This is a genomic window from Gardnerella coleohominis, from assembly GCF_002896555.1.
GTDB classification, from domain to species: Bacteria; Actinomycetota; Actinomycetes; order Actinomycetales; family Bifidobacteriaceae; genus Bifidobacterium; species Bifidobacterium vaginale_F.
The window spans coordinates 288,025-345,695 of the sequence record NZ_MNLH01000002.1; the positions used below are offsets into that span (position 1 = coordinate 288,025).

A 57,671-nucleotide genomic window follows, 5' to 3' on the forward strand; every position below is an offset into this window, starting at 1 on the left:
CTGTAGCGCGTTTACGAGAACAAGTACGTTCTAGTGATGAATCTATTTTGCAGCTTCAAGCTCAATTGCAAGAAGAAAAAAATAACGTAAAACGAGCTAAAAGTGGTACTACTTTTGCGTCTTTAGGTGCTAATGCTCAACAGTTACTTGCTTCTGCAGAGCAAACTAGCGCTCAATTATTAGAGCGCGCCAAACAAGATGCTGCTTCGATTAAAAAAACTGCTCGTGCTCAAGCTGGAACTTTGCTTAATAATGCAAAGTTGGATGCTGAACATTTGTTGCAGGAAGCGCAAACTAAGGCTGATACAATGCTTTCGAATGCAAGTAAACAGTCTGAGCAAATGATGAATGCTGCGCAAGAAGATTCAGATCGACTTCGTTCTTCAGCTCAGCGTGATGTTAAGGCTTTGCGTGATTCAACTACATTGGAATTAAATAATGCTAGAGAAGAACACAATAAGAAGATGGCGTCTGAATTAGCTCAGCAGGAGCGAAATATTGCTGATATGAAGGCGGAAGCTTCTAAAGCAATAGCTGAGCAACGTTCTACGGCTAATGATGAGATTGCTCATGCTAAAGCTGAAACGAACGATCAGATTGAAACAGCTTTGGCTGATGCGAATAAAAAGTTGGCTGATATGCGCGAGCGTGCTTCGAAAATGATGGCAGAAGCACAGCGTAAGGCAGGCGAAATTACTGATGCTGCTAGCGCTAAGGCTCAAGAGATTGCTGATGCTGCACAAGTTGAGCGCACTAAGACTTTAAGTCAGGTGAGTGCGGAAGTTGAGAAGATTCGTGCGGATATTGCTCAGCAACAGGAAGATGCGACTAAGAAAGTTGACGCTTTGCTTGCTGGCTTGAAGGATCGCGAAAAGGCTTCTCAGGAAGAAGCTGAAGCGCTGATTGCTCGTGCAAAGGGAATTCATCAAGATGCGGATGATTATGCTGCTCAAACGCATAAATCAGCTGATGAGCAAGCTGCTCAAATTGTTAGAAAAGCTATGAAAGAAGCTACTGAGCAGGTTGAAGAGCGTAGGGCTGCAGCTCAGCAAGAATTAGATGGTATGACTGCTAGGTTGAATCAGTTGCAGCATAGAGAAGCAACTATTACTCAGCGAGTTACTGAATTGCGTTCGCTTTTTACAAACGCATTTGCAGGATTTGATTTTGGTGATGATAAGCAGCAGGGTTCCAATAGTATGTCTGCTGATTTAAATGATGATGTGGATGAATCAGATATTGATAATCTCAGCGGTGCTGATGCTAGCGATAATAATGTGTCTGCTATATCTGATAACTCTGATGATAGCCAAAATGATGATTCTAAACGTGTTCAGCGCGAGGCTCAGCGTGAAATTCAAGATGCTCTTGCTGAATCTGAAGAATCGTGACGCTAGGTTATTGAAATATATAAGATTGTAAGAATTAAGAATTGTAGTGAATTTACAAATATAGGAAATTAGAAAGGTTGAAAAGTGGCTGAGATTTCTGCTTTAACTACAGAGGCATTGCAAGGTTTGCGAGATGATTTTGATGCAAATCCTTTGAATCGTTTGGCTATGAATGGTGTGACTGCAGCTGGTATTGATAAGGTTGCTAAGAATTATGATCGTGCGCGTTTACTTCAGCGCCGTTTTTCAACGATTGTAGACAATGGCGACGCAAGACATCAGGATCATTCTGGCAGATGCTGGTTATTTAGCTCATTGAATGTTGCTCGATTCGTGGCTAAAAAAGCTTTGAAAGTTAAGGATTTTGAGTTTTCTCAGAATTATGCCATGTATTATGACAAGCTTGAGCGAGTTAATTATTTCTTGAAAGATGTTGCTGATCTTGTTCGTTCTGGTGAGCCTTCTGATTCTCGTTTAGTGCAGCATTTGCTTAGTGATGTTATGGGTGACGGCGGCCAGTGGACTATGGCTATGAACGTCTATAAGAAGTATGGTGCTGTTCCAAAGGATTTATATCCAGAAACTGAGTCTTCTAAAGACACTGGTGATATGAATACTCAGCTTAAAAAGCTTTTGCATACAGCTGTTGCTCATATGTATGCTAATGCTGCTGATATTGATGATATTGTTTCTGAAACTACGGCTGCAGGTCATAGGATCTTAACTATTCACTTGGGTGAGCCTCCAAAAAGCTTCGATTGGGAGTGGACGGATGAAGACGGAAAATTCCATCGCGACGGAGAGATTACGCCAGTTGAGTTTTGGAAGAAGTACGTTACTGCTGGCTTAGAAGATTATGTTTGCTTGGTAGATGATCCTCGCGCTGAGCATCCTAAGGGCAAGAAGATTGCTATTGAGCACTTGGGTAATGTTGCTGGTGGAGATGCCACGGAATATTTGAACGTGCCAAACCAGTTTATGAAGGATTGCGTGCGTAAGGTTCTTGTTGAGCAGGGCATTCCTGTGTGGTTCGGCGCTGATTGCCATCCTATGATGGATCGCGATAATGGCGCTTGGGCTACTGATTTGTTCGAGTATGATCGCGTTTATGGCGTTGATTTTGACTTGAATAAGGAGCAGCGCGTACGTTTTGCTGATTCGGCTATGAATCACGCTATGGCTTTTGCTGGTGTGGATGTTGCTGATGATGGAACTACTACTCGTCGTTGGCGCGTGGAGAACTCTTGGGGAGCGGACATTGCGGACAAGGGTTACTTTACGATGAGTGACGATTGGTTCACTGAATACGTGTATGAAGTTGCAGTTCCGAAGAATTTGCTTCCAGAAGAATATCGCAAAGCACTAGAAGAACCAGCAATTGTATTACCGGCGTGGGACCCAATGGGAGCTTTGGCCTAGGCTAATTTCACTAGGAAATTAGCCTACCTCAAAGCGCCGAGCCGCTTAGTGCAGAAGCACAGTGTGCTTCTGCTGCGGCGAGGGTATTCGCGCGCTTAGACCGCGCGAATGCAGTGGCTTAGCTAAGCGCGGCGGTGCGCGTTTTGTTTTATAGGATGGTGACAAATGGAATCTACAGCTGAACAGTGTGCTTCAAGCGTGGTTAAAAAAGCTGTTGAAAATGGTCAAAATCCGCTTAATTCTGCGAAATTCCAGCGCTGGGAGGATCAGGTTGGTGTGGATCGCATTATTAACCGCCGCGTGCTTGAGCTTGAGCCGCTTCCAACTCCTGCTCAGGTGCTTGGTGAGTTGCCGTTGTCGCCGTATGCGCAGGATATTGTTGCTGAGTCGCGTGATGAGATTCGCGGCTGTTTGAATGGCGACGACGATCGCCTTCTTGTTATTGTTGGCCCGTGTTCTGTGCATGATCCTAAGGCTGCTCTTGATTATGCGAATCGTTTGGCTAAGTTGCGTTCGGAGCTCGAAGATGAGCTTCTTATTGTTATGCGCGTGTATTTTGAAAAACCGCGTACAGCTCTTGGATGGAAGGGTTTGATTAACGACCCGGATATTGATGGAACGCATGATATTCATAAGGGTTTGTTGCTTGCGCGTAAGACTTTGCTTGGTGTTTTGGATGCTGGTTTGGCTGCTGCTACTGAGTTTTTGGAGCCGACTAGTCCTCAGTTTATTGCGGATGCTGTGAGTTGGGGTGCGATTGGTGCGCGTAATACCGAGTCTCAGATTCATCGTCAGCTTGCTAGTGGTCTTTCTATGCCGGTTGGTTTTAAGAATGCTACGGATGGTTCTGTTTATGCTGCTGTGAATGGCTGCTTGGCTGCGAGCCAGCATCATACGTTCTTTGGTATTGATCATCTTGGTCGCGCTTGTGCTGTGCAGACTCTTGGTAACCCGGATTGCCACGTGGTTTTGCGCGGTTCTAGTAAGGGCCCTAATTATGATGCTGCGTCGGTTGCTTCTGCTGTGGCTTCGATTCGTTTGCGCTTGGGTACTGGTTGCATGGCTTCGCACGGCGTGGTTGTGGATTGCTCGCATGGTAATTCTGGCAAGGATGAGCGTCGCCAAATTGAGGTTGTGCGTGAGATTGCGGATCGTTTGGCTGCTGGCGAGCAGGGTATTAAAGGCGTTATGATGGAGAGCTTCTTGCAGGGTGGTAATCAAGATCCTGCTCCTCTTGGCGAGCTTGAATACGGCAAGTCTATTACTGATCGTTGTATTTCTTGGGAAGATACGGCCGATTTGCTAAGAACTTTAGCTAAATCTGTTGCAACACGCCGTAGAGATTAGAGATTGTAGTAAGATAATCTCAATTTACTTCTGCTAGGCTTATATTTCTTACTGTATTTGCCGTCTATTTTTGCACTATATTTTGCGTACAAGGGAGTGTGTTGAAATGTATAACAAAGACTTGAATAAAGCGAATAAAGCAGATAAAGCGAATAAAGGTTTTGCGTGTAAAGCGCTACCGATTGTGCGTTATGTATTGTTCTCTTTGATTGCAACTGGTGTTATTTTGCTTGCTTTTGCATGGTATCGTGGCACGCATAGTGCTGGGTATACGCTTGTTACGTTTTCTGCTTTGTGGTTTAGCGTTTTTATACCGTTTGTAACCGGAATTGCTTTGCTTGTTTTTGCTAACGGATGGCGTCGCATTGTTGGCACTTTAATTTGTGTGTTGATTATAGCTGGATCTTTCGCTTTTTTTGCTTTGCAGGATCAAATTATTGCGTTTCTCAATGTTCCTGTTGTGAATCCTTGGTTTGATTTTACGTGCGGCGCATTGCTGAATATTGCGACTTTAACTTTTGTTATTATGACTTTAGTATGCGCGTTTTTGTTTAATCGTAATAGCAAATGCATAAGTAGCGAAGTAAAAAAGGATGATTCTGTTGATGTCTGATAATGAGAAAATTACGAAAGTTGATATTACTAAAGTTGCTGTTGTTGGCGCTTTAGAGGAAGAAGTTGCGCATATTTCTAGCGCGCTTGAAAATGTAAGTCTTAAGAAGGCTGCGAGTCTTGATGTGTCTTGTGGAACTCTTGACTCGGCAGATGGTAGGAAAATCGAAGTCGCGGCTACGGTTGGTGGCATGGGCTTGGTTAATGCTGCTGCAACTGTGCAGTATCTTATTGACACATATAACCCTCAAGTCGTAATCTTTTCGGGTATTGCAGGAAATCTTAATAAAAATTTGCATATGAACGATGTCGTTCTTGGAAAAACTGTAAAATATCTCGATACTGATATGCGTTTAATCGGTCAATGGAAGCCGTTTGCAAGCGAATTTCATTCAGATGATTACTTGCTTAAAGTAGCTAGCAATGTATTAACTGACATGAAAATTACGCATATTTCAGGAACAATTGCGTCCGGAGGCTATTTCGTTGATTCTCCAGAAAAAGTAGCAGAAGTAATTGCAGCTACTCAAGCGGATGCTGTGGAAATGGAAGGCGCAGCAGTCTTGCATGTTGCTGCACGTAACGATGTTCCTGCGCTTATTGTGCGCGCAATGAGTGATAACGCGGATACTCAATACGAAACATTTAAGACTTTCGATATTTCCGAATACGCGGATACTGCTGCAAAAATTACTGTAAATATAATCCGCAATTTGTGACATTTCGACACGCTGATGTGGTCGCCACCCTACGTTTACGCAAATAGCGCAATAAGTAGCGCCAAATACCGCCATTTTTGGTACCCATTTTATTTTTGCCGGTGCGGTTTAACCCACCTATTTATGATGGTTGCGTTAATAAAAAAAGATAGGGATTAATTAAGAGAATGCGCCCAATTCGCAATACGGCTATAAGAATGCGAAAGTGTGGTGGGGCGCAAGGCAATTCTTCGCGAAAGGAAAGAAGAATATGCGTAACTATATGAACAAATTAAATATGAACAAATTGAATGCAACCAAGGCAAATACAACCAAGGTAATTACAACAAAACTAAATACAACAAAACTAAATACAAATAAAATCTCAATGAAGTTCCGTGCTATTGCAGCGGCCGCGCTCACATTCGGTTTATGTGCAACTTGTGCTGCTTGCGGAGACAATATTCCTGCAGGAAATACAGTTTCTACAGGTTCCGGTGCCAAAATTTCCGGCAATTTCCAAGGATCTGGCGCTTCATCTCAGCAGGTTGCAGTAGAAGCGTGGATTGCAGGATTCCAATCTAAAAATCCTGGTGCGAAAATAGCATACAACCCAACCGGCTCTGGAGCTGGAGTTACTACTTTTATGACGGGTGCAACTGCCTGGGCTGGTTCAGACAAGCCTCTTAGTGACGACGAGGTTGAAAAGTCTAAGTCGGTTTGCGCTAATGGCACCTCGGCTTTCGATGTGCCTGTGTATGTTTCTCCAATTGCGATTATTTTTAATCTAAAAGGTGTTTCTGACGCTGGAAAGCATATTAATTTGGACGCTTCGACGATTGCTAAAATTTTCGACGGCAAGATTACAAGCTGGGATGACGACGCTATTAAGCAGCAAAATCCTAAGTTAAAACTTCCTAGCACTCCAATTACGGTTGTTCACCGCTCTGATAAGTCTGGCACAACGCAGAACTTCTTAAGCTATGTGAAGGATGCTGCTCCAGATGATTGGAAGCATAATCTTTCTGAAAACTGGCCAAATAATGTTGGTCAAGGTGCGAAAGGTACTTCAGGTGTTGTGTCAACTGTTCGCATGGCAAATGGTTCGATTGGTTATGCTGATTTTTCGCAGGTTGGCAAGCTTGGAACAATTGCGGTAAAAGTTAATAATTCTTATATTGATATTTCTCCAGAAGCGGCTTCAAACACTTTATCTGATTCACAAATCGATGTTGATGCTGCTACTAAATATCAACATCGCGTTGTTGTGAAAGTAAATCATCTTACGCAATTAAAAGATGCATATCCGATTGTGTTAGTTTCTTACGATATTGCTTGCCCGGTTTATAAGGATTCTGGAACTGCTAAGTTTGTGAAGTCTTGGCTTAGCTATGTAACTAGTAGTGATGGTCAGAATGCGGCTTCCTCTGCTGCTGGAACTGCTCCACTTCCGCAAAATTTGGTAAGCAAAATTAGCACATCAATTCAAGCGATTAAAACCGGAAAGTAAAAAGCTTTATGAATTGCTTTAAAAATTGCTTTAAAAATTGATATTATGAACATATCAGCATAAAGGAGTATGGGTGAGTTCTACAAAGAATGCAAAAACAACTCCAGATGATCAAAATTCTTATAATCATCGGAGCGGGCATATAGCAGACAATATTTTCAAGTATATTGCCTGCGCTTGTGGAATGTTAATTTTATTAATATTAGCAGCGGTAGCAGTATTTCTACTTTTTTGCGCATGGCCATTAATTGTAGGCGATCGCGCGCAATTGTCAGCCGTTTATGCAGATTTTACTGCCGGCAAAGCGCACGATTTTGTAAGCTATGTAGCTCCTTTAGTTTTTGGAACTGTGCTAATGTCTGCTCTTGCTCTTCTATTTGCATTCTTTGTAGCAATCGGTATCGCTTTATTTATATCGCATTACGCACCTAAGAAAATTGTTCCGCTTTTAAGTGGAGTAGTTGATTTATTAGCAGCAATCCCATCCGTTATTTACGGCTTGTGGGGTGGATTAGTTTTAGTCCCGGCAATGTATCCTTTCTGGGATTGGGTTTCTAAAATCTTTGGCTGGATTCCGCTATTTTCCGGCTCTGTAGCAAATCCTTCCAGATGTGCTGCAACAGTTAGCTTAGTTTTGGCTGTGATGATTCTTCCTATTATCACTTCTATGGCTCGAGATATTTTCCAGCAAGCTCCGCGATTACAACAGGAGGGCGCGCTCGCGCTTGGAGCTACAAAGTGGGAAATGATAAAGTTGGCTGTTTTGCCGTTTGCTAAATCTGGCATTGTTTCAGCGTCTATGCTTGGTCTTGGTCGCGCTCTTGGTGAAACAATGGCAGTTTTAATGATTCTTTCTCCTGGTTTTACTTTTGGTTTTAATATTTTGCAAGCATCTCAAAATCAAACTATTGCGGCTAATATTGCCGCACAATATCCTGAAGCTAATGGTTTAGGTGTAAGTGCTTTGATTGGAACCGGCCTTGTTTTGTTCCTTATTTCGTTTGCTGTGAATTTCATAGCGCGAAAGATTACTGGAAAGGCTGGTGCTTGATATGAGTAGTATTCAGCAAAGTAAAAATGATTCTTTAAGCGATAATCTTTTGAATAATAATATTGATGTGAATAAAGAATCATTGGAAGATAAGTCTAAGATTGAAAATAAATCTAATATTGAAGATAAAGCTCCAGTTATAGATTTCGATAAATTCCGACCTACAAGATCTTCTATTGCCGCGCGAAAGCGTAAAGATTTTTTGATGCGCGTATTGATTTTCTTGTCATTTATTGTGGCAGTAATCCCGTTATTTTCCTTGCTTTATACGACTATTATTCATGGAATTAAAAGATTTAATATAGATTTCTTAACTCATAACATGACTTACGTTGTCGGTGGTAATGCTACTGGCACAGGCGGTTATGGCGGAATTTTGCATGCAATAATTGGAACGTTAGAAATTACTTTTGGAGCAATGCTTATTTCTATACCAATTGGCTTAATGTGTGCTGTTTATTTGATTGAGTATGCTCGCGGAAGCAAAATTGCTCGAATAATTAATTTGCTTGTTGACGTAATGAGTGGTATTCCGTCTATTGTTGCGGGCTTGTTTGCTTTTTCTATGTTTGCTTTTCTTGCTGGCCCAGGTACGATTAATGGCTTTGAAGGATCTGTGGCGCTTTCGCTTCTTATGATTCCAACAGTTGTTAAATCTTCTCAAGAAATGCTAAAAATTGTTCCGACTGATTTGCGTGAGGCCGCTTTAGCTTTGGGCGTTACTAAGCATCGCATGATTACGAAAGTTGTTTTGCGTACCGCACTGCCTGGAATTGTTTCAGGATGTATTTTAGCGGTTGCTCGCGTTATTGGTGAAACTGCTCCTTTGCTTATGGCTGCAGGTTTTATTTCATCTACTAATTTCAATCTTTTTGACGGGCAGATGACGACTTTGCCGGTTTATGTTTATCAGGAGTATTCTAAACTTTCAGCAAATTGCCCAGCTAATGCTCCTGCTTCTTGTGTTACTTCAATACCTATGGAACGCGCGTGGGCGGCAGCTTTGACTTTGATTATTGTTGTTCTTTTGCTGAATATTATCGGTAGGGTTGTGGCTCGAGTGTTTTCGGTTAAGGCGAAATAGAGCGAATAAAACTGAATGAAGCTGAATGAAAATGAATAAGGCAAATAGAGCGAATAGAGCGAAATAGATTTTTAGAAAGTGAGTGCAAAATGGGTCAGCGCATTGATGTGAAGCATCTGAATATTTACTATGGTGATTTTCTTGCTGTAGAAGACGTGAATATTAATATTGAGCCAAATAAGGTTACGGCTTTTATTGGGCCTTCCGGATGCGGAAAATCAACGGTTTTGCGAACTCTTGACCGCATGCACGAGATTACGCCGGGAGCGCGCGTAGAAGGTCAAGTGCTTCTTGAAGGTCGCGATTTATATGGTAAAGATGTGGATCCTGTAGCAGTTCGCCGCGATGTTGGAATGGTTTTCCAGCGTCCAAATCCTTTCCCAACAATGTCTATTCGCGAAAATGTGCTTGCTGGAGTTCGCTTGAATAATCGTCGTATAGCAAAATCAGATGCAGATGACTTAGTTGAGTGGGCTTTACGAGGCGCGAACTTATGGAATGAAGTTAAGGATCGCTTAGATAAGCCTGGAATTGGTCTTTCTGGCGGTCAGCAGCAGCGACTTTGTATTGCTAGAGCTGTGGCTGTGCATCCGCAAGTTTTACTTATGGATGAACCTTGCTCTGCTCTTGATCCTATTTCTACGTTGGCTGTAGAAGATTTGATTAACGAGCTTAAAAACGATTACACGATTGTGATCGTGACTCATAATATGCAGCAGGCTGCGCGTGTTGCTGATTACACGGCATTCTTTAATTTGAAAGCCGTAGGGCAGCCGGGGCATTTGGAATACTTTGCGGACACGACTACTATGTTCAACAATCCGCGCAACGCTGAAGCTGAGCGTTATATTTCCGGCCGTTTTGGCTGATTTGTTATATACTTTTTTGATTTAAGTGTATTCCCTTGGTCAGTACGTGCGCGTAAGGTCAGAGCTGTTCGGTGGTTCAAAGATTTTGTGAATTTCATGTTTTTCATGACAATTCGCAATATTTTTCTTGCCGACGAGTCGCAGTAACCTCTGCGTGAATGCCCAAATGTAATTGCGTACGCGATTGCTCAAGTGCTTTCGCCGCGCTTTTCTGGTCTTTTGCGCTTGTAAACCAAGGAACAGAGAGTATATGGAAAAGTTCTTCCATCTCAAAGAAAACGGCACGAATGTACCAACGGAGATCACTGCAGGTCTCACTACATTCTTCGCAATGTCGTACATTATTATCGTAAATCCAATGATTTTAAGCCAAACTCATATGCCTTCTGGTGGCGTGTTCTTAGCAACAATTATTGCAGCAATCATTGGTACCCTTGTTATGGGCTTGTTTGCTAACGTGCCTTACGCTCAGGCTGCTGGCATGGGTCTTAATGTATTCTTCACTTACACAGTTTGCTTCGGATTGAAATTTACTTGGCAAGAAGCACTGTCTATGGTGTTCTTATGCGGTTTAATTAACATTCTTATTACCGTTACTAAAATTCGTAAAATGATTATTCGTGCCATCCCGACTTCGTTACAACACGCAATCGGCGGTGGCATTGGTTTATTCGTGGCCTACGTTGGCATGGTTAACGACCACGTTGGATTTATCACTTTTGCTTCTAAAAATCCAGCTTTATCCGCTAAGGGTAAGCCAGCACCTGCAGTTCCAGGACTTTCTGTTATGAATAATCCAGCTATTTGGCTTTTCTTAATAGGTCTTGTTTTAGCAATTGTTCTTACGGTTCTTAAGGTTCGTGCAAGCTTACTTATTACTATTATTGTGACTTCGTTAATTGGCATTCCAATGGGTTTGACTAACATGAGTAATTCAAATTCAATTGTGGAATCTTTTAACCAGCTTTCAACTACTTTCTGCGCAATATTTAGCGATCAGGGATTCCCAGCATTATTCTCAAATCCTGCTCGTATTCCGCTTGTTTTAATAACAATCTTTGCTTTCTCAATGTCTGATACTTTCGACACTTTGGGTACCTTTATTGGTACTGGTCGCCGTACTGGTATCTTCTCTGAGGCGGATGAAAAGGCTCTTGAAAACGGCTCTGGATTTAGCTCCAAGATGGATCGTGCTTTGTTTGCTGATTCTATCGCAACTTCCGTTGGTGCTATTTTCGGTACTTCTAACACCACCACTTACGTAGAGTCTGCTGCAGGTATTGGTGCTGGTGGTCGTACTGGTTTAACTTCTGTAGTTGTGTCTATTTGCTTCGCGCTTTCTATACTATTTGCTCCAGTCATTTCCGCTGTACCTGCTGCTGCAACTGCCGGTGTGCTTGTGGTTGTCGGCTGCATGATGGCAAGCTCTTTGAAGGAAATTGCTTGGGATGATATTACTGAAGCAATTCCAGCATTCTTCGCTGCAGTGTTCATGGCGTTCTCCTACAACATTTCTTATGGTATTGCTGCTGGATTCATCATGTACTGCTTGGTTAAGGTGTTTACAAAGCGTGCTAAAGAAGTTCATCCAATGCTTTGGATTGTTTCAGCTTTGTTCATTCTTAACTTTGTTGCACTTGCTGTGCTTGAGAAATAATTTAAGAATAGAATCTTAAAAATTAGAGGGTGTGTAAATTACATACCCTCTTTTTGTTTCCATTTCTATTTCTGTTTTTATTTCTGTCTTTATTTTTCTAAATTTATTCTTAGATTTACTGCAAATATTATTGACATTGTCTTAGATGCATATTAAACTATCCCAACGTAAACCACAGACCGTTGGTGGAATTGAAAAATTCCTGAAATTGATGCGTCAGGCCAGCACAGGTTGAGCAATGATTTGCAAAGTATTTATTGTAAATCGAAAATTTAAGCACGCTTTAGTGTTTCTTATGTTGCTCTGCCAGTGCGCAGGGCTTTTTTGTTGCTCTGTTTAGATTAAGCTTGATGTGTTTCTTTCGAACTGACGGCCAATTTAGGAAGGAACGCCATGAAGAGGCCCGAAAAGGAAGCGGTAGTTGCTGAGCTTACCGGATTATTCCGTAATGCAGATGCTATCTACCTCACCGAGTACCGCGGGCTTACAGTTCCGCAGATTTCTGCTCTGCGCGAAAAGCTAGGCCGCGATACTTCCTACTCTGTGGCTAAGAACACGCTTGCTCGTATTGCTGCTAAGGAAGCGGGCATTGAAGGTCTTGACGAGCTTCTCGCTGGCCCAACTGCAATCACCTTCGTAAAGGGTGATTTCATTGAGGTTGCTAAGACCTTGCGTGATTTTGCCAAAGAGAATAAAGCCCTCGTCGTTAAGGGCGGTTTCGCAGATGGAACCGTTTACGATGCCGAAGGTGCAAAGCAGTTGGCAGACCTCAAGTCTCGCCCAGAATTGCTTTCCGAAATGGCCGGCGCGCTCAAGGGCACTATGTCCAAGGCCGCTTACCTGTTCAACGCTTTGCCAACAAAGGCTGTGCGTACTATCGACGCTTTGCGCGAGAAGCAGGAAAAGGCCGCTTGATACCCTTGCAGCTTGCTGCATGAGCCAAATATTAATAAAAATTTGATGGCGTAAGGCACAAAGCGTGCCCGGCCAAGTAAGAAAGGAAGCCATTATGGCTAAGCTCAGTAATGAAGAGCTTCTTGAAGCTTTCGGTGAAATGACCCTCGTTGAGCTCTCTGAGTTCGTCAAGGCATTCGAAGAGAAGTTTGACGTTGAAGCTGCTGCTCCTGTTGCCGCTGTTGCTGCTGCTCCAGCTGCTGCCGGTGCTGCTGAAGAAGAGAAGGACGAGTTCGATGTCGTCCTCGCTTCTGTTGGCGATAAGAAGATTGCAGTCATCAAGGCTGTTCGTGCTTTGACCAACCTCGGTTTGGCTGAAGCTAAGGCTCTCGTTGACGGTGCTCCAAAGGCCGTTCTCGAGAAGGCTAAGAAGGAAGATGCTGACAAGGCTAAGGCTGCTCTCGAAGAAGCTGGTGCTACTGTAGAACTTAAGTAGTTCTATTGCATATTCCGATAGTATTATCTGCTTAATGCAGTAATATCTGAATGCTTTACAAAGCGAAAGTGACTTTTTGTTGCTTTCGCTTTTTTTGTGAATTTATGTGTTGTGAATTAGCTTGTTGGGGATTGGCGCATTACTAATTAGCTTTTTGGGAATTAACCCTTAATTTGATTATTTAGTTAAGACATTATTTGCTTTAAACACTATTTCTAAATGTATTATGTGAATGTGTTGTAAGTGTATTCGTGTTATCGTAGTTTTTTGATTTTTTGGATACTACATTGGAACAGTCATTTATAGTCGCTTGTGGTATTTTATAATCATTTGTGATTATTCCTAAAAGGGAGGCTTATACGGTGAAATGCACTTGTGAAACAATCACTTGTCACACGTTTTCAACGGGTGGGAGTGAAAACTCATCTTCTGCGCATACTCGCCTTGGCCATGGAAAAACTTGTGCAAAAGTAATCCTTTTTGGAGAACATTCAGTTGTATATGGATATCCTGCTGTTGCATTGCCTTTGCGCAATCTTTGTATAAACGCGACTGTTACAGATTCTTGTCCATTTAAAAATAGCTTAGAAAATTCTGCGTTTGATTCTTCTAATGAAGTTTCTTTAGATAACCAGAATGCAAATACTAATAATGCAGATAATCAGAATGCGGATAGTCAAAATATTGACGATAGTGTTGTACTATGTGCGCTTGATTTTACTGGACTTTTGCGCGATGTACCTAAAAGGCTAGCTTCTATAAGAACCGCTATTCACGCCGCTTTAGATTTCACGGGATGGGATGGTAAGCCTTTATATGTTCTTACGGAATCTGACTTCCCTCCGGAAAGAGGATTGGGATCGTCTGCAGCTGCTGCTGGAGCCGTTATTCGTGCAATCTTAGACTATTACGGTGTTGAAGCAGATAAATCGAAATTATTCTCTTTAACTCAGCAAGCTGAATTAGTTGCTCACGGTAGATCTTCTGGACTAGATGCTGTTGCAACTTCATCGCTTGCACCAGTTAAGTATGGTGACGGTTCGTTTAGCTACATGAATATAGATATGCGAGCGTGGATTGTACTTGCTGATTCTGGTTGCAAAGGTATGACGAGAGTAACTGTTGAAGCTTTGCGAAAAAAGCGTGAAGAAAATCCAGATTTCGTTAATGCTTTGTTAAAAGAATTAGGCGATATCGCATTGAGTGCAGAAGATGACTTAGCTCAAGGTCGTAGTAAAGATATGGGAGCTAGGATGCTTCGAGCTCACAAAATATTAGCAGAGCTTGGAATTAGCACGCCGCTGTTAGATGATTTAGTGAATGCTGCTTATAACAATGGAGCTTTAGGCGCAAAGTTAACGGGCGGTGGCGGCGGTGGATGCGTTATAGCACTCGCTGATTCTGAAGATTGCGCGCGTAAAGTCAGTGAAGCGTTTAAATCTGCTGGAGCTAAGCAAACTTGGATTGTAGATATTGATGATGATGCTAATGAACGCAATAATAAAATCTGCAATAGAATTTGCGGCGAAGGAAGCGGAGAATGCTGCGGAGAAGACGACAGCGAAAGCGTTAACAAAAGCGACAGCGAATATGACAGTGAAAGCGAGTGAGTATGCAAATCGTAAATGTTCAGCCATCAATAATTTATGACGATAATATGCAATCTCGCTGTGCAGAAGCGCGCGCGAATGTTAATATCGCTCTAATTAAATATTGGGGAAAACGAGACGAAAATCTGATTATTCCATACACTTCTTCGCTATCTCTAACTCTTGCGGATTGGGGTACTAAAACACGAGTTAGTTTTGATGAGGATTTATCTGAAGACTGTGTTTCTTTAGATGGAGTAAAACTTGCTAATGATGAATCTAATAAAGTTCGCAATCGCATAGTTTCTACGCTGGATCTTATACGTAAGTGTGCAGGAATATCTACGAAAGCACGCGTAGATTCGCATAATAGCGTTCCTACTGCAGCAGGCTTAGCATCAAGTGCATCTGGATTTGCAGCTTTAACGGCCGCTGGAGCATACGCTGCTGGACTAGATTTAAGCGCTCGCGAACTGTCTCGCCTCGCTAGAAGAGGCTCAGGATCAGCGTGCAGATCGATTTTTGGCGGACTAGTTGTTTGGCATGCTGGAGAAGACGATGAATCCTCGTATGCTGAGCCAATAGATATGCCTGAAAATCTTGAATTAGCAATGATTGCAATAGTGCTAAATCCTGGTAGCAAGCCAATTTCCAGTCGTGAAGCAATGCGTAGAACAGTAGAAACTTCTCCTACATATATGCCATGGGTTAATCAATCAGAAAAAGATTTCCAAAATGCTATTTGTGCTATAAAAAATAGTGACATAGAAGCCTTGGGAAGCATAGTAGAAAGTAATTTCGCTGGAATGCATGAAACAATGCATAATGCTGTGCCTGCGATTAATTATCTTACTGAAGAAAGCTATAAAGTACTGGATATCGTAAAATCTTTGCGATCTGAAGGACTTCCAGCTTGGGCTACTATGGATGCCGGTCCTAATGTAAAAGTTTTAACTGTTAAAAGTCAGGCTCAAAAAGTTGCGGATGAATTGCGCTCGCGTATTTCACAAGATTTAGGCGATTCAAGGATGCGTTCTTCTGAAAAGTATTCTTCTAGCGAAGATTCTTCTCGTGAAGCTATTCGAATTATGATTGCTTTGCCTGGGGATTCTGTAAGCGTTTCAACTAGCAAATAACGCCTGTAAATGGCTGCGTTGTAACGCCGGTGGTGCTAGCGCTGGTGCGTTGGTTGGTATCGTTAGTGGATTTATCGTAGTAGTATTCCATAAGAATAGTATTTCGTGCGAGTAGTATTCGTATACAGTGGAAATGTACGTAACAACATTGTAGATATAAACGAAACGTCTGGGGATATCATGAGTAAAGTGCAAGCTATGGCTCCGGGGAAGCTTTACGTTGCTGGTGAATATGCAGTTGTGGATGGTTCTTCTGCAATTGTTGTTGCTGTTAATCGTTATGTGACTGTGACAATAGATAACGATGATTTGAGAATAATTGATAGCAAAGGTAAGACTTATTCAAGTAGAGATTTTGAAGAATCAGATTTAAGCGCAAGAGATTTTGATAAATTAGATTTCTGCAAAGTATACGGATCGATTTTGTCTTATAGCGCTGAAAAAGCTGAGCGTGCTGGGGAATCTGAGTCTGCTAAAAAATCTGCCAGTGCTTGTGAATCTGCCAGTGCTTGTGATACTTCTTCGAATTCAGAATCCATTGAATCCTCAAAATATAAGACTTTATATTGGAGCCGTTCTGTAAATGGCAAAGATATTCTTGTAGAAAATAATGAGTATGCAAAGTCGTATTCTTATGTGCTTTCTGCAATGAGTATCGTAGATAAATTCGCTTTAGAAAAGTACAAAGAGCCTTTAGATAAAGTCTACAATGTGCGAATTTCTAGCGATTTAGATGATGCGCGTTCTGGAAGAAAATACGGATTAGGTTCTTCAGCTGCAGTTACAGTAGCTGTTGTTCGTGCTTTATGCGAATGGTATGGGCTGGATCTTTCAACGCAGGATATTTGCAAATTGGCGTTAATAGCATCCGCATACGTTAAAGGCTCAGGTAGCGGTGGAGATATAGCTGCTAGCGTTTACGGCGGTTGGATTACGTATCGCGCTTATAATCGCGATTGGCTTAAAGCAGAAATCGAGCTGGTTAATTCCGGAGATTCCGATTTGCATAAGCTTGTTCGTAAGAAATGGCCTCGACTCGAAGTTAAACGTTTAGATATAAATCCTTGTGTGAATCTATTAGTGGGTTGGACTGGTACTCCTGCTTCAAGTGCAGCGTTAGTTAATAGCGTTAAATCAAATAATATTAAACAACAATTATTTACATACGAAGACTTCTGCCTATTAAGTGAAGCTTGTGTTCAAAGGCTTGCAAAAGTACTTGAAGAATGCGATTTTATAAGCATAGCGAACGGTTTTGAATGCAATCGTCAGCTTTTAAAAGATATGGGTGAATTAACTCAAACTGTTATTGAAACACCATCTCTTACAAAGTTGATTGAAGATGCAAAATCTGTTGGAGCGGCTGCTAAAACAAGCGGTGCAGGCGGCGGTGATTGCGGAATCGCATTAATAGATTCGTATTCTAAAGAGCGTATTTCTCATATTAAAGAGATCTGGAAGTTAGATGGAATTAAGCCTTTAAATCTTAAAGTTGCGAAAATTAACGGAACAGGCAAATCATCTGAAAATATAGTTTTAAATTACAAATATAGCGAAAAACTAGAGCCTTACATGGTAGCTTATAAAAAGAAATATTCTGATTATGGGCATATGGATTTTGACGATATTCGTTTGCCTCATAATTCAGATCCTGTTACTGCAGAAGCTTTTGCAGAGCGTAATGCGAAACTATGCGATTCTAATGGTTCTAGTGAGTCTAGTGCTTCTATTGCTTCTAGCGAAAATAGCGAAAATGAATTGAGCTCCAATAATTTCAGCAGCTCAGCTTCGTCTAATAATATTTCGTCTAATAATAAAGTTAAAAAGCCTTATGATACTTTGGAAATCTCTATTAAGGATTTAGAGTCGCAAATTACTTCAAGCCGCAAAAATATGCATTTAACTCTTGCGGATAAGCAATATAAGTCTCATTCTGAAGCAGGATTTGACGATATAAGTTTTATGCCTAATTCTTTACCAGATTTATCTCTAGAAAATATTGATACTAGTGTTAATCCATTAGGCTGTTCTTGGTCAATGCCTTTGTATATTAATGCGATGACTGGCGGAAGTAAGGAATCTAAAGCTGTAAATGCCGCTCTAGCAAGAGTTGCTGCTAAAACTAATATGCCAATGGCATCTGGGTCTTTGAGCGCTGCTCTTCGCGATTCTTCTCTTATTGATACTTTTAGCGTGATTCGTAAAGAAAATCCTAAGGGATTTGTATTAGCCAATGTCAGCGCTGGCACATCTGCAGATAATGCTATGCGTGCTGTTGAAATGATTAATGCTAATGCTTTACAAGTGCATCTTAACGTTGCTCAAGAGCTTGTTATGCCAGAGGGCGATCGTGATTTTAGCAATTGGATGCGCAGTATTGAGGAGATTTCGATTGCTTGCCAAAAAGCGAACATACCGATGATAGTTAAAGAAACAGGATGCGGTATGACTGCTTTCGATGCGCATAGATTGTACGATTTGGGAGTGAGAACTATAGATGTTGGCGGCCGTGGTGGAACCAACTTCGTTACAATTGAGAACGCTCGTAGGGATGGCAATGAGTACGATTATTTAGCTTCTTGGGGTCTTACGACAGTTGAATCATTGATTGAAGTTATGCGTGAACCTAATTGTGCCAATAAAAATATGACTGTTTTTGCCAGTGGCGGTGTGCGTACTCCTCTTGATGTTGTTCGCGCTATTGCATTAGGAGCCCAAGCTGTTGGAGTTGCTGGAGAGTTCTTGCATACTCTTATGCATAGTGGTGAAGAAGTGTTAGTTCAGCAAATTTGCGATTGGACGGAACAAATTCGTAGAATTATGGCTTTGCTTGGAGTTGAAAAAGTGCAAGACATACAATATAAGTCAAGATTTGTTCTTACTGGTAAATCTGCGCAATTTAAAGCCAATAGTTTTAATTTGGACTGATATCTGAGTGATATCTGATTTGTGACTGATTGGTAGCAGGATTAGCGGCCAGATTTGTGAATAAAACGATAGATAAATCTGTAGATCAACCGATAGATAAATCAGCAGATAATAAGATTGTCTTTGCAAGTGGTATACTTGTTTAGTTGTGCGTTCAGACACGCTTATCTGTTTATGCGTATTTGTGTGATTGAACGACGCAGGACTTGCAAGTCTAGAATTAGGGAGTTCATCATGGCAGCTCGTTGCGCAGTATGTGGCAAGGGACCGCAGACCGGTTTCACTGTGTCACATTCGCATATCCGCAATAAGCGCACCTTCCGCCCGAATCTTCAGCCAGTTCGCACCACTATCGATGGCGAAAATGTTCGTCTTCGCGTGTGCGTGAAATGCATTAAGGCTGGTAAGGTTCAGCGCGTTGAGGCGTGAATCGCGTAAAGAATGTAAGAAGCCCTGAGCGTTTGTTCAGGGCTCTTTTTTATTGTTTTTACGCGTAAAACCGTTATAAATCTGCTATTATTTCTTATAAATCTGTTACAAATTTGTCACGGATTCACTATTTTTTTCATAAAACCGCTCAATATACATAAAGCATGACACAATAGAAGGTAGTGTGTTTTTTGAAGGGAGCATGTAGCGTGGCCGATCAACAAACTGTACAACGCTGGATGATTACTGTAGGTGGTGTAGAGCAGGCTCGCGTAGGAGCTGGCCAAACAGTGGAGATTGGACGTAAGCCTATTCGACCGTTACGCGATGATGGGTTTGTTCGAATAGATATTGTTGATAATAAGCGCTCTATGTCTAAGCGTCACGCGCTACTTATTGTTAATAAACGTGGTGTTGCTACTATTCGTGATCTTCACTCGACAAATGGCACTTATTTAGTTGGAGATAATGGGAATTTACTTCGTTTGGATCCGGATGTTGATTTTCAGCTTCCAGATACGATTATGCGAATGCAATTCGGCGATGTTCCTGTAGATTTTGTGCACGTTGAAGAATCAGAAGATTCTGATAACGATCCTGTTCGCGATCTTTTCTCATATGCGACTGATAGCGCTCCTAAGGAGCCGGATGCTTCTGATTTGTCAGTTGATCAAATACTTGATTTGCGAGCTGGAGAGCCAACTGGAATATTCCATGCTCAATCTGTTTCTGTTCCTGAACTTAAATGGAATAATGATTCTGTTTCTTTGAATCCTGAAAAAAATAGTGTAATAGATGATATTTCGTCAGCTGGGGTTGATCTTCCTGTAGTTCGCGAAGAAGAAAAGGCGGAGCCTAGAAATCTTTTTGATGATGCTCAAGCGGATGGTAATAAAGATAGTAATAAAGATAGTCAAGAGCAGAATCCTGAAGATTCTAGCAATCTTAATAGTGCTCAAACGGATGATAATCCAAATGAGCATGAAAATGATGTTGAGCAGTTGTTAAATCAGTCTATGGAACAGTCCATGGAACAATCTGTGAAACGCGACGGTGAACAGCATGATATTCGCGAGCAAGATATCTTTGAATCTGTAGAAAACGAGTTCGCAGAGGCTAAGTCTACAGAAAGCAATCCTGTAGAAAGCAATCCTGCTGAAACTAATCTTGATGAAAGTAATCCTGTAGAAAATAGAAATAGCTCTGTAGAAAATAATTCTGCGGAAGTTAATAATGCAGAAGTTAATAATGCAGAAAATATAGATTCTTCTTCCATGCTTGCTAGCTCTACTTTTTCAGAAGAATATACTCCAGCTTTCGAGCCTGGATCTGTGTTTGAAAAAGTTTCACAAGGTGAATTTGATTCTCATCATGAAGTGATTGAAGCTGGCGGATATACGTCTGATGAAGCTAAGCAAACAGCAGATTTTTCTGAACAATTTGAAATGGCAAAGTACCCTGAGTTGCTGCCATATTTGGCTATGAATACTGGCCTTTATGACGACTTATACGCATGGCTTGCAGCTCAGTCAAATTCTGACGTAGATGAAGCATTGGCAAGAAACAGCGGATACGACGCTTATCGTAAAACAATGGGGAAGTGAGTGATATGAATACTGGTGAATCACTGGAACCACAAGTCGTTAAAAAGCGTGCAGAAGCATTGAATGACTTAAAAAGTTGGCAAAATACTTATAAATCTGAATTAGTTCCTTCTCCTCTTGAAGATATTACAAAGTTGCAAGCCAAGCTTGAACTTACTCATGCTCATCCTTCAGGAATCGCGCAATTATTTGCAAGCGGTAAAGTAACACTTAAATCTTTATTTAGAGATCCTGGAGTATTGCGTGCTGCTGGGCGTAACTTGGATCGTGTATGTGAAGATCGAGATACTAAAGCTCATGAAAGCGGAGTTTCTGAATTATCTCTTGTTGTAGGCGTGGCATCTTGGAATGGAAATCATGTTCCTGTTCTTACTTATCCTGTGCGAGTAGTCAGAGATAGTTCTCAAGATGAAACTGTTGCGTCTATTTATTTTTCAGGCAATGTTCGCTTAAATCACGCTCTTGTGCAGCGTTTACGCAATCGTGGAATTGAACTTCGCGAAGAAGTGCTTTTTGACGGATCGAATTATGAAAGCGGCACTCCAGAAACGTCTGCTGTTTTTGCTGCAGTAAGCAATCAAGCTCGTAGCGTATTCCCTGATTTTGATATTGAGCGAGATATAGTTCTTGGATGCTTCACAGATGCTGGTACGCGATTTGTAGCAGAAAGCGATCATATTATTGAAGCCTTAAAATCCGGTGCTGTCGGAAATAATATGATTGACGCGATAGCTGGATATGACAATGCTATTAAGCGTTTACAAGCTTCAGATGCTCCGAAATATGATCCATTTGACGCTGATCCGCATAATGAGTATGAAGTTGGAGATGTAGATAATTCAGTTCGTTATGCATCAGGATTAGTTGCTAATGGCACATCTGTGTTTATGAACGTTGATGCTGGTTGTGATTCTGCAACTTTAGCTGCAGCTATTGCTTCGCGCTCTGTTTTAGCTGGTCGCTCTGTTTCATATGTTGCGGATGTTACTGAGCAGCAGCGTAGATTCCGTCAGGCTTTAAGTGCTCATGAGATTTCTTCGCTGTCTGTAGATGTTTCAGATCCTCATATTGCTAAGCATGTTGATGCTCAACTTATTGCTGCTGTTGGCTCTCGTCATAGCGTTGCATCTTCGCGTTTTGAACAGGTTTCAGACGAACTTGTAGGTGTTCGCGCGCGATTAACACGCTATCTTGGAGATCTTCACGGAGAAAATGACCGTTGGGGTATTTCTGCTTATCAAACTATACAGAATCTTGCGGCAATCGCTATGCTCCCTTCTCATCCTTCAACTCATGTGCGATTGAAGGTCGATTCTGCTCAAGCTTTAGCAGGTCATCTTGAATCTTGGGCTCATAAGCTTCACGAGGCAGATAAGCTTGGGGAATTCACTATTAATCCTGAAGATACTCCATGGTTTGGTGCTTCTGTTTTTGATGAGAGTGAAGCGATTACTGTTTATCAGCGAGTAGTCGATGTATTAACTAAGCTTCTTCCTGTAACGCGCGAACAAGTTAAAACAACTGTACAAAACTGCGGTTTCCCTGTGCCTGCAACTGCAAGAGAATGGGCTCGTCAGATTACAGTTTTGAAGAATTTGCGCCGTGTTCTTGACGTATTCCAGCCGGAAATTTTTGAGCGCGACTTAGATTCTATGATTGAAGCTAGCAAGCCTAAAGCATTGCGTAAATCTGAAGGCACTATTATGGGCTTCTGGGAACGTAGAAGACGTGTTAAAGAAGCTCGTAATTTGCTACGAGTTGGTGCAAAAGTAGATGATTTGCATGAAGCTTTGAAGATTGTAGCTCAGCAGGCTGCTCAATGGCGCTTGTTTGTGCCGCATGGAGGATGGCCTGTTTTACCTCCTAAGCTTGATGAAATCGTTGAAACTCAAGATATGCTTACGCGAAATCTTGTTGCATTAGATGCTGTTCTTTCAACTACTCGTCAAGGCGCTGACTTAGAAAATACTGATTTTGCTAAGCTTGATGAGCGTTTACGTAAACTTCACGATGATCGCACTTCTCTTGATACTCTTCCAGGTCGTTGCGTGTTAGAACGTGAATTTAGTAAAGCTGGCCTCAATGGTTTAGTTGAAGATTTGCGTCGTCGTCATATCACTGGTGAGTCACTTGATGGTGAATTGCAGCTTGCTTGGTGGACTACTGTTTTTGAAGATATCGTTAAGTCTTCTGAAATTATTTCTCACCAAGATGGTTCTGCTATGCAAGATGCTGCAGATAGATTTGTACAAGTCGATACTGAGCATGTTCGCTCTATAGGGCCAATGGTTCAGCAAGAGGCTATGAAGCGTCTGTGTGATTTGCTATTTTCACGTACGCAGGAAGCAAATCAGCTTCATACTACGCTTGCTGGGAATCGTGTTGGTGTTACATTTGCCAGTTTAGTAAGAGATTATGCTGATTTAGTAATTTCTGCAAAGCCTATTATGATTGGCATGCCTTCCACTTTGGCAATGATGACACCTTTTAAGCCTATTGTAGATACAGTTATTATTGATTCTGCTGAGCATATTTCTAATCTTGAGCTTTTATCGGTTCTTGTAAGAGCAAGAAACGTTGTGATTATAGCTCATAAAGAAACTATAAGTTCTCAATGCCTTAAGAAGTTAGTGGAATTTTTGCCTGAAATTGAATTAAAATCTCACGCATTGCGTAGATCTTTGCGTTTGGCGAAATTCTTGGAAGATCATGGTTATGGCAATCTTCAGAAGGATATGCCTGTTGAGCGCTTGCAAGGAAAAGTTCATTTGCATCAAGTAGAAGCTACTGGCGTTCCTGTTATGTCTTCTGGGCTGATTGAATGCAGTCAGCGTGAGATTGATGAAGTTGTTTCTTTGATTCAGCAGCGCGCTCAGACTTTCACGGTTGTTCCTTCAAGTTATGTGCTTGCTGTTGTTATGCTTACGAACACATTCCGTACGCGACTTGGAGCTGAGCTAAAAGCTTTGGCTTATCGCGATGAGAATATGGCTAGATTCTTGCGTCATGTTCGTTTAGTTAGCGTTCATGAAGCTGTTGGAGCTTATGCTACTGATGTGATTCTTTCATTCTGCTATGCAAAGACTTCGCATGGTCGTCTTTTGCAGCAGTTTGGCTTATTGGAATCTGATGGTGGTAAGAGTATGCTTTTAGATTCTTTGGCTTTAGCTCGTAGGAATCTTGATATTGTATGTGCTTTTACTTCTAAAGATATGGATGATGATCGTTTGCATCAGGAAGGTCCTCAATTACTTAAAGCTTTGCTTGTTTGGGCCGAAAATTTGAAGGATACTCCTGTATTGCCTAATGGTGAAAAGTCATATCTTGAATCTTCTGAATCTAGTAATTCCAATGAAAATAAGGCTAATGCTGATTCTTATGAGTCTAGTTCTGAAGAATCTGATTATGATAGCCAGAGTTACGAGACAATGAAGGCTTTAGATGAAGCTCAAGCTCAGCTCGATGCAGCTTTAGAAAATTCTGAAAACAAAACTTCTGGTTCTAAGTCTGGTGCTTTGAAGTCTGGTTCTAAGTCTGGATCTGCGAAATCTGGTATGTCTTCTGATGGCAAGTCTAATTCTGAATCTTCTTTGGAAATGCTGTCTAGAAACGAAAATGTTCTTTTCGCTGATTTAGCTGATCGTATTCGTTCTCGCGGATTACGTGTAGCTGTGAATTATGGCTTAAAGAATGGAATTCGCATTCCGCTTGTAATTGGATTGTCTGACAAGCCTTATGAAGTTGCTGTTTTGACTGATGATTCTCGATTTATGAGTATTCAGTCGACTCGCGAGCGTCATCGCATTCTAGTTCAGGATCTTGAAACTCTTGGATGGTCTGTTATGACTGTTTGGAGTGTAGCTGCATTCGTAAATCCTGAGAAAGAAGTTGATCGCATTGTTTCACGTATTGGTGAGCTTCATGGAGATGAGCGTTAATGGCGTATGATGCCAATAAGCGTTCTCCGCGTAAACATACTCGTGTGGTTCGTGGTGGCTCGGAGTTGTTTGATGCTGACGGTGTAAAACTTGAGCCTTCAGATTTGCAAACTTCGAGCCAGCGTTCAGAAGATGATGACCAACGTATTTTGAACGAATTACCTCCTCACTGGGGTATTTTTAGCGAACGTCTTGGATAGTTTAGCCTTAGATAGTGCTGTCTATCGTATATGGCTTTGTGTTGCCCAGCTTTGTGTTAGTAAAGTTACTTTTTAATTGCAACTATTGCTAGAGTTGGCGTTATAGATTGCGCGTTTAACAAATCTAAAGCTTGACTCGCGCTCATTGCAAGCGTTGCTATATGTTGATTATTTGGAGTTCGTATAATTAGAACGTTTTTTATAACTTTAAAGTTTTTGTTATTTTTATCTAACTCAAAATAGTTTTTATTATTGTCTTCACTGTGCTTATCTTTACCATTATTCTTTTGGCTATTTTCACCTTCATCATATTCATTCTTAATGTCGTTTTGAGATTGTGCAAAAGCAATAGAAATGATTTCTCCAGGCTGGAAAGTTTGATTTGCGCTAGCGAGTGTGACGTTAACTGCAGTGTATCCGCGAGGAACGTTTGGAGTATTGCTAATCTCATTTGCAAGAATGGGCATGCCGGATTCTATATTGCAAATCGCTGTAATATTGCTGTTTTGCGAATATGATGTAAGAGCTTTTTTAAAAACGCTATGCTTAGGAACACTAATTACACGAACATGTGATTTAGTAATCCGTTCTCCAACTGCAATCGATTTAGTTGCAATTAATACGTTTTGCGTTTCCTGAATTGCGCTTATCGCTGAAATAATAAGCATCGATAATAAAAACACGAATATCGATAGGATTATTTTACGAAAAAATCTTCGATTTCGTCTTTTTATAAGCGCACTCTGATAGTCCGTCTGAGAATCGCTAGACGACAAAATATGCGATATAAAATCTGTGAAAAAATTAGCCATGTTCTGTATCATGACTCGCTCTAATTAATATCGCAATAAAAATCGTCTTATGTGGTCAGAAGTTCGCTATGTGGTCAGAAGTTCGCTATGTGGTCAGAAGTTATATGAACGACTATCCGCGTAATTAAAATTTTGTTGATTTTCTAAGCTTTTAACTGAAGTATTTATTTATCAGTGCGGTAGAATCCGCTTCCTTTGAAATTAATTGGAGGAGCAGAAAATACTTTGCGCACTTCAGCTTCGCCGCATTTTGGGCAAATAGTAATAGGATCGTCTGAGAACGATTGCTGTTCTGTAAAGTCATATCCACATTGCTTGCAACGATAATGATAAGTAGGCAATGAACCCTCCGAAGTTTGTAATTAGCGATTTTGTGTGAAATATAAACCGCTTTGCAGTTGTAAAAGCTGTATTCCACTCAAATATCCTAGCGCAGACCTAGACAGTCAGACCTGATAGTCATACTTAGATAGTTATACCTAGATAGTTATATTTTGTGTGCCAAATATGTAAAGCATAAACATGATTGATACGTAATATGCGACACGCCGATTCGCAGAATGTTTCTTCACATCCTAAAGACTCTTTATATTTATACGTATGGGTTATGAATCAGTTAGTACGTTACTTGTAGTGATTGTTATTGTAGCTCTATTGTTTGGATGGTTACCTAAGCTCACGGTTAAAAGCATGAAGAACATGTTGGAGCATCGTGGGGATAGGTATTCGTCTTCGCTGCATCTGGTTGATGAGTGGAGTAATTCACATATTTGTGATGATGCAGGCACGTTTGTGGAAGGGGCAAGAATGCAACCTACTGAACAGAAGACTGTGATGACAACTGAACATATACGTCGTGTTCGTGCATTGCGTAAAGCTGCAGTGCGCAGGCGTAGGATTTTGGTTCTTTCGCTGCTGGGGATTACATTGATTGTGCTTGTTGTTGGTTTCAGTGGTTTGTATTCGCCTGCGTTCGCTTTGATTCCTTTCGCATTATTAGCATTCGTAATTTTTTGTGGAATCAATGCTTCTAAAAGCGCTCGCGAGTGGGAAGCTCGTGTTAAGCGTGCCAGTATTGCTGCTTCTATTAATGCATCGCGTAATTTAACTCGTAATTCTGCTTTTGATTCATCTGCAGTTAATTCTGATGATTCGCTTAAATCTTCGTCGCAATCTAATTCGCAATCTAATTCGATTGATAAATCAAGTCTTAACCCTGAAGAAAAAGCTAATGAAGCTAATGAAGTTGCTTCTGCAGAAGGCGATTCTGTTGCTACTTCCGTTATGGAAAAGCGCGAGATTCGACTTGCTTTGCGTCGTTCTATGCAAGATCAGCAACGCGCGTTTGAACGCCGTTCTAAGAATGATGATAATTCTTTGAAATATTCATCCTCTGCATCTGAAAATCTTGGTGTAAAGCCTGAGTATGCGGAATCTTCTGTAAAGCCTGCTTTCGAGTCAAGTAAGCTTGTCTCAAACCCTAATAATGTTGTGGCTGAAGATGCGGTTGAAGGCATGACTGAATCTACTGTGTATGAATCTAAGACTGTAGAAAGCTCTTCAAAATCAAATTCTGAAAATTCTGATTCTTCGCATGATTCTTCGCGTAATTCTTTGCATTTAGATTCTACGAATGAAATTAATACTGTTCGCGCATCTAGAGGATTAGATGTGTTTGACTTAGCTACTGCATCTCTTAGTGTAGATTCATCGGATTCTTCGCTTAAATCGCATGATTTAATATCATTCTCCTTGGGCTCTAATAACTCTCAGGATTCAAAATCTGAGTCTAAAGTTGATTCAGAGCTTGTATCAGAATCTGAGTCTGATGCAAAATCCAGCTCTGTACCAGAATCTGATAGTTCTTATGCTCCAGAAAGTTTGGAAATTAAGTCAACTAAGCAAGTTACTAAAGCTGTTCCTGTTAAGTTTGACTCCGCCGAGAATGCTAAGACCGCTAAAACTGTTAATGCTAAGCCTATTAAGACTAGTAAATTGGCAAAGTCTGCAGAATTAGAAGTAGAGCCTCCTGCTAAAACTGAAGACTCTTTGGGAAGTGCTGATTTGCTTGATGTTTTAGCTCGCAGAAATCAAGCTTGATATTAAATTTTTAAAAATTTTAGCACTCAAGTTGGCAGAGTGCTAAAATCGCGCTACTATAGCAGTTAGTGCGTGAACATGTATAGACGTGTCGTCAGCCCGTCCAGTTTAGTTTGCGCGAAATGTAGTATCTCTCTTAAGAAAGAGGTGGCAACAGTGTCGATTCAACTCACGCCGTTGGAAGATAAGATTATTGTTAAGCAAGCTCAAGCAGAAACTCAAACTGCTTCAGGTTTGTATATTCCAGATAATGCCAAGGAGAAGCCACAGCAGGGCGAGGTTCTTGCTGTAGGCCCAGGTCGTAGAGACGACAAGGGTGAGCGTATTCCTATGGATGTTAAGGTTGGAGACAAGGTTCTCTACTCCAAGTACGGCGGCACTGAAGTACATTATGAAGGTGAAGATTACTTAATCGTGTCTTCTCGCGATGTGCTTGCTATTCTTGGCTGATTTTTAGATTCTAGTTGAGAATGTCTTAAAATAACGCTGAAAGTTTGAATGCATATGTGTTCGACTTCCAGCGTTTTTATTTATAATTTGCGTTAAAATCGCACAACTTCGAGCATGGCATCGAGTACCATGTAAATTATGAGTGATCAACCAACTTTTGCTGATATAACAACCATTGGTGTTGGCGGAACTATAGCACGTTTTATAGAGCCAACGAGCAGAGTAGCATTTATTGAAGCGGTTGAAGATGCCGATGAAAAAGGTTTGAGATTGTGTGTTATCGGCGGCGGATCAAATATGCTTGTAAGCGATAATCCGTTTGATGGCGTTGTAGTTCGTGATGCTAGAAGGACTATAAGCGTACAAGATGAAGCTGCTCCAGCGGAAGATGGCATTGATGCTTCGGGAGCGCATATCGTACACGTTAATGCTGAAGCTGGATGCAATTGGGATGATTTCGTATCTCATACTATTTCTCTTGGATTAGAGGGTGTTGAAGGCTTATCGGGCGTTCCTGGAACTGTTGGAGCTTCTGTCGTGCAAAATATTGGTGCATATGGTCAGGAAGTTTCACAAAGTGTGGAATCAGTAGAAGTTTGGGATCGTAAAAATAAAGTTACGCGCGAATTATCGTGTGAAGAAATGAAGTTTGGGTATCGCACTTCTCTTCTTAAACAAAGCATGTATGATGCTCCTGGAGTGCCTAAATCTGAATTTTTCCCAACGCCTAGATATGTTGTTCTGTCTGTTACTTTTTGTTTAAAACATAGTAAAACTGGTGTTGTTTCGCATTCTCAATTAGCGCATGCTCTTAATGTTAACTTGTATGATCGCATAGATACATCTGTTATTCGAAGAGAAGTTCTACGCGTAAGAGCGTCTAAAGGTATGTTGGAGGACGCTTATAGGTATGAAAATCCTTGGATGCGTAGAGTGAAAAATGCTGATTGTGTGCGTGAAGCCATTCGTTTGCAATCAGAGGATTACCTAACAGGCGTTTGGCATGATGGGGATGATACTTATAGCGATAGGCATAGTTGCGGAAGTTTCTTTATGAATCCGATTCTAAGCGTTGAAGAAGCTGATAAATTACCGGATAATGCGCCTCGTTTTGATGCTACTTTGCCTGATGGGTCTTTTGGCGTGAAAACTTCTGCAGCATGGCTTATTGATAACGCTGGGTTCCATAAAGGTTTTCAGATTGGCGATAATGCTAATTGTGATTCTGTGGATGAGAATTCTGACGGTGATGGAGCTGCTGGATTGTCTTCTTTGCATACTCTTGCTTTAACTAATAGGCACAATGCGCGCGCTGTTGATATTTTCCGTTTAGCGCGTGTAATTATTGATGGAGTGAATCATTCGTTTGGTGTGAAATTGGTTCCTGAGCCGGTTGTAATTGATGCGTTTAATGAGCTTTAGTTTGTTTGAGCTTTAGTTTGTAATTTGGCTTGTGATTTGGCTTGAGTTAAATTTTCGCTTAAGTTTGAATCAGTATTCATGCCAGATGGTTACACTGTAAATGTTGTAACAAGTGCTTGCGCTAGTTAGAGCAAAATATAAATATAACAAAAGTATAGTGGAGATAATGGCGGAAACTATGGCAAATGAACAGTGGCGTGTGTTAAGTGATCGCATTAATAAAGTGGCTCCTAGTGCAACTTTGGCAGTCGATAGTAAAGCGAAAGCTATGAAAGCTGACGGCATTGACGTTGTAAGTTTTGGTGCAGGTGAGCCAGATTTTCCTACTCCTTCTTACATTGTTGATGCTGCAACACAAGCTTGCAAAGATCCGCGAAACTATCGCTATACTGCTACTGCAGGTTTGCCTGAGCTTAGAGAGGCAATTGCTCGTAAAGTGAAGCGAGATGCCGGATACGAAGTTTCTCCAAATCAAGTTGTAGTAACAAATGGTGGAAAGCAAGCTGTTTACGAAGCTTGCCAAATTCTTTTGAATGATGGCGACGAAGTTATTATTCCAGCTCCGTATTGGACAAGCTATCCAGAGGCTGTGAAGCTTGCAGGTGGCGTGCCTGTGCCTGTTCTAGCAGGAGCTGACCGTGGTTTTGAACCAGATATTGAGGCAATTGAGGCTGCTCGTACTCCACGCACTCGTGCAATTATTGTAAATTCGCCTTCAAATCCTACTGGCGCTATTTGGAGTGCGCAAACTATGCGCGCGATTGGAAAATGGGCGCTTGAAAATCATATCTGGGTTATTTCTGACGAGATTTACGAGCACTTGCATTACGACGGCATTATGACTTCGTATATTGGCGTTGAAGTGCCGGAAATTCGCGAACAATTGCTGATTTTGAATGGTGTTGCTAAAACTTATGCTATGCCTGGTTGGCGTGTTGGCTGGATGGTAGCTCCAGAAGATGTTGCTAAAGCTGCAACTAAGCTTCAAAGCCATATGACTTCTAATGTTTCTAATATTTCGCAGCGCGCTGCAATTGCTGCAGTTGGCGGTTCATTGGACGTGGTTACAACTATGCGTGAGGCTTTTGATGCTCGTCGTAAAGCAATTGTGGAAGCGTTGAACAATATTGATGGCGTTACTTGCCCTCTTCCTCACGGCGCTTTTTACGCGTTTGCTAATATTGAGGATCTGCTTGAGAAACCTCTTGGTGAGAAGCGCGAAGTTCCTCATACTTCTTCTCGATTTGCTGAGATGCTTCTTGACGAAGCGCATGTTGCTGCTGTTCCGGGCGAGGCTTTTGGTGCTCCTGGCTATTTGCGTTTCTCTTGCGCGTTAGCTGATGACCAGCTTGCTGAGGGAATGCGTCGTATGAAGAAGTGGATTGAGGCTTAAGAAAGTATTCTTAATTTCTATTGATACGACACTCTGTTTTGTGCTGTAGACCTGGCATTCGTGGTTTGATGCAGAATGTGAACTCTGGTTTTATTGCAAAATGCGACACTCGCTTGCATAGCTTATAATCGCCGAAATTGCGCGAAATCTTGGCCTTCCGCTAACATATCTACTTGGCGGTTTTGCCAAGTCAGACATTTTAAGGTATGATAAGGCGAGTTCCCCTAGGGATGTGGCGCAATTGGTAGCGCAACGGTCTCCAAAACCGTAGGTTGTGGGTTCGAGTCCCGCCGTCCCTGCCACTTTTCATTATTATCGATTACAACAAACGAAGGATTCAGGCATGGCTAAGGCAAACGGTGATAACAAAACGGTGAAGCCGAATTTGTTCGTGCGTATTTTCATGTTCGTCAAGCAGACTATTGACGAAACGCGCAAGGTTGTAGCTCCTCATGGTAAAGAGCTGTTTGCATGGTCCGTTTCCGTGTTTATTTTTGTAATTTTCTTGATGCTGTTCGTCACATGCATGGACTTCTACTTAGGTAAGTTCGTTATGTGGCTGTTTGGCTGATTTAGATTTTGAGGGTGTGCAAATATGACTGACGAGTTGAAACTCGAAGAAGTAAACGAAGGAAATGAAGCCTTTGTATCAGATGTAGCAGATTCTAGCTTTGAAGCTTTTGATGATAATGCTGAAGTTGAGCTTTCTGCTGGCGCTATTGATGATTCTTCTGTTGATGATTCTGATAATACGGATGTAAATGCGGAAAAGTCTGCTGAATCTGTTGAAGATGCTGAAGATGCTGCGGATAAGAAATCTACTGCTGAAGATGAAGCTGCTGAAGTTGATCCGACTGACGCTGGTGCAATCGCTGTAGCTGAATTTTCTAAGAAGCTTCGCACTTTGGAAGGCAAGTGGTACGTACTTCACACCTACTCCGGTTATGAGAAGCGCGTAAAGGCGAATGTTGAATCCCGCGTGCAAAACTTTGGTCTGGAAGATAAGATTTTCCAGATTGAAGTGCCAATGGAAGAAGTTGAAAAGCACACAGAAAAAGGTAAGAAAGTTATTACCCGCGTGCGCGTACCGGGCTATGTGTTAATTCGCATGTGGCCTGATGAGAACGCTCGTCGTATTGTGCGCGAAACTGAAGGCGTAACTGGTTTCGTTGGTCCTTCTAGAGATCCTGCTCCGTTAAGCCGCAAGGAAGTTGTGGCAATGATGGCTCCTATGATTGCTTCTGAAGCCTTGAAGAATGCCGGTGATAAGCCTGCTGCAGCACGCAAGCGTAAAGTTGAAGTGGCTTACAAGGTTGGCGATCAAGTTACTGTTATCGACGGCCCATTCTCAACTATGGCTGCCGTTGTTTCGGACGTGGATCCTACAACTCAGAAGCTTACTGTGTTGGTTTCCATCTTTGGTCGCGAAACTCCTGTGGAGCTTGGATTCCATCAAGTGGAGCCAATCGTCTGAGATTATTGTTTAGCTAATTGTTTGGCTAAGCGTGCAGATAATTGTTCGAAGTTTTATAAGCTTTTGTATCGGGGTGTGATTTGATTCACTCCCCGATATTTTTTTATTTTTCCTTACTGAAATGTGCATAACTATGTGCATAACTTCCATATTTTCTATATTTTTGAACTTCTGACCACATAAACATTTTTTTATTTACATATTTGATTATTGCATTCATAGTTGTTTCATGAACATTTTTGTTCAAGGCGATAGTAGGGTGCTATCGCTTAAGGGTTGGGTTAAGGAGTTTCTTATGGGGAAACATAGCATAATAAAAAACTTTAGTAATGTGCGTAATAAGGGGATTTGTTTATGCTCTTTATTGGTTACATTTCTGTTTATTCTCATGAATGTTATGGGAGTCAGTGTTGCTAAAATGCCTTCAGGTCTTCCAGGAGATATGATCCGAAGTGGTGATCTAGATGGAATCCACATTAGATACAATGAAGTTTTCGTTGGAGTTATCTCTATGGACTATGATAACAGGCCAATGTATGCGGTTGAATCAAGTAAAGATGATTATGATTATAAAAATGGATATTGGAAGGCATTAGATAGTGGATATCCATACATTAATACTGTTGCTGCAAGACTCATACAGATGAACAGAAAAAATAAGAGTAATGAAATACAGCTTGCTGTAGCTTATGCAATTCACGATCATCTTGATTCTGATAAAGAACTTTGGAGTAAGTACAAGCGACATGGGTTTATGAAATTTGAATCGTCACATATTGAAACTCTTGCTGCAAAATTGTGGCACGACGCTCAGAGAAGTGTTATTAAGGACTTGTATGCAGGCAATGATTATCTTGATGGAGGTAAAAAAGGAAAGATATCTGTTTCTCCAAAAGTACCTTATGACTATACAAAACTTTATATAGACGATGTAAAAATTAAAATTGTAGCCAATAATAAACTTATTCATTTCGACGAAACTGGTAAGAATGAATATATAGGTAACATATCTGAAGGCGGTAAGGCTGTTAACTGGACTGCTGATGGTGACGGTGAAGTTAAAGTTGACGTATTTTATGAAGTTCCGAGAATAGAACAGTTCTATTCACCTAAATTAGATGTTATTCGTAATTGTGAATCTGATTGGAAAAAATATGACACTTACACTTTAAAAGTACAAAAGCATTTCCAACCTATGGTATCTTCAGAAGCTTTAACAAAGGAATTATCTCAGGACAGTCCGGTTATTGCTAACGTTTCATCGTTTGTTGGTGAAATTGATTCATGGCCTAAAGACATGTCTGTGCGAGCACGCGGATACTATTTCGTTGGGAAAAGCAAGGATGTTTTGAATTCGAATAAGCCAAATGCTAATGAAACTACGGAATCTTATTTAAACAGATTGCGTAATAAATCTAATATTCGGCAAGTAGCTGCTGCTTATGTGAATTTTACAAGTAATAAGCAAAAACTATCAGTAGAAGCTAAAAAAGAAACTGGAGATTTTAATCCAGAGGAACTTGAAAAAGCCGAGAGGTATAAGGTTACTGATGAAGATGCTGGAATGTTCGGCGGTTGGGTATGGGTTATTTCAAAATCTGACCAAGACGATCCAGGTAAAAGTAGCGAAGAAAATAAAGCTAAAAAAGATTTGATTACTGGTGATTACATAGATGGACTTGGAGGAATTGCTTCTACTTATTCTCACCGTACTAAAGCAAAATTGTTCCATGATTCTTCAGTAAAAGAGAAGAGTGTTGGTTTAGGTAAAGAAATAGTCAATACTATTACAATTGGCGGATTGCCTGATGATTATGGTGAATTTAATGGTGACGATAAATATAAGTTTAGCGGCGATGCGAAAGCTCATATAAAAGTTTGGTGGGCTGGTGATGGAACTGACAATGCTACAAAAGAAGCAAACGACAAGTATCGCCCTGGTGCTGCTGGGGAAGCTAAGAAAAAGGAGCCTACTGAAGATTCGCATCATCGTTTGATCGGCGATTGGGAAGTCCCTGCTAAAAATGGTGTTTACACAATTGGTAACGGGAAAATTATGTTTAAGTCTGCAAAAGATGCTGATTCTAATGGTTTAGGTAGTGAAATTAAAAGTATAAAAAGCATTAGAGCAGATAAAACTAAGGATTCTGGATGGTATGTATTCGTTTATAGCCTTCCTGGGTCTTCTCGAACTGAAGAATTCACATCTGAATACGACGATGTTTGGAGCAGAACTTTAGTAGAACCTTCTGAGACAAATGATGCTACTAATATCTCTTTGACAACAAGCGTTAGTTCAAATGTTGTTTCTTCTGGGGAGTCGTTCCACGATATTGCTCATATAGTTGGAAAAGTTCCTAAAGGAAGTTATGTGGTATTTAATGCTTATTCGCATGAGAATGTTAATAAAATGCCAACTTCAATTAATGGTGATGATTCTTCAGATGCTCATGCTACTAATGCCGTGAGTAATGATATGAACGCCAGTGTTTCTGGTTTAGAAAATAAGCCAGAATCGGCTGAAAAATTCAATTTGAATAAAGGTGAACACATTCTAACTAATAGTCGAGTTAATATTACAGATCAGCAAGCTTCTGATAGTAGTAAGAATCAAATAGATATTAACTCTATGAATATTAAAGTTTCCAGAGGTGCAACAGTTTATTGGAAGGCTGAGTTGTACGGTCCTAACGGTAAGCCGCTAGCTTCTCATACTTTAGGTGATGCGAATGAAACAGTTCATGTTGTATCTAATACTGCAACCATTAAGCCAGACAATAAAGTACATGGTGTAGGTGAGCCAATACGCAGTACTATTTATCTTTCTCAGGTCTTAGATGAAGGATCGTATGTGGAATTTACAGCTTGGGATGCTGTAGAAGGCGAACATAAGGATTCTGATAAGCTTTTGCTTAATCATCACAAGATTAATATTCCTAATGCTGCTATCGAACATATGCGTAAAGGTGGAAGTATTAGTGTAGTAAGCCCAGAGATACAAGCTACTCGAGAAGGAATAGTTTATTGGAAGGCTGAGTTGTTCGATTCTGCTGGAAAGTTGATTGTTCGAAACAGCAATTCGAGAAGCACAAATTCTAAGCCGGGCAATGGTAATCAGCCAGGCAAAGTCGAGGTATTAAATCCTTCTGGTGGTGCCGGATCTGGCGGATCTGCAGGTAGTGGTGCCGGTAGTGGTGCTGGCGGTAATGCTGGTAGTGCTGGTTCTGGTGCGGGTTCCGGCTCTGGTGGCTCTAGTAGTACTGCTGGAGGTAGCTCTGGTGCTACTGGTTCTAGTACAGTCGGTTCAGGTAATGGCGGTTCAGGTACTGCTGCTGGTGGTACTGGCGGTTCTGCTGGTTCCAGTAATGGTTCTAATCCTTCTGGTGCGCAAGCATCTGGTACCCAGACACCTGGCGGTAAGTCTTCTGGAGGTCAGACGCCTGGTACTCAGACGCCTGGTGGTAAGTCTTCAGGTGGTCAGACGTCTGGTACTCAGACGTCTGGAAACGGTAATTCTGGCACTAATGCGTCTGCTGGTGTTGGCGGTTCAGGTACTGCTGGTTCGGGTAATGGATCTGGTACTGGTTCAGGATCTGGAACGAATACTGGCAATTCCTCTGGAACAGGTAAGCCTGGTAATCAAAATAATCACGGTAATAATGGTGATGCTTCGAATCCTGGAAATTCTGGAAAGCCTGGCGATAAAACTAATCCGGGTAATTCATCTAATCCGGGTAATTCATCTAAACCAGGAAATCAGGCCAATCCGGGTGAATCATCCAAACCAGGAAATCAGGCCAATCCGGGTGAATCATCCAAGCAAGGTGGAAATTCGAATTCCGGTGGCAAAACTGGCGGTCAGTCTTCCGGTGGTCAGACATCTGGCGGACAGTCTTCTGGCTCGCAGAATCATGCTGGTAATACGTCTGCTGGTAATGCGTCTGGCACTCAGACATCAGGAACTCAGTCCTCCGGTGGGCAGTCTTCTAAGGGTCAGTCTTCCGGTGAGAATGTTACTACTGGAGAATCGATAGAAAATAATAGTGGTTCAATTACATCAACTAACGTAATTTCAGATAAAGATAAAAGAAATTCAGTTTCTTTAGGTGACATTTTAAGTTTGCTTTATTCCAATAAAAATAAATCAAACAATAAAAATTTGGTAACTAGAAAATCTGATAAAAACACTTCTTTGAATGATTATCTGTCTGATTACTCAAATGGTTTGAAAGAGCTATTTGAAAAGTATGGTGAAAACAATGCAAATGCTAGCTCTATCTTCAATCTAAACAGCAAGATGAATTTGAATAATACGAATCTAGCTAACCTCATTAAAAACCGTATGAAAGGCAATGCTAGTGGATTAGTAGATTCTGGCTTTAATTCAAATTTGAATTCAAGCGAATTTGAAGAGAACGGTGTTGCTGGAAATAGTGCTGATTCGAATAGTGTTGGCTCGAGCAATGTTGATTCTAGTAGCAATAATCCTGGTGGTAATAATTCCAATGGTTCTGATCCGAATAGTGGAAATCGTTCAAACGAATCTGCTAGTAACAATAGGAGATCTTCTTCTAATAAAGAAATATCAACTAGAGGAAAATCGTCTAATGAAGCTAATGGTAACGTAAATTCTTCAGAGACAGGATATGTCAACAATGACACTGAAGAAGAAAAACAAAATTATCAATTGGCTCAAACAGGATCTTCAATCATAAATATTGCAATTATCATTGCAACAGCGTTTATGGTGATTGGAGTAATGGCATTGGGAAAGCTAAATTCAGATGAAATGAATGTCAGTAGAAGGAGAATTTTGCGCTCGCGTCATTGCAAAATATGCTGATCGCAAATAAGAAAATAAAGTAGAGTTGCTCCTTCGGAATTTGATTGACAAACATAAACAATGAAAATCAACGTTCCGAAGGGGTAGCTTCTATATTTTTATATTTATTTGAATAAGACGTTACGCATATTAGGATTTTTCAAAAAAAGTTATGACATTATTTGAAGATATAAGATTAATAATCTTGGAATAAAGTGCAAAAAGTGGTACGGTGAATACATTGTTTTTGTTTTGAGAGAGATGTGATTAGTAATTTATTATTTTACGTTTAATAAATGTTGGAGGCTTTCGTGAGCGAGTACAATATTGACAAAAATAAAATGATGATTCGTTTACATCGTATAAGCGGGCAAGTTCAAGCAATAGAGAACATGATTGAAAACGACGCCTACTGTACTGATGTACTGATGCAACTTTCAGCGACTACAGCAGCGTTAAAGTCTGTTGCCGTTTTAGTTGCGCGCGCTCAAATAAGTGAATGCTTAGGAGACGTGTCTCACAACGATAATTCTGAATTTGTAGATAAGAAGACTCGTGAAGTTGTGAAAGTTGTAGACAGATTAATGAAATATGATAAATCGTGAATGAAATACGTACAGTAATTGATACTCCACAATCTCCGTCGCATTATTCTCTAATAGACAAGAAATCTGAATTTATCGCAGACTCATGTCACGTATCTGATTTAGACGAAGCTATGGCATTTGTGCAATCAATACGTGCAAATCATCCTAAAGCAAGACATGTCGCTTATGCAGCTATTTGCGGGGATAAAAGTGGTTCTTTATCTGAAAGAATGAGTGACGATGGAGAGCCATCTGGAACAGCTGGGAAACCTATTCTTGATGTATTGCGTTCATCTAAATTAACAGACACTGTTGTAACTGTTACAAGGTATTTTGGCGGAATTTTGCTTGGATCTGGGGGGCTAATAAGAGCTTATTCTAGATCTGCAGCTGGTGCTATCGCTTGTGCAAATATTAAAGATATTGTTGAATGCAAAAAAATATCATGCAATGTCACCTATCAACAATTAAGAATGTTCAAAAATATATTGACTGCACACAATTGCACAGTTGAAAATGAGGAATACGGTGCGTTAATACATATAATCGCTTTGATTCCAACTGAAAATCTTGAAGAATTTATTATGAATGTCAGGAATGCTACGTCTGGCACTGTTACTATACGATTAGAATGCAACGCTAATCGCATAGCTTAATCCATTACTGTTTTGCATGATGATATGCGTGTTTTTGTTTATCTTGCAAGATTTCCTTTTTGTTGTTGCTGAGTTGTCGGAGTTTCTCTCATCGCAAGATTTTTACATTGCTCTAAGAGAAACTCCGACAGCTCTTGGCATGTTTAGTCTTTTAATCTTCGGCTAATCACCGAGATTTTTCGATTTTTCTTGCTCTCTCGACGAGTCACCATTCGGGCTGCGAATCGACCGAGCTTAAAGCTGCATAGTGCGCTTTAAGCTCCTTCGATGAGTGAGCTGGCACAGAGAGGAAGTCCAGTGGACTTCCTCGCCAGCGAAGTGTTGATCTGTTACTGCGTGCGCGATGGAAAGTGGTACTAAAAATCTCTTTCGCTGCGAAAAATCTCAAATCTCTGCCTAATTGGTAGCAAGCCAGCTCATCGCGCTTATAGGCGTGTTGAAGTATTGGATGATTTACTTATGAAGATAGAATGAAATTTGGAATTATTATTTTATTTTACGTTTAAAAGTAGGTGAGTGACGTATGGAGCTTAATCAGACTGAGCAGAATAGCAATGATAATCAGCAATCTAATAATATTGCTGATGAATCTGAAGCTAAGCATAATGATTATGAGCCATTAACAGCTATTTATGAACATCTTCGTCACTCAGATGACTCACAAGAACTTCACGAATTCGCCACTCGTCAATTGCCAGATCGCAGTAATCAGGCTGCATTTTCGCGCGCTACAGCACTTTTGGAAGCTGTTGCTGGGAATGCAAATACTCCTGAAGAAGATCGTATTTATTTGGCAAGTACCATGCCTTTCCCTAATATTTTAGTAAAACTTTCAGAAGATAAATCCGATAAAGTGCGATTAGCTGTAGCAAAAAATCATAATGTAAAGAATTGGCTTGTTGGTCGTCTTACTAAAGATAATTGTGCAGCTGTTAGAGATGCTGCGTTATGTAATCCTAAAACATCATGGAAGATGCGATTAGAAGGTGCTCAAACTAACGGTGTTAGCGCTTCGACTCTCGATTATTTAGCATCTTTAGGAGTTACTGTACAGGAAGATGCGCCTGTAGTTCTCGCTACTATGGTACGTCGCGCGGTAGCTCTTAATGCCGGAGTTTCTCCTCAAACTCTTAAAAATTTATGTAATGACAAAGCTTCAGACGTTGCGATTGCTGCAAAAAGTAGAAGCTGAGCTTTCGTAATATAGGTCTAAGTAGTCCCTTAGTGAAGTCCCTTAGTAAAGGCCCTTAGTAAAGGCGCGTATTAAAGGCGCGTATTAAAGTTAAGTAGGCTCGTAGTAGATTTAAGTAGGCGCGTTTCATAAAATTTATTGAATTGCTGGAGTTTTGTTTATTTTAATAAGGTTTTATTTAGTTTTCTTAGAAATTTGATTTATTTTGTCAATATTTTTTATGGAATCGTACTGATAAATATCACATTATTGTAAAATAGTTCGATGTAAATACCCTCTTCATAGATTACGATGGGAAATATGAACAATAAACTAGAAGAAGAACCAGAAAAGCCATTAATTCAACTTGCTGAGTTAATGGGTATTGGTATTCGTTTCGTGGGTGCTGACGGCGTAGAGCATGATACTGACGACGATGTATTGAAATCAGTTCTAAACGCTTTAGGTGTTGACGCGCATGACGACAAAGCAATTGATGCTTCGATTAAAAATATTTTGTCAGAACGTTACTCGCGTCTTATTGCTCCAACTGTATTGCATACTGCTGGCAAAGAAGACAAAGTAAAGATAAACACAGGAATTTTAGATTGCCCATCTGCTGAGCTCATTTTGGAAAATGGTAAGCCTTATAAAGGTGATTTAGCAATCGAACCTAGCGATAATGATGTTGCATTCCCTGTTAACGGAAAATTTGTTGCTACGGCGTTGTTGAAAATTCCAGCTGATGTTCCTATGGGATATCACACTTTGAAAATCACTGTTGCTGATCGAGTTGAAGAAGCTACTTTGATTAGCGCTCCAGAGCGTATTGAAACATTAGATTCTTTGGAATCTGACGGAAAGCAGATTTGGGGATGGATGGCTCAGCTTTATTCCATTCGTTCTTCTAAATCGTGGGGTGTTGGCGATTATGCTGATTTAGCACAGTTGCTTGTTGAAGCAAAGAAGAAGACTGGCGCTGATTTTGTATTAGTAAATCCTCTTCACGCTGGTGAGCCAGTTGCTCCATTAACTCCATCGCCTTATTTGCCAGTTGCTCGTTCAATGGTGAATATAACTTACATTCACCCTGAAAGCATCCCTGAGTATGAAACTTTGGATGAAAATAATCGCAATACAATTTGTGATTTGCACGCTCAAGTGGCACCTTTGAATAATGATTCGCAGATTATTGATCGCGATTCAATGTGGCGCGTAAAAATGCATGCTTTGTGGATTATTTTCAAGGCTGGACTTAGCAAATCTCGTGCTGAAGAATTTGAAGCCTTTAAGAAAGATATGGGCGAGCGTCTTGAAAGTTATGCAACTTGGTGCTTGTGCTATGACAAGTGGGGTGCACCTAAAGGTCATGACGATTGGGAGTCTTGCTTAAATAAGAATTCTGAGGAAATTCACGATTTAGCTCAGCGCTTCCCGGATACTTTGGAATTCTATCGCTGGTTGGAATGGATTGCTTTTACGCAATTGCATGATGCGCAAGTTGCTGCCCGTAAGGCAGGAATGCGTATTGGAATTATGTCTGATATGGCTGTTGGCGTGCATCCTTCTGGATCTGAAGTTTGGTGGAATCCTGAGCGATTTGCTCATGGTGCTTGTGTTGGTGCCCCACCAGATTACTTTAATCAGAATGGCCAGAATTGGTCTCAGCCTCCTTTGCATCCAGTAGAGCTTGAGCGCACTGGATTTAAAGTTTATCGCGACATGGTTCATGGCATGTTTGCTTCTGCTGGAGCAGTGCGAATTGACCACATTCTTGGACTTTTCCGCTTGTGGTGGATTCCTGAAAACGCTAGCGCGAAGAACGGAGCGTACGTTTACTACGATGCAGATATCATGCTCGGAATTTTGGCAATTGAAGCTACTCGCGCTGGTGGTGTAGTTGTTGGAGAAGATCTTGGCGTGCTTCCAGCTAATGCAATTGAAGTTTTAGCTAAGAAAGCTGTTCTTGGTTGCACTGTTGAATGGTTTGAGGCTCGCGATGGCGTGTTCCGTCATCCAAGCAAGTGGCGCGAAATGACATTAGCTTCGGTTAATACTCATGATTTGCCTCCTGCTGCTGGCTATTTGCGATATGAACACGTGGATATCCGAGAGCGTTTGCACTTGCTTACCGGTTCTGTTGAGGAATTCCGCGCTGGTGCTGTTGCAGAACATAACGCTATGTTGAAGATGCTTGTTGAAGGCGGATTCTTGGATGCAAAGCTTGTTGAAAATGAGTCTGAGCATGAGCAAGAGATTGTTGAAGCGTTGTATCGCGCTTTGAAGGCTGCTCCATCTAGGTTATTGGCTGCTTCGATTGTGGATGCTACTGGTGAGCGTCGTTCGCAAAATCAGCCTGGAACTAGCGACGAGTATCCTAATTGGCGTATTCCGCTGGCGGATGGGGATTGCAATCCAGTATCCTTGGATAATCTTTTCGATTTGCCTCGCGTACAATCGCTTTCGAAGATTATGAATGCGTGACGTTTTTTGATTTATTCGATTCGCGATTCGTTCGTCTCGTAATTTGTTTTGCGATTCGTTCGATTCGCGAATCGTTTGTTTTGTAATTCGTTTGTTTTGTAATTCGTTCTGTTCATTTAGAGATTTCATTTATATTCATTTCGCGATTCGATTTTATTCGTCTTAACCATATATAAAATAGACATTTGCAAGTAGTCGTCAGCTGGCGATATACTTGCAGATTGTTGTGTTTCCCTAAGGGGTCCTTCAAAGCGCTTTTCCCACTCGCCATCGAGGACTTTCAGGGAGCCCACGGATTATGAGCATTAAATCTTCGTCGGATATTCTCTTCAGGGAATCCTTTAGAGATTGTTGTAAATGAAGATAGCGCTCGAAACACAATAGAGAAAAGGTACGATTGTGAAGACTTTCACACCGAAACCAGCAGATTTAACTCATGACTGGTATATTATCGACGCCACTGATGTGGTGCTCGGTCGTTTGGCCACTCAGGTAGCCATCTTGCTGCGTGGTAAGAATAAGCCAACATTTGCTCCACATGCTGATGCAGGCAATCACGTTATTATTATTAACGCTGAAAAGATTGCTTTGACTGGCAACAAGTTGAGCAAGGAACTTTATTCCCACTCTGGTCGTCCAGGCGGCCTTCGTCGCGACTCCTATGCTGAGCTTTTGGAGAAGGATCCAAAGCGCATCATCGTGTCCGCTGTCAGAGGCATGCTTCCAAAGAATCGTCTTGCTAAGGTGCAGCTTGATCGCCTTCGCGTATTCGTTGGAGCAGAACATCCGCACATTTCCCAGAAGCCACAGGTCTTTGAGATCTCTAAGGTTTCTCAGCAGGCTAAGTGAATCGTAAGGAGAATATGATTATGGTAGATAACAACAACTCCGCGGTTCTCGAGAATGAAGAAGAACTGACAAACTACACCACCGAAACTAACGCTGGTGCAGGTACTGGTACTTCTGCGATTGAGCCAGGCTACGGCACTGGTCGTCGTAAGGAAGCTGTAGCTCGTGTTCGTTTGGTTCCTGGCACTGGTAAGTGGTCCATTAACGGTCGCACGTTGGAAGAATACTTCCCATCTCGCTTATTGCAGCGCGAAGTGAATTCTCCTATCGTGTTGCTCAAGCTTGAAGGCAAGTTTGATGTCGTCGTTCTCGTTGACGGTGGCGGTACTACTGGTCAGGCTGGTGCTATTCGTTTGGGTGTGGCTCGTGCATTGAATTCTATCGATCATGATGCCAATCGTCTTGCTTTGAAGAAGGCTGGCTTCTTGACTCGCGACGCTCGCGTTGTGGAGCGCAAGAAGGCTGGTTTGCACAAGGCACGTCGTGCACCTCAGTTCTCGAAGCGTTAAGTTTCGAAGAATATTATTTTTCTATGGCTTCTGGCTTTTGCTGGAAGCCATTTTTTGTATCTAATGCTGTTGAATGTTCTAAATGTTATGAATAGTTTATATGTTGCGAATAAATCTAACATTTTAGAAAATCTAGTTGATAATCGCACAAAATTAATTACAAATAATTACATAAATCGAACAATAGGTGATAATCCTCAATCATAAATAGCGCAACTCGCTACAAAATCGGAATAGTACAGTAAGCAAAGTAGATTGTAATCTATATCACTTTTTATAAATAAAAATTAAATATAAAAGTGAACGCAAGTAAGTGAAAAACTAAATAAAATGCCTGCGATATTTATGATCAAGGAGGACCGAATGGCTGAGGCTATTGGTAAAGATGCCACAGATAAAAAAGATGTTGATAAAAAAGATGTTGATGAAAAAGTTATTAATGCTCAGCAAGAAGTCGATAATCTTGTTGCAAACGCGACTAAAGCATTAGATGAGTATGAAAAGTTAAATCAAGAGCAGGTCGATCATATAGTCGCAAAAGCTTCTGTTGCTGCTTTAAATAAGCATTTGATTCTGGCAAAGATGGCAGTTGATGAAACTGGTCGTGGTTTAGTAGAAGATAAAGCGACTAAAAATATCTTTGCATGCGAGCATATAACTCATTATTTGGCAGGCCAAAGAACTGTTGGCATTATTCGCGAAGATGATGTTCTTGGTGTTGATGAAATTGCTGAACCGGTAGGAGTTGTTGCAGGCGTAACTCCAGTTACTAATCCAACGTCAACAGCTATTTTTAAGTCTCTTATAGCTCTTAAAACTCGTTGCCCAATTATTTTTGGATTCCATCCATTTGCTCAAAAGTGCTCGGCTGAGGCTGCGCGAATCGTTAGAGATGCGGCAATTGCAGCAGGAGCGCCAAAAAATTGTATTCAGTGGATTGAGCATCCTTCTATTGAAGCTACTGGTGCGTTAATGAAGCATCCTGGAGTTGCAACAATTCTTGCTACAGGCGGCCCAGGTATGGTTAAGGCAGCTTATTCATCCGGAAAGCCAGCGCTTGGCGTTGGAGCGGGTAATGCTCCTGCATATGTCGATAGTGATGTTGATATTGCGCGCGCTGCTAACGATTTAGTTCTTTCAAAGCATTTCGATTACGGTATGATTTGCGCTACCGAACAGGCGATTATCGCTCATAAAGACGTTTATGAGCCATTGTTAAAGGAATTGAAGCGTAGAAAAGCGTATTTCGTTAACGCTGATGAAAAAGCGAAACTTGAACAGTATATGTTTGGTTGCACTTCGTATTCAGGTCAAACTCCTAAGCTTAATTCAGTTGTTCCAGGAAGATCTCCTCAATATATTGCTCATGAAGCTGGGTTTGAGGTTCCTGAGGATGCTGTGATTTTGGTTGCTGAATGCAAGGAAGTTGGCGAGATGGAGCCTCTTACAATGGAGAAGCTCGCTCCTGTACACGCTCTTCTTCGCGCGGAAAATAAGGAACAAGGCTTTGAAATGTGCGAGCAAATGCTTGTGCATGGAGCTGGTCATACTGCAGTAATTCATACTAATAATCAGCAATTAGCTCGAGAATATGGCTTACGAATGCATGCCTGCCGTATTATTTGGAATTCCCCAGGTTCTTTGGGTGGCGTTGGCGATATTTACAATTCAATCGCGCCTTCCTTAACTTTGGGATGCGGATCTTATGGTGGAAATTCGGTTTCTGGAAATGTTCAGGCAGTAAATCTTATAAATGTAAAGCGTATTGCACGAAGGAATAACAATATGCAGTGGTTCAAAGTGCCAGCAAAAACATATTTCGAGCCAAATGCCGTTCGCTATTTGCGAGACATGTATGGCATTGAACGCGCGGTTATCGTGTGCGATAAAGTAATGGAACAGTTGGGTGTGGTCGATAAGATTATTGATCAGCTTCGTGCGCGTCAAAATCGAGTTACGTTCAGAATTATTGATTACGTTGAGCCAGAGCCAAGCGTTGAAACAGTAGAGCGCGGCGCAGAAATGATGCGTGAGGAATTCCAGCCGGATACGATTATTGCTGTTGGCGGCGGTTCTCCAATGGATGCGTCTAAGATTATGTGGCTTCTTTACGAGCATCCGGAAATTTCCTTCGCTGATTTGCGCGAAAAGTTCTTCGATATTCGTAAGCGCGCATTCAAGATTCCGCCGCTTGGCGAAAAAGCGAAACTTGTTTGCATTCCAACTTCGTCTGGAACCGGTTCTGAAGTCACTCCATTTGCTGTTATTACGGATCATAAGACGGGGTATAAGTATCCAGTTACCGATTATGCTTTAACTCCTTCGGTAGCAATTGTTGATCCTGTTTTGGCGCGTACGCAGCCTCGTCGTTTGGCATGTGACTCAGGATTCGATGCTTTAACTCATTCAATCGAAGCTTATGCATCCGTATACGCTAATGATTTCACTGATGCTATGGCTTTGCATGCGACGAAGTTGATTTGGGAAAATCTTAACGATTCAGTTAATTGCGAAGATTATGAGCGCAAGATTGAAGCTCAAGAAAAGATGCATAATGCTGCAACTATGGCAGGTATGGCATTTGGATCTGCTTTCCTTGGAATGTGCCACGCAATGGCGCATACGATTGGTGCTTTGTGCCATGTTGTTCATGGTCATACGAATGCTATTTTGCTGCCGTATGTTATCCGATACAATGGCCAGATTCCACAAGAGCCTACAAGCTGGCCTAAGTATAACCGTTATGTTGCTGTTGAGAGATATCAGCAGCTCGCAAAGAATATTGGTATAGATCCTGGAAAGACTCCTGAAGAAGGGGTTGAAAATCTGGCTAAAGCAGTTGAAAATTATCGAGATAATTTGCTTGGCATGGATGCTTCATTCAAGGCTTGTGGCGTGGACGAAGAATACTATTGGTCTTTGCTGGATCATATTGGTATGCGCGCGTATGAAGATCAGTGCGCACCTGCAAATCCTCGTATTCCTCAAATTGAAGATATGAAGGATATTGCAATCGCTGCATATTACGGCGTTTCGAAGGAAGAAGGCCATCGCTTGCGTCAAGAGCGTGAGGCGAAATAAAAACGTGATGCCAAAAACAATAGCGATACTTTTGTTTAATAGCGCTACATTTAATAGTATTACGTTTGTATGCATTACTTTTAGAAGCGTCATGTTTAAGAGCGTTGCTTGAAGTAGATATCATCGCATATTTAGTTAATAATGGCAGAAGCTACACTAACTGTGGTTTCTGCCATTTTTTGCGATTTTTTAGCGCTTAAAAAGCCGACACGCCCGGTTTTATTAATCCATAGGCAATGGTTTAATTAGACAGTTGCCTGTTTTTAAGGCTCGCATATTGGAATCAAAAAAAGCGAGCGCGGAAACGAAATGTTCATTTTAAATGGGTATTTCGGTGCTGCGCACTGATGTGGAATGGCTATAAGTGTCTATTCTCGCAGTGCCCTTTTAATACAGGTTGGTAAACAGTAAACGAATCGCTAGAAAGGGCGGACGGCAATGGCGGGACAGAAAATCCGCATCAGGCTTAAGTCCTATGACCATGAGGTCATCGACCAATCGGCGAAGAAGATCGTCGAGACGGTGACGAACGCGGGCGCCACAGTAGTGGGTCCGGTTCCTCTGCCGACCGAGAAGAACGTATTTGTTGTTATCCGTTCTCCTCACAAATATAAGGATTCTCGCGAGCATTTCGAGATGCGTACTCATAAGCGTCTTATTGACATCGTAGATCCAACGCCAAAGGCTGTGGATTCTTTGATGCACATTGACCTGCCTGCGGATGTAAATATTGAGATTAAGCTGTAGGAAGGGGGAGAAAATAATGTCGCAGAATAAGAATCGCACTGCATTGCTCGGCCGCAAGCTTGGCATGTCGCAGGTTTGGGATGAAAACGGCCTTTTTGTCCCCGTAACTCTGGTTGAAGTTGCTACTAACGTAGTAACCGCTGTAAAGACCGAAGAAACTGACGGCTACAATGCTGTTCAGCTCGGTTACGGCCAGATTGATCCTACTAAGGTAACCAAGCCATTGGCTGGTCACTTTGCTAAGGCTGGAGTAACTCCTCGTCGTCACCTCGCTGAGGTGCGCACAGAAGACGCAGCAGAATACAAGCCAGGACAGGAATTAACTGCTGAGCTTTTTGCTGAAGGTTCTGAAGTGGATGTTACCGGTACGACTAAGGGTAAGGGCTTCGCTGGTACTATCAAGCGTTGGGGCTTCAAGTCTTATCGTCGTACTCACGGCTCGCACAAGAATGAACGTCGCCCAGGTTCTGTGGGTGCATGTGCAACTCCAAGCCGTATTTTGAAGGGCAAGCGTATGGCTGGTCGCATGGGTCATGTGACTTCTACCGCGCTCAACCTCACCATCGTTTCTTCGGATGTCGAGAACGGCATTCTCGCTATCAAGGGTGCTATTCCAGGACCTAAGGGCGCTATCGTTCTCGTCCGTTCGGCAGTGAAGGGAGCCTGATAATTATGGCAAACGTAACTCTGAACGTCACTGATAACCAGGGTAAAGCTAACGGTACTGTTGAAGCTCCTGCCGAGATTTTCGGTATCTCCAATGAAGACGTTTTAGCTCACGGCCCATTGGTTCACCAGGTCGTTATTGCACAGCTCGCTGCTGCTCGTCAGGGCACTCATGCAGTAAAGAATCGCGCTAACGTTTCCGGTGGTGGTAAGAAGCCATGGAAGCAGAAGGGCACCGGTCGTGCTCGTCAAGGCTCCATTCGTGCTCCACAGTGGGTACATGGTGGCGTTGTACACGGTCCAGTTCCTCGCAGCTATGATCAGCGTACTCCAAAGAAGATGAAGGCAGCTGCTCTTCGTTATGCTCTTTCGGATCGCGCAAATGCCGCACGCGTTGCTATCGTAGATTTGGGCATCAAGGATGTTCCATCTACTAAGTCAGCTGTTGCTGCACTTACACCAGTAACAAACAATCAGTTCACCACCGTTGTTCTTTCTCGTGAAAACATCAACGAGTGGATGTCTGTGCGCAATATTCCAACGGTGCATCCGATCTTCGCTGATCAGTTGAACACCTATGATGTCATCACGGCTCAATACGTTGTCTTCACCAAGGAAGGTTTTGACGCCTTCGTTGCTGCTAAGACCGAGCCTGTCGTTAAGGAGGCCTGATTTATATGGTCGCAGTCCATAACCCAGCATATGACGTCATTTTGAAGCCAGTTGTTTCTGAAAAGAGTTATGCAGCATCTGATCGTGGTCAGTACACCTTCGTAGTGGCTCCAGATGCTAATAAGGTTCAGATCAAGCAGGCTGTTGAAGAAATCTTCAAAGTCAAAGTTACAAACGTTAATACTTTGAACCGCGCTGGCAAGCGTAAGCGTTCACGCACCGGTTTTGGCCGTCGTGTGAACCAGAAGCGTGCTATTGTCACCGTGGCTGCAGGTCAAACGATTGATATCTTTGGTAACTGAAGGCTAGCCGAGAAAAGTTAAAGGAAGACTATATTATGGCTATCCGCGTTTATAAGCCGACGACTGCAGGCCGTCGTAACGCATCTGTTTCGGATTTCTCCGAAATTACGCGTTCTACGCCTGAAAAGTCGCTGGTACGCAAACTTAGCAAAACTGGTGGTCGTAACTCTTACGGCCGCATGACTTCTCGCCATCGTGGCGGCGGTCACAAGCGTCAGTATCGTCTCATCGATTTTAAGCGTTGGGACAAGGATGGCGTTCCAGCAAAGGTTGCTCATATCGAGTATGACCCTAACCGCTCTGCCCGTATCGCTCTGCTTCACTATGCAGATGGTGAGAAGCGCTACATTATCGCTCCTGAAGGTATCGTCCAGGGTGATGTTATTGAGACTGGTGCTCAGGCTGATATTAAGCCAGGCAACAACTTGCCTTTGAAGAACATCCCAACCGGTACCGTGGTTCACGCAATCGAACTTCGTCCACTTGGTGGTGCAAAGATTGCTCGTTCCGCTGGTGCAGCCGTTCAGCTCGTAGCTAAGGATGGTGCTTACGCTCAGTTGCGTATGCCATCTGGCGAAATCCGTAACGTGGACGCTCGTTGCCGCGCTACAGTTGGTGAGGTTGGTAATTCCGATCACGCTAACATTGAGCTTGGTAAGGCTGGCCGCGCACGTTGGCTCGGTCGTAGGCCAATCACCCGAGGCGAATCCATGAACCCTGTAGACCATCCACATGGTGGTCGTACCCGTGGTGGCAAGCCGCCAGTATCTCCATGGGGTAAGGGTGAGGTTCGTACCCGTCGTCCGAAGAAGGCTTCGAACAAGATGATTGTTCGTCGTCGCCCGAATGGTAAGAACCGCAAGTAAGGGAGTGTCGAATAGATGACTCGCAGCATCAAGAAGGGCCCCTTCGTCGACGCCCACTTACAGAAGAAAGTCGACGAGCAAAACGACAAGGGTACGCACAACGTCATTAAGACTTGGTCTCGTCGTTCGATGATCACACCTGATTTCATTGGACATACCTTTGCCGTACATGATGGCCGTAAGCATGTGCCGGTATTCGTTACCGAAGCCATGGTTGGTCATAAGCTCGGTGAGTTCGCCCCGACCAAGACCTTCAAGGGTCATGTGAAGGACGACAAGAAGGCACGCCGCTAAAGGAGAGTTAGGACACATGGAAGCTAAAGCAATCGCTCGTCACGTACGCGTGACGCCGCGCAAGGCTCGCCGCATGGTCGACCTCATCCGAGGCAAGCGTGCAAGCGAAGCTATTACCATTTTGAAGTTTGCTCCTCAGGACGCATCTTTGCCGGTGCGTAAGGTTCTCGAAAGCGCGATCGCTAATGCTCGCGTTAAGGCCGAAAAGGCTGGCGAACCATTCCGTGAGCAGGACTTGGTCATCAAGGAAACCTATGTGGATGAAGGCGTAACGCTTAAGCGTTTCCGCGCTCGTGCACAGGGTCGCGCTGCGCGCATTAACAAGCGCACAAGCCATATCACTGTTATCGTCTCGCTTAAGGAAGGGGATCGCTAAAGATGGGTCAGAAGATCAATCCTTTCGGCTATCGCCTGGGCATTACCGAGAATCATCGTTCTAAGTGGTTCTCTGATTCCACTAAGGCTGGCGAGCGTTACCGTGACTTCGTTCTTGAGGATGACAAGATTCGCAAGGAAATGAGCCACGACCTCGAACGTGCAGGTGTATCTCGTATTGTTATCGAGCGTACTCGTGATCGCGTGCGTGTGGATATTCACACAGCTCGCCCAGGTATCGTTATCGGTCGTCGTGGTGCAGAAGCTGAGCGCGTTCGTGCAAAGCTCGAGAAGCTCACAGGCAAACAAGTACAGCTCAACATCTTCGAAGTGAAGAACGCTGCACTTGACGCTCAGTTGGTTGCTCAGGGTATTGCGGAACAGTTGACAAACCGCGTTACATTCCGTCGTGCTATGCGTAAAGCTCAGCAGGACGCTATGCGCGCAGGAGCCAAGGGTATCCGTATCAAGCTTTCCGGCCGCCTTGGCGGTGCGGAAATGAGCCGTTCTGAGTTCTACCGTGAGGGTCGCGTTCCACTGCAGACCCTTCGCGCCCTCATTGATTATGGCTTCTTTGAAGCTAAGACCACTTACGGCCGTATTGGCGTAAAGGTCTGGATTTATAAGGGCGATATGACTGAGCGTGAGTTTGAAGAGCAGCAGGCACAGCAGGGCAAGCGTGAAGGTCGCCGTAACAGCGATCGTCGTCCACGTCGTGGAGCACGTTCTGCTAACCAGCAGAAGGCTGCTGAAGCACAGGCTGAAAAGCCAGCTGAAGCTGTAGCTGCTGAGGCTCCTGCCGCAACGGAAACGAAGGAGTGAGCAGATGCTTATCCCAAAGAGGACAAAATATCGCAAGCAGCACCGTCCTACCCGAAGCGGCATGTCTAAGGGTGGTACCGCAATCGCTTTCGGTGATTTCGGTATTCAGGCGCTGGCTCCGGCGTACATCACTAACCGTCAGATCGAGGCAGCTCGTATCGCCATGACCCGCTACATCAAGCGTGGTGGTCGTGTGTGGATTACGGTCTTCCCAGATCGTCCATTGACCAAGCATCCGCTTGGTGCACGAATGGGTTCCGGTAAAGGTGCTCCAGAATTCTGGATTGCCAATATTCACCCAGGACGTGTAATGTTTGAAATCGGTGGTGTTTCTGAGGACATCGCTCGCGAGGCTTTGCGCCGCGCCATCGATAAGCTCCCTATGAAATGCCGTGTTATTGCGCGTGAAGGCGGTGACATCTGATGCCAGTCGGAACTGCAGACTACACCATCAAGAATTTGAACGAGAAGACCAATGCTGAAATTGAAGGCTTCTTGAAGAAGTCCAAGGAAGAGCTTTTTAACTTGCGCTTCCAGGCAGCAACCGGTCAACTTGAAAACACCGCTCGCCTCAAGGCTGTCAAGCACGACATTGCTAGGATGTATACTGTCCTACGTGAGCGTGAACTCGGCATTAGCCAAGAGCCAAGCGTGACTGAGGTCAAGGAGAAGTAAGCATGGCTGAGAACCAAGAGCGCAACTTCCGCAAGGTTCGTCGCGGCTACGTCGTGTCCGAAGCCATGGACAAGACGATTACTGTCGAGTTGGAACAGCGTTCAACCCATCCACTTTATGGTAAGGTTGTTCGTTCCACCAGCAAGGTCAAAGCCCATGATGAACACAACGAGGCACATGTTGGCGACCTCGTGAGTATTATGGAAACTCGGCACGTGAGCAAGACCAAGTGCTGGCGTCTCGAATCTATTATCGAGCGCGCCAAGTAAACAAGTTCGGCAAGGCTCCGCACTTCACCCGTGTCTGTTCTTTTGATCAGCACGGGTGAGTGGGGAGAACCAGCTCGGCTAAGGAGAATCAATGATTCAGCAGGAAACGCGGCTTCATGTCGCCGACAACACGGGTGCTAAGGAATTACTTGCCATCCGCGTGCTCGGTGGATCGAAGCGACGCTATGCCGGCATCGGCGACATCATCGTCGCCTCCGTCAAGGACGCGATCCCTGGCGGGTCGGTCAAGAAAGGCGACGTAGTCAAGGCTGTCGTCGTCCGTACTGTCAAGGAACATCGTCGTATCGATGGTTCCTATATTAAGTTCGACGAGAACGCCGCCGTCATTCTCGGCTCTGGCCGTGAACCAAAGGGCACTCGTATCTTCGGACCAGTCGGTCGTGAATTGCGCGATAAGCGCTTCATGAAGATTGTGTCCCTAGCCCCGGAGGTGATCTGATATGGTAGCCAAAATTAAGTCCGGCGACCAGGTAAAGGTCATTCGCGGTAAGGATCGCGGTAAGGAAGGCAAAGTACTTCGCGTACTTGCCGAAGACCGTCTTATTGTCGAGGGTGTACAGGTTGTTAAGAAGCACGTTCGTGCCACCCAGCAGGGTCAGCAGGCGGGCATTGTTTCTGTAGAGGCTCCAATCCATCGTTCTAACGTGATGGTTATTGACCCAGAAACTAAGCAGCCTACCCGCGTTGGCGTGATCGTCAAGCAAGAGGCTCGTGACGGCAAGGTGAAAACCGTGCGCGTGCGTGTCGCCAAGAAGTCCGGAAAGGAGCTGGCATGACCGATACTATTGTTGAGGCACCGGCAACTCCGCGCTTAAAGCAGCAATATAATGATCAAATCGTTCCTGCCTTGGAAAAGGAATTTGGACATACTAATCCTATGCAAGTAGCTCGCGTGCAAAAGATCGTCGTATCTATGGGCGTCGGTGCAGCTGCTCGTGATTCCAAACTTATCGAAGGCGCGATTAAAGATCTCACTTTGATCACTGGCCAGAAGCCAAAGGTCACCAAGGCTAAGAAGTCTGTCGCACAATTCCATTTGCGTGAAGGCCAGGCTATTGGTGCTTATGTAACACTTCGTGGCGATCGTATGTGGGAATTCTTGGATCGTCTGCTCACTCTGGCTTTGCCACGTATTCGCGATTTCCGCGGTATTAGTGGCAACCAGTTTGACGGTCAGGGAAATTACAACTTTGGTCTCACTGAACAGTCTATGTTCCATGAGATTGATCCTGACTCGATTGATCATCAGCGTGGTATGGACATCACCGTGGTGACCACCACCAAGGACGATGTGGAAGCTAAATCTTTGCTTAAGCATCTCGGCTTCCCATTCAAGGAGAACTGAAATGGCAAAAACCGCTCTGAAAAACAAGGCGGCCGCTAAGCCGAAGTTCAAGGTGCGCGCTTATACGCGCTGCCAGGTTTGTGGTCGTCCCCACTCCGTGTATCGCAAGTTCGGTTTGTGCCGCGTATGCCTTCGTGAAAAGGCTCATCGCGGTGAACTGCCGGGTGTTACGAAGTCCAGTTGGTAAATATCGACGCTGAAGGTCCACTGCCGATGACAGAAAGTCTAGAAAATGGCGGTGGAAACCACGGCGAGAAAGGGCGTTAGCCCACATGACAATGACAGATCCTATCGCAGATATGTTGACACGTCTGCGTAATGCGAGCGCGGCAAAGCACGATACAGTGGATATGCCGTACTCCAAGTTCAAGGCGAATATCGCCGAGATTCTGAAGCGCGAAGGCTATATTAAGGACTTTGCTGCTAAGGAAGCCAAGGTTGGACAGACATTGGAAATTACGTTGAAGTACGGTTCCAATGGTCAGCGTTCCATCCAGGGTATTAAGCGCATTTCTAAGCCAGGCTTGCGTCGTTATGCAAAGTCTGACTCTTTGCCAATGCCTCTTGGTGGCCTCGGTATCGCAATCATCTCGACTAGCTCGGGATTGTTGACCCAGAAGGAATGCCTCGATCGAGGCATTGGCGGCGAAATCGTCGCTTACGTATGGTGAGAAAGGAGAGCTGAAAATGGCATCGCATATTGGTAAGCTCCCCGTCGACATCCCTGCAGGCGTGGAAGTTAAAATTGAAGGTCAGGCTTTTAGCGCCAAGGGTGCTAAGGGTACTGATAACTATGTAATCCCAGAAGGCATCACTGCTGAGGTTGCTGATGGTCAGGTTGTACTGACTCCTGCTGACGATTTGCGTCCAACTCGTGCAAAGCATGGTTTGGCTCGTGCAATCGTGGCTTCCATCGTTAAGGGCGTTCACGAAGGTTACGCCAAGACTTTGGATATTGTTGGTACTGGTTATCGTGCTGCTAAGAAGGGTAAGGGTATTGAATTCTCCCTTGGCTATTCTCACACGATTACTATTGAACCTCCTGAAGGCATCGAATTAGAGTTGCCGAATCCCAACCAGGTAATCGTCAAGGGCACTGATAAGCAGGTCGTTGGCCAGGTTGCCGCTAACATTCGCAAGCTTCGCGCCCCTGAACCATATAAGGGCAAGGGCATCAAGTACTCAGATGAGCGTATCTTGCGCAAGGCTGGAAAGGCTGGTAAGTGATATGAGCGTCAAGATTTTCGGTAAAGGTACGAAAGTCGCGCGTTTGCGTCGTCACGCCCGTCTTCGTAAGCGTATCTCCGGTACGTCGGAGCGTCCTCGTTTGGTCGTTTCTCGTTCCAACCGTCATATGGTTGCTCAGATTGTGGATGACACCAAAGGTATTACTTTGGTAAGCGCTTCCACTCTGACTTCTGACTTCGCTGGTTTCACTGGCACGAAGACTGAAGCTGCAGCTAAGGTTGGCGAGTTAATCGCAGCTAAAGCGAAGGAAGCGGGCATCACCGCTGTTGTCTTCGATCGTGGCGGTAACAAATATCATGGTCGCGTCGCAGCTGTTGCTGAAGGCGCCCGTCAGGGAGGTCTAGCACTGTGAGCGACAACGAAAAGGAAACCCAAGTGGCTGAAGAAACTCAGAACACTCAGGCATCCGCTGAGGAACGCAATGATGACCGTCGTTCTCGCCGTTCTAAGGGCGAGGGCAAGCGCGGTGAACGTCGTAGCCGTCGTGAAGAAAACCGCGGTGAAGAGCTTCTCGATCGCGTTGTAACCATTAACCGTGTTTCTAAGACACACAAGGGTGGTCGTACTTTTAGCTTTGCAGCATTAGTTGTTGTAGGCGACGGTAAGGGCACTGTCGGTGTTGGTTATGGTAAGTCTCGCGAAGTCCCAGCAGCTATTGCTAAGGGTCAGCTCGATGCTAAGAAGCATATGTTTACTGTTCCACGCATTCGTGGTACCGTCACCCATCCGGTTCTCGGTCATGATGCTGCTGGTACTGTTTTGCTTCGCCCAGCTGCTCCTGGTACTGGTGTAATTGCTGGTGGTGCAGTGCGCGCCGTTATGGAATGCGCAGGCATTACTGATATCCTCACCAAGTCCATGGGCTCTGCAACCGCTGTTAACGTGGTTCGCGCAACTGTGGATGCTTTGAAGAAGCTTGAAGAGCCAGAAGAAATTTCTGCTCGTCGTGGTCTTTCCCTCGAGGAAGTTGCACCTGATGCTTTGCTTCGCGAACGTGCTGCAGGTATTGCTGAAGCACGTAAGGCTCGCGAAGAAGCTCAAGCTGCAAAGGCTCAAGCTGCAAAGGATGGTGAGTGATGTCTAATTTGAAGATCACTCTGGTACACGGTTTGGTTCATTCCACCGAGCGCCAGCGCGCAAACGTTCGCACTCTTGGCCTTCATAAGATTGGTCACAGTGTTGTTCGTGAAGACACCCCCGTCAATCGTGGCTTGGTAATGGCCGTGCGCCACTTGGTAAGCGTCGAGGAGGTTGACTGATTATGGCTAATGAAGAACCAATGCTTCACATGCACACGTTGCGTCCAGCTCCAGGAGCTAACAAGGATCGCATTCGTGTTGGCCGTGGTGAAGGCTCTAAGGGTAAAACTTCTGGTCGTGGCGATAAAGGTACGAAGAAGCGTTACCAAGTTCGTCCAGGCTTTGAAGGCGGTCAGCTTCCACTTTACATGCGTTTACCAAAGCTTCGCGGCTTTAGAAGTCCTTTCAAGAAGGAATTCCAGGTAGTGAACGTTGCAACTCTTGCTGAGCTTTTCCCAAAGGGTGGCGAAGTTACTGTTGCTGACTTGGTAGTCAAGGGCGCTGTGCGTGATGGCTATCCTGTTAAGGTTTTGGGCGATGGCGATTTGAGCGTCGCTTTGAACTTGAAGGGTGTAAAGGCTTCTGCTTCTGCTAAGGCTAAGGTTGAAGCTGCTGGTGGCTCTGTTAGCGAAGAGTAGTAATACTTTAAGCTAGTTGATAGTCACTTTATAATGCATCGATAATCCCTCCGGCATGTGCTGGAGGGATTATTTGCTATTAAGATTTGTTTATATTTGTTTAGATTTGCTTGCAGTTTATATCTGCTTGCAATAGTTTTATGCTATTTTTCTTAGCGGCGTGCCGGTAGACACCGTAGGTTACACTATTTCCTCAGAGTTTGTTTTTTTACTGGTTGCGCTTAGATAGTCGCGCAAAAAGGGAGGAAGACCCAGGTGAAAACGTTAATCCAGGCCTTCAAGACGAAAGAGTTGAGGAATAAAATCCTCTTCGTCTTCGCGATGATAATTATTTATCGTATTGGTTCGTTTATCCCGATCCCGGGTGTGAACTATAAAGTAGTGAGTGCTTGCACTGCTCGCTTAGCTTCTTCAAACGAGAACTTTATAGGTTTGGTTAACCTGTTTTCTGGCGGTTCTTTGTTGCAGCTTTCTATTTTTGCTTTAGGTGTTATGCCTTACATCACTGCATCAATTGTTATTCAGTTATTGCGTGTTGTAATTCCGCGATTTGAAGCATTGCACAAAGAAGGTCAGTCCGGTGAAACAAAACTTACGCAGTATACTCGTTATCTGACTGTTGGCTTAGCTGTTTTGCAGTCGGTTACTATTCTTGTTACTGCAAGGAATGGAATGCTTTTTGGCGGTATGTGCCCAGGAGTTATTCCTAATGGAAATGATTTGCCGTTTATGGTTATTATTATGACCGGCGGTACTGGTCTTATCATGTGGATGGCAGAACTTGTTACCGATAAGGGTATTGGTCAAGGTATGTCAGTCTTAATCTTCATGTCTATATGCGCTGGATTCTTGCCAAAGCTTTGGGGTATTGGCTGGGGTAGCAACGGTTCAGATGGCGATTGGGTTAAGTTCGGCATTGTTACTGGCGTTCTGCTTGTTATTCTTGTGTTTGTTGATTTCGTGGAGCTTGCTCAGCGTCGTATTCCTGTG

The 57,671-nt window shown here is 42.9% G+C and carries 57 protein-coding genes and 1 tRNA gene (2 of these 58 only partly in view); 56 read left to right on the plus strand and 2 right to left on the minus strand.

Going from position 1 to position 57,671, the window contains the following annotated elements:
• The 19 genes from BFS05_RS03035 to BFS05_RS03135 all read left to right on the plus strand — a co-directional run.
• Positions 1–1,391: the 3' portion of a coiled-coil domain-containing protein gene (locus BFS05_RS03035; protein ID WP_103084531.1), read on the plus strand. It extends 79 nt beyond the left edge of the window; the window shows 1,391 of its 1,470 coding nt (coding positions 80–1,470); its start codon lies beyond the left edge, outside the window; it ends in the stop codon at positions 1,389–1,391.
• 84 nt (positions 1,392–1,475) lie between these two features.
• Complete coding sequence (locus BFS05_RS03040; RefSeq protein WP_103084532.1) at positions 1,476–2,810, plus strand: C1 family peptidase; 1,335 nt, start codon at positions 1,476–1,478, stop codon at positions 2,808–2,810.
• A gap of 165 nt (positions 2,811–2,975) precedes the next feature.
• Entirely contained in the window at positions 2,976–4,157 is a 1,182-nt protein-coding gene (locus tag BFS05_RS03045) for a 3-deoxy-7-phosphoheptulonate synthase (protein WP_103084533.1), read from the plus strand.
• Positions 4,158–4,263: 106 nt separating this feature from the next.
• Positions 4,264–4,770 carry a hypothetical protein gene (locus BFS05_RS03050; protein ID WP_103084534.1) on the plus strand — a complete coding sequence of 169 codons (507 nt, stop codon included), beginning with the start codon at positions 4,264–4,266 and terminating at the stop codon, positions 4,768–4,770.
• On the plus strand, positions 4,763–5,488 hold the full coding sequence (gene mtnN, locus BFS05_RS03055; protein ID WP_103084535.1) for a 5'-methylthioadenosine/S-adenosylhomocysteine nucleosidase: 726 nt from the start codon (positions 4,763–4,765) through the stop codon (positions 5,486–5,488). Before BFS05_RS03050 ends, mtnN begins: the two co-directional genes overlap by 8 nt.
• Positions 5,489–5,693: 205 nt before the next feature.
• Complete coding sequence (pstS, locus tag BFS05_RS03060) at positions 5,694–6,977, plus strand: phosphate ABC transporter substrate-binding protein PstS (protein WP_180978572.1); 1,284 nt, start codon at positions 5,694–5,696, stop codon at positions 6,975–6,977.
• Positions 6,978–7,119: 142 nt separating this feature from the next.
• Positions 7,120–8,028 carry a phosphate ABC transporter permease subunit PstC gene (pstC, locus tag BFS05_RS03065; protein WP_258004226.1) on the plus strand — a complete coding sequence of 303 codons (909 nt, stop codon included), beginning with the start codon at positions 7,120–7,122 and terminating at the stop codon, positions 8,026–8,028.
• 1 nt (position 8,029) lies between these two features.
• Positions 8,030–9,112 (plus strand): phosphate ABC transporter permease PstA, encoded by a 1,083-nt coding sequence (gene pstA / locus BFS05_RS03070; protein WP_258004212.1) that lies wholly within the window; start codon positions 8,030–8,032, stop codon positions 9,110–9,112.
• An 89-nt stretch (positions 9,113–9,201) separates the two neighbouring features.
• Positions 9,202–9,981, plus strand: coding sequence for a phosphate ABC transporter ATP-binding protein PstB (gene pstB / locus BFS05_RS03075; RefSeq protein ID WP_103084537.1), 780 nt, complete (start codon positions 9,202–9,204; stop codon positions 9,979–9,981).
• 250 nt (positions 9,982–10,231) lie between these two features.
• Entirely contained in the window at positions 10,232–11,638 is a 1,407-nt protein-coding gene (locus tag BFS05_RS03080; protein WP_103084538.1) for an NCS2 family permease, read from the plus strand.
• 393 nt (positions 11,639–12,031) lie between these two features.
• Positions 12,032–12,553 carry a 50S ribosomal protein L10 gene (gene rplJ, locus BFS05_RS03085; RefSeq protein ID WP_103084539.1) on the plus strand — a complete coding sequence of 174 codons (522 nt, stop codon included), beginning with the start codon at positions 12,032–12,034 and terminating at the stop codon, positions 12,551–12,553.
• Between the two features lie 94 nt (positions 12,554–12,647).
• Positions 12,648–13,028: a 50S ribosomal protein L7/L12 gene (gene rplL, locus BFS05_RS03090; RefSeq protein WP_103084540.1), complete on the plus strand. Its 381-nt coding sequence runs from the start codon at positions 12,648–12,650 to the stop codon at positions 13,026–13,028.
• Positions 13,029–13,390: 362 nt separating this feature from the next.
• Positions 13,391–14,638, plus strand: a complete 1,248-nt coding sequence (gene mvk / locus BFS05_RS03095; RefSeq protein WP_103084541.1) for a mevalonate kinase — start codon at positions 13,391–13,393, stop codon at positions 14,636–14,638.
• 2 nt (positions 14,639–14,640) lie between these two features.
• Positions 14,641–15,753, plus strand: coding sequence for a diphosphomevalonate decarboxylase (gene mvaD, locus BFS05_RS03100; RefSeq protein WP_103084542.1), 1,113 nt, complete (start codon positions 14,641–14,643; stop codon positions 15,751–15,753).
• Between the two features lie 180 nt (positions 15,754–15,933).
• A complete protein-coding gene (gene fni / locus BFS05_RS06985; RefSeq protein WP_258004213.1) occupies positions 15,934–18,681 on the plus strand; it encodes a type 2 isopentenyl-diphosphate Delta-isomerase in 2,748 nt (915 codons plus the stop codon).
• Between the two features lie 234 nt (positions 18,682–18,915).
• On the plus strand, positions 18,916–19,110 hold the full coding sequence (rpmB, locus tag BFS05_RS03115; RefSeq protein ID WP_012913853.1) for a 50S ribosomal protein L28: 195 nt from the start codon (positions 18,916–18,918) through the stop codon (positions 19,108–19,110).
• Between the two features lie 209 nt (positions 19,111–19,319).
• A complete protein-coding gene (locus BFS05_RS03120) occupies positions 19,320–20,714 on the plus strand; it encodes an FHA domain-containing protein (RefSeq protein WP_103084543.1) in 1,395 nt (464 codons plus the stop codon).
• Positions 20,715–20,719: 5 nt separating this feature from the next.
• Entirely contained in the window at positions 20,720–24,652 is a 3,933-nt protein-coding gene (locus BFS05_RS03125; RefSeq protein WP_258004227.1) for a helicase, read from the plus strand.
• Positions 24,652–24,852, plus strand: a complete 201-nt coding sequence (locus BFS05_RS03135; protein ID WP_103084544.1) for a hypothetical protein — start codon at positions 24,652–24,654, stop codon at positions 24,850–24,852. Before BFS05_RS03125 ends, BFS05_RS03135 begins: the two co-directional genes overlap by 1 nt.
• A 65-nt stretch (positions 24,853–24,917) precedes the next feature.
• Here BFS05_RS03135 and BFS05_RS03140 read toward each other — a convergent pair whose 3' ends face one another.
• Both BFS05_RS03140 and BFS05_RS03145 read right to left on the minus strand, forming a co-directional pair.
• A complete protein-coding gene (locus BFS05_RS03140) occupies positions 24,918–25,535 on the minus strand; it encodes an SAF domain-containing protein (protein ID WP_180978573.1) in 618 nt (205 codons plus the stop codon).
• Between the two features lie 293 nt (positions 25,536–25,828).
• Complete coding sequence (locus BFS05_RS03145) at positions 25,829–26,005, minus strand: FmdB family zinc ribbon protein (RefSeq protein ID WP_082266286.1); 177 nt, start codon at positions 26,003–26,005, stop codon at positions 25,829–25,831.
• Between the two features lie 349 nt (positions 26,006–26,354).
• Between BFS05_RS03145 and BFS05_RS03150 the strand changes: the two genes are divergently transcribed.
• From BFS05_RS03150 to secY, 37 genes are all read left to right on the plus strand, one after another.
• Positions 26,355–27,764 (plus strand): hypothetical protein, encoded by a 1,410-nt coding sequence (locus BFS05_RS03150; RefSeq protein WP_146026728.1) that lies wholly within the window; start codon positions 26,355–26,357, stop codon positions 27,762–27,764.
• A 156-nt stretch (positions 27,765–27,920) separates the two neighbouring features.
• Entirely contained in the window at positions 27,921–28,214 is a 294-nt protein-coding gene (gene groES / locus BFS05_RS03155) for a co-chaperone GroES (protein WP_103084547.1), read from the plus strand.
• A 138-nt stretch (positions 28,215–28,352) separates the two neighbouring features.
• Positions 28,353–29,636, plus strand: coding sequence for an FAD-binding protein (locus tag BFS05_RS03160; RefSeq protein WP_103084548.1), 1,284 nt, complete (start codon positions 28,353–28,355; stop codon positions 29,634–29,636).
• 166 nt (positions 29,637–29,802) lie between these two features.
• Positions 29,803–31,029 carry a pyridoxal phosphate-dependent aminotransferase gene (locus BFS05_RS03165; protein WP_374703758.1) on the plus strand — a complete coding sequence of 409 codons (1,227 nt, stop codon included), beginning with the start codon at positions 29,803–29,805 and terminating at the stop codon, positions 31,027–31,029.
• A 226-nt stretch (positions 31,030–31,255) separates the two neighbouring features.
• Positions 31,256–31,331 (plus strand) — tRNA-Trp (locus BFS05_RS03170).
• 41 nt (positions 31,332–31,372) lie between these two features.
• Positions 31,373–31,600, plus strand: a complete 228-nt coding sequence (gene secE / locus BFS05_RS03175) for a preprotein translocase subunit SecE (protein ID WP_103084550.1) — start codon at positions 31,373–31,375, stop codon at positions 31,598–31,600.
• A 24-nt stretch (positions 31,601–31,624) separates the two neighbouring features.
• Positions 31,625–32,503, plus strand: coding sequence for a transcription termination/antitermination protein NusG (gene nusG / locus BFS05_RS03180; RefSeq protein WP_103084551.1), 879 nt, complete (start codon positions 31,625–31,627; stop codon positions 32,501–32,503).
• 295 nt (positions 32,504–32,798) lie between these two features.
• Entirely contained in the window at positions 32,799–37,346 is a 4,548-nt protein-coding gene (locus BFS05_RS03185; protein WP_146026729.1) for a dermokine domain-containing protein, read from the plus strand.
• Positions 37,347–37,636: 290 nt separating this feature from the next.
• Positions 37,637–37,930 carry a metal-sensitive transcriptional regulator gene (locus tag BFS05_RS03190; protein WP_103084553.1) on the plus strand — a complete coding sequence of 98 codons (294 nt, stop codon included), beginning with the start codon at positions 37,637–37,639 and terminating at the stop codon, positions 37,928–37,930.
• Positions 37,927–38,568 carry a YigZ family protein gene (locus tag BFS05_RS03195; RefSeq protein ID WP_103084554.1) on the plus strand — a complete coding sequence of 214 codons (642 nt, stop codon included), beginning with the start codon at positions 37,927–37,929 and terminating at the stop codon, positions 38,566–38,568. Before BFS05_RS03190 ends, BFS05_RS03195 begins: the two co-directional genes overlap by 4 nt.
• A gap of 523 nt (positions 38,569–39,091) precedes the next feature.
• Complete coding sequence (locus BFS05_RS03200; RefSeq protein ID WP_180978574.1) at positions 39,092–39,760, plus strand: AbrB family transcriptional regulator; 669 nt, start codon at positions 39,092–39,094, stop codon at positions 39,758–39,760.
• A gap of 300 nt (positions 39,761–40,060) precedes the next feature.
• Entirely contained in the window at positions 40,061–42,223 is a 2,163-nt protein-coding gene (malQ, locus tag BFS05_RS03205) for a 4-alpha-glucanotransferase (RefSeq protein ID WP_180978575.1), read from the plus strand.
• Between the two features lie 399 nt (positions 42,224–42,622).
• Positions 42,623–43,072, plus strand: a complete 450-nt coding sequence (gene rplM / locus BFS05_RS03210) for a 50S ribosomal protein L13 (protein ID WP_103084556.1) — start codon at positions 42,623–42,625, stop codon at positions 43,070–43,072.
• 20 nt (positions 43,073–43,092) lie between these two features.
• Positions 43,093–43,581, plus strand: a complete 489-nt coding sequence (gene rpsI, locus BFS05_RS03215) for a 30S ribosomal protein S9 (RefSeq protein WP_103084557.1) — start codon at positions 43,093–43,095, stop codon at positions 43,579–43,581.
• Positions 43,582–43,944: 363 nt separating this feature from the next.
• Positions 43,945–46,662 carry a bifunctional acetaldehyde-CoA/alcohol dehydrogenase gene (gene adhE / locus BFS05_RS03220; RefSeq protein ID WP_180978576.1) on the plus strand — a complete coding sequence of 906 codons (2,718 nt, stop codon included), beginning with the start codon at positions 43,945–43,947 and terminating at the stop codon, positions 46,660–46,662.
• A gap of 438 nt (positions 46,663–47,100) precedes the next feature.
• Positions 47,101–47,409 carry a 30S ribosomal protein S10 gene (gene rpsJ / locus BFS05_RS03225; RefSeq protein ID WP_003808013.1) on the plus strand — a complete coding sequence of 103 codons (309 nt, stop codon included), beginning with the start codon at positions 47,101–47,103 and terminating at the stop codon, positions 47,407–47,409.
• A 16-nt stretch (positions 47,410–47,425) separates the two neighbouring features.
• Positions 47,426–48,076: a 50S ribosomal protein L3 gene (gene rplC / locus BFS05_RS03230; RefSeq protein ID WP_103084558.1), complete on the plus strand. Its 651-nt coding sequence runs from the start codon at positions 47,426–47,428 to the stop codon at positions 48,074–48,076.
• Between the two features lie 5 nt (positions 48,077–48,081).
• On the plus strand, positions 48,082–48,747 hold the full coding sequence (gene rplD, locus BFS05_RS03235; protein WP_103084559.1) for a 50S ribosomal protein L4: 666 nt from the start codon (positions 48,082–48,084) through the stop codon (positions 48,745–48,747).
• A gap of 5 nt (positions 48,748–48,752) precedes the next feature.
• Positions 48,753–49,049: a 50S ribosomal protein L23 gene (gene rplW / locus BFS05_RS03240; RefSeq protein ID WP_103084560.1), complete on the plus strand. Its 297-nt coding sequence runs from the start codon at positions 48,753–48,755 to the stop codon at positions 49,047–49,049.
• 35 nt (positions 49,050–49,084) lie between these two features.
• A complete protein-coding gene (rplB, locus tag BFS05_RS03245) occupies positions 49,085–49,915 on the plus strand; it encodes a 50S ribosomal protein L2 (protein WP_103084561.1) in 831 nt (276 codons plus the stop codon).
• A 15-nt stretch (positions 49,916–49,930) separates the two neighbouring features.
• Entirely contained in the window at positions 49,931–50,209 is a 279-nt protein-coding gene (rpsS, locus tag BFS05_RS03250; protein ID WP_004114357.1) for a 30S ribosomal protein S19, read from the plus strand.
• Between the two features lie 16 nt (positions 50,210–50,225).
• On the plus strand, positions 50,226–50,585 hold the full coding sequence (gene rplV, locus BFS05_RS03255; RefSeq protein ID WP_004114358.1) for a 50S ribosomal protein L22: 360 nt from the start codon (positions 50,226–50,228) through the stop codon (positions 50,583–50,585).
• Between the two features lie 2 nt (positions 50,586–50,587).
• Positions 50,588–51,406 carry a 30S ribosomal protein S3 gene (rpsC, locus tag BFS05_RS03260; RefSeq protein WP_103084562.1) on the plus strand — a complete coding sequence of 273 codons (819 nt, stop codon included), beginning with the start codon at positions 50,588–50,590 and terminating at the stop codon, positions 51,404–51,406.
• Positions 51,407–51,410: 4 nt separating this feature from the next.
• On the plus strand, positions 51,411–51,830 hold the full coding sequence (gene rplP, locus BFS05_RS03265) for a 50S ribosomal protein L16 (RefSeq protein WP_075523715.1): 420 nt from the start codon (positions 51,411–51,413) through the stop codon (positions 51,828–51,830).
• Positions 51,830–52,081, plus strand: coding sequence for a 50S ribosomal protein L29 (gene rpmC / locus BFS05_RS03270; RefSeq protein ID WP_075523714.1), 252 nt, complete (start codon positions 51,830–51,832; stop codon positions 52,079–52,081). The genes rplP and rpmC overlap by 1 nt, the downstream gene beginning before the upstream one ends.
• A 2-nt stretch (positions 52,082–52,083) precedes the next feature.
• Positions 52,084–52,350 (plus strand): 30S ribosomal protein S17, encoded by a 267-nt coding sequence (gene rpsQ / locus BFS05_RS03275; RefSeq protein WP_075523713.1) that lies wholly within the window; start codon positions 52,084–52,086, stop codon positions 52,348–52,350.
• 91 nt (positions 52,351–52,441) lie between these two features.
• On the plus strand, positions 52,442–52,810 hold the full coding sequence (gene rplN / locus BFS05_RS03280) for a 50S ribosomal protein L14 (RefSeq protein WP_075523712.1): 369 nt from the start codon (positions 52,442–52,444) through the stop codon (positions 52,808–52,810).
• Between the two features lies 1 nt (position 52,811).
• Positions 52,812–53,147 (plus strand): 50S ribosomal protein L24, encoded by a 336-nt coding sequence (gene rplX / locus BFS05_RS03285; protein ID WP_004114367.1) that lies wholly within the window; start codon positions 52,812–52,814, stop codon positions 53,145–53,147.
• Complete coding sequence (rplE, locus tag BFS05_RS03290) at positions 53,144–53,716, plus strand: 50S ribosomal protein L5 (RefSeq protein WP_103084563.1); 573 nt, start codon at positions 53,144–53,146, stop codon at positions 53,714–53,716. The genes rplX and rplE overlap by 4 nt, the downstream gene beginning before the upstream one ends.
• Position 53,717: 1 nt before the next feature.
• Positions 53,718–53,903 carry a type Z 30S ribosomal protein S14 gene (locus BFS05_RS03295; RefSeq protein WP_004114370.1) on the plus strand — a complete coding sequence of 62 codons (186 nt, stop codon included), beginning with the start codon at positions 53,718–53,720 and terminating at the stop codon, positions 53,901–53,903.
• 85 nt (positions 53,904–53,988) lie between these two features.
• Complete coding sequence (gene rpsH / locus BFS05_RS03300) at positions 53,989–54,387, plus strand: 30S ribosomal protein S8 (protein WP_075523709.1); 399 nt, start codon at positions 53,989–53,991, stop codon at positions 54,385–54,387.
• 16 nt (positions 54,388–54,403) lie between these two features.
• Complete coding sequence (gene rplF, locus BFS05_RS03305; RefSeq protein WP_103084564.1) at positions 54,404–54,943, plus strand: 50S ribosomal protein L6; 540 nt, start codon at positions 54,404–54,406, stop codon at positions 54,941–54,943.
• Between the two features lies 1 nt (position 54,944).
• A complete protein-coding gene (rplR, locus tag BFS05_RS03310; protein WP_103084565.1) occupies positions 54,945–55,316 on the plus strand; it encodes a 50S ribosomal protein L18 in 372 nt (123 codons plus the stop codon).
• Positions 55,313–56,041: a 30S ribosomal protein S5 gene (rpsE, locus tag BFS05_RS03315; RefSeq protein WP_103084566.1), complete on the plus strand. Its 729-nt coding sequence runs from the start codon at positions 55,313–55,315 to the stop codon at positions 56,039–56,041. Before rplR ends, rpsE begins: the two co-directional genes overlap by 4 nt.
• Entirely contained in the window at positions 56,041–56,223 is a 183-nt protein-coding gene (gene rpmD, locus BFS05_RS03320; protein WP_075523705.1) for a 50S ribosomal protein L30, read from the plus strand. Before rpsE ends, rpmD begins: the two co-directional genes overlap by 1 nt.
• Positions 56,224–56,225: 2 nt before the next feature.
• Complete coding sequence (gene rplO / locus BFS05_RS03325) at positions 56,226–56,681, plus strand: 50S ribosomal protein L15 (protein WP_103084567.1); 456 nt, start codon at positions 56,226–56,228, stop codon at positions 56,679–56,681.
• A 255-nt stretch (positions 56,682–56,936) separates the two neighbouring features.
• A protein-coding gene (secY, locus tag BFS05_RS03330) for a preprotein translocase subunit SecY (protein WP_103084568.1) crosses the window boundary here: on the plus strand, positions 56,937–57,671 show its 5' portion. Its footprint extends 600 nt past the window's final position; the window shows 735 of its 1,335 coding nt (coding positions 1–735); its start codon is at positions 56,937–56,939; the stop codon falls past the right edge of the window.

Bases quoted from the DNA above. Each gene is read 5' to 3' on its own strand.
- BFS05_RS03045 (WP_103084533.1), top strand. From the start codon at position 2,976: ATGGAATCTACAGCTGAACAGTGTGCTTCAAGCGTGGTTAAAAAAGCT.
- BFS05_RS03050 (WP_103084534.1), top strand. From the start codon at position 4,264: ATGTATAACAAAGACTTGAATAAAGCGAATAAAGCAGATAAAGCGAAT.
- mtnN (WP_103084535.1), top strand. From the start codon at position 4,763: ATGTCTGATAATGAGAAAATTACGAAAGTTGATATTACTAAAGTTGCT.
- pstA (WP_258004212.1), top strand. From the start codon at position 8,030: ATGAGTAGTATTCAGCAAAGTAAAAATGATTCTTTAAGCGATAATCTT.
- pstB (WP_103084537.1), top strand. From the start codon at position 9,202: ATGGGTCAGCGCATTGATGTGAAGCATCTGAATATTTACTATGGTGAT.
- BFS05_RS03080 (WP_103084538.1), top strand. From the start codon at position 10,232: ATGGAAAAGTTCTTCCATCTCAAAGAAAACGGCACGAATGTACCAACG.
- rplJ (WP_103084539.1), top strand. From the start codon at position 12,032: ATGAAGAGGCCCGAAAAGGAAGCGGTAGTTGCTGAGCTTACCGGATTA.
- rplL (WP_103084540.1), top strand. From the start codon at position 12,648: ATGGCTAAGCTCAGTAATGAAGAGCTTCTTGAAGCTTTCGGTGAAATG.
- mvaD (WP_103084542.1), top strand. From the start codon at position 14,641: ATGCAAATCGTAAATGTTCAGCCATCAATAATTTATGACGATAATATG.
- fni (WP_258004213.1), top strand. From the start codon at position 15,934: ATGAGTAAAGTGCAAGCTATGGCTCCGGGGAAGCTTTACGTTGCTGGT.
- rpmB (WP_012913853.1), top strand. From the start codon at position 18,916: ATGGCAGCTCGTTGCGCAGTATGTGGCAAGGGACCGCAGACCGGTTTC.
- BFS05_RS03125 (WP_258004227.1), top strand. From the start codon at position 20,720: ATGAATACTGGTGAATCACTGGAACCACAAGTCGTTAAAAAGCGTGCA.
- BFS05_RS03135 (WP_103084544.1), top strand. From the start codon at position 24,652: ATGGCGTATGATGCCAATAAGCGTTCTCCGCGTAAACATACTCGTGTG.
- BFS05_RS03150 (WP_146026728.1), top strand. From the start codon at position 26,355: ATGAAGAACATGTTGGAGCATCGTGGGGATAGGTATTCGTCTTCGCTG.
- BFS05_RS03160 (WP_103084548.1), top strand. From the start codon at position 28,353: ATGAGTGATCAACCAACTTTTGCTGATATAACAACCATTGGTGTTGGC.
- BFS05_RS03165 (WP_374703758.1), top strand. From the start codon at position 29,803: ATGGCGGAAACTATGGCAAATGAACAGTGGCGTGTGTTAAGTGATCGC.
- secE (WP_103084550.1), top strand. From the start codon at position 31,373: ATGGCTAAGGCAAACGGTGATAACAAAACGGTGAAGCCGAATTTGTTC.
- nusG (WP_103084551.1), top strand. From the start codon at position 31,625: ATGACTGACGAGTTGAAACTCGAAGAAGTAAACGAAGGAAATGAAGCC.
- BFS05_RS03185 (WP_146026729.1), top strand. From the start codon at position 32,799: ATGGGGAAACATAGCATAATAAAAAACTTTAGTAATGTGCGTAATAAG.
- BFS05_RS03200 (WP_180978574.1), top strand. From the start codon at position 39,092: ATGGAGCTTAATCAGACTGAGCAGAATAGCAATGATAATCAGCAATCT.
- malQ (WP_180978575.1), top strand. From the start codon at position 40,061: ATGAACAATAAACTAGAAGAAGAACCAGAAAAGCCATTAATTCAACTT.
- rpsI (WP_103084557.1), top strand. From the start codon at position 43,093: ATGGTAGATAACAACAACTCCGCGGTTCTCGAGAATGAAGAAGAACTG.
- adhE (WP_180978576.1), top strand. From the start codon at position 43,945: ATGGCTGAGGCTATTGGTAAAGATGCCACAGATAAAAAAGATGTTGAT.
- rpsJ (WP_003808013.1), top strand. From the start codon at position 47,101: ATGGCGGGACAGAAAATCCGCATCAGGCTTAAGTCCTATGACCATGAG.
- rplC (WP_103084558.1), top strand. From the start codon at position 47,426: ATGTCGCAGAATAAGAATCGCACTGCATTGCTCGGCCGCAAGCTTGGC.
- rplD (WP_103084559.1), top strand. From the start codon at position 48,082: ATGGCAAACGTAACTCTGAACGTCACTGATAACCAGGGTAAAGCTAAC.
- rplW (WP_103084560.1), top strand. From the start codon at position 48,753: ATGGTCGCAGTCCATAACCCAGCATATGACGTCATTTTGAAGCCAGTT.
- rplB (WP_103084561.1), top strand. From the start codon at position 49,085: ATGGCTATCCGCGTTTATAAGCCGACGACTGCAGGCCGTCGTAACGCA.
- rpsS (WP_004114357.1), top strand. From the start codon at position 49,931: ATGACTCGCAGCATCAAGAAGGGCCCCTTCGTCGACGCCCACTTACAG.
- rplV (WP_004114358.1), top strand. From the start codon at position 50,226: ATGGAAGCTAAAGCAATCGCTCGTCACGTACGCGTGACGCCGCGCAAG.
- rpsC (WP_103084562.1), top strand. From the start codon at position 50,588: ATGGGTCAGAAGATCAATCCTTTCGGCTATCGCCTGGGCATTACCGAG.
- rplP (WP_075523715.1), top strand. From the start codon at position 51,411: ATGCTTATCCCAAAGAGGACAAAATATCGCAAGCAGCACCGTCCTACC.
- rpmC (WP_075523714.1), top strand. From the start codon at position 51,830: ATGCCAGTCGGAACTGCAGACTACACCATCAAGAATTTGAACGAGAAG.
- rpsQ (WP_075523713.1), top strand. From the start codon at position 52,084: ATGGCTGAGAACCAAGAGCGCAACTTCCGCAAGGTTCGTCGCGGCTAC.
- rplN (WP_075523712.1), top strand. From the start codon at position 52,442: ATGATTCAGCAGGAAACGCGGCTTCATGTCGCCGACAACACGGGTGCT.
- rplX (WP_004114367.1), top strand. From the start codon at position 52,812: ATGGTAGCCAAAATTAAGTCCGGCGACCAGGTAAAGGTCATTCGCGGT.
- rplE (WP_103084563.1), top strand. From the start codon at position 53,144: ATGACCGATACTATTGTTGAGGCACCGGCAACTCCGCGCTTAAAGCAG.
- BFS05_RS03295 (WP_004114370.1), top strand. From the start codon at position 53,718: ATGGCAAAAACCGCTCTGAAAAACAAGGCGGCCGCTAAGCCGAAGTTC.
- rpsH (WP_075523709.1), top strand. From the start codon at position 53,989: ATGACAATGACAGATCCTATCGCAGATATGTTGACACGTCTGCGTAAT.
- rplF (WP_103084564.1), top strand. From the start codon at position 54,404: ATGGCATCGCATATTGGTAAGCTCCCCGTCGACATCCCTGCAGGCGTG.
- rplR (WP_103084565.1), top strand. From the start codon at position 54,945: ATGAGCGTCAAGATTTTCGGTAAAGGTACGAAAGTCGCGCGTTTGCGT.
- rpmD (WP_075523705.1), top strand. From the start codon at position 56,041: ATGTCTAATTTGAAGATCACTCTGGTACACGGTTTGGTTCATTCCACC.
- rplO (WP_103084567.1), top strand. From the start codon at position 56,226: ATGGCTAATGAAGAACCAATGCTTCACATGCACACGTTGCGTCCAGCT.